52 protein-coding genes, 1 tRNA gene and 1 pseudogene (1 of these 54 only partly in view) are annotated in these 56,487 nt (G+C 62.6%); 21 read left to right on the top strand and 33 right to left on the bottom strand.

Annotated features, from left to right (window positions below; all coding sequences use genetic code 11):
* Both BG60_RS37210 and BG60_RS28570 read left to right on the top strand, forming a co-directional pair.
* A protein-coding gene (locus BG60_RS37210; RefSeq protein ID WP_075583564.1) for a PAAR domain-containing protein crosses the window boundary here: on the top strand, window positions 1-19 show its 3' portion. The gene continues 239 nt to the left of window position 1, outside the view; the window shows 19 of its 258 coding nt (coding positions 240-258); its start codon lies off the left edge, out of view; its stop codon occupies window positions 17-19.
* Entirely contained in the window at window positions 16-1,410 is a 1,395-nt protein-coding gene (locus tag BG60_RS28570) for a hypothetical protein (protein WP_075583563.1), read from the top strand. Before BG60_RS37210 ends, BG60_RS28570 begins: the two co-directional genes overlap by 4 nt.
* Here BG60_RS28570 and tssK read toward each other — a convergent pair.
* Together tssK and tssC are read right to left on the bottom strand one after the other, a co-directional pair.
* Window positions 1,387-2,601 carry a type VI secretion system baseplate subunit TssK gene (gene tssK, locus BG60_RS28565; protein ID WP_241484903.1) on the bottom strand — a complete coding sequence of 405 codons (1,215 nt, stop codon included), beginning with the start codon at window positions 2,599-2,601 and terminating at the stop codon, window positions 1,387-1,389. The two genes, BG60_RS28570 and tssK, sit on opposite strands and share 24 nt — an antisense overlap.
* A gap of 64 nt (window positions 2,602-2,665) precedes the next feature.
* Window positions 2,666-4,054 (bottom strand): type VI secretion system contractile sheath large subunit, encoded by a 1,389-nt coding sequence (tssC, locus tag BG60_RS28560; RefSeq protein ID WP_051996679.1) that lies wholly within the window; start codon window positions 4,052-4,054, stop codon window positions 2,666-2,668.
* A gap of 278 nt (window positions 4,055-4,332) precedes the next feature.
* Here tssC and BG60_RS28555 point away from each other — a divergent pair, with 278 nt between their 5' ends.
* Genes BG60_RS28555 through BG60_RS39120 form a run of 3 tightly spaced genes read left to right on the top strand, consistent with a single transcriptional unit; the run spans window position 4,333 to window position 6,329 of the window.
* Window positions 4,333-4,854, top strand: a complete 522-nt coding sequence (locus BG60_RS28555) for a hypothetical protein (protein WP_152563236.1) — start codon at window positions 4,333-4,335, stop codon at window positions 4,852-4,854.
* Window positions 4,854-5,942, top strand: a complete 1,089-nt coding sequence (locus BG60_RS28550; RefSeq protein WP_241484902.1) for a T6SS immunity protein Tli4 family protein — start codon at window positions 4,854-4,856, stop codon at window positions 5,940-5,942. Before BG60_RS28555 ends, BG60_RS28550 begins: the two co-directional genes overlap by 1 nt.
* A gap of 18 nt (window positions 5,943-5,960) precedes the next feature.
* Complete coding sequence (locus BG60_RS39120; protein WP_167561870.1) at window positions 5,961-6,329, top strand: hypothetical protein; 369 nt, start codon at window positions 5,961-5,963, stop codon at window positions 6,327-6,329.
* Window positions 6,330-6,474: 145 nt separating this feature from the next.
* Here BG60_RS39120 and BG60_RS28540 read toward each other — a convergent pair whose 3' ends face one another.
* Complete coding sequence (locus tag BG60_RS28540) at window positions 6,475-6,747, bottom strand: YdaS family helix-turn-helix protein (RefSeq protein WP_051996677.1); 273 nt, start codon at window positions 6,745-6,747, stop codon at window positions 6,475-6,477.
* A 405-nt stretch (window positions 6,748-7,152) separates the two neighbouring features.
* On the opposite strand from BG60_RS28540, the gene BG60_RS28535 reads away from it, so the two are divergent.
* From BG60_RS28535 to BG60_RS28525, 3 genes are all read left to right on the top strand, one after another.
* Window positions 7,153-7,986: a PD-(D/E)XK nuclease-like domain-containing protein gene (locus tag BG60_RS28535; RefSeq protein ID WP_034473606.1), complete on the top strand. Its 834-nt coding sequence runs from the start codon at window positions 7,153-7,155 to the stop codon at window positions 7,984-7,986.
* A 14-nt stretch (window positions 7,987-8,000) separates the two neighbouring features.
* Window positions 8,001-9,269, top strand: coding sequence for a recombinase RecT (locus BG60_RS36395; RefSeq protein ID WP_051996675.1), 1,269 nt, complete (start codon window positions 8,001-8,003; stop codon window positions 9,267-9,269).
* A 219-nt stretch (window positions 9,270-9,488) separates the two neighbouring features.
* Window positions 9,489-10,634, top strand: coding sequence for a recombinase family protein (locus BG60_RS28525; RefSeq protein ID WP_081851893.1), 1,146 nt, complete (start codon window positions 9,489-9,491; stop codon window positions 10,632-10,634).
* Window positions 10,635-11,065: 431 nt separating this feature from the next.
* Here the strand turns inward: BG60_RS28525 and BG60_RS28520 are convergent.
* Window positions 11,066-11,142, bottom strand: a tRNA-Met gene (locus BG60_RS28520).
* Window positions 11,143-11,289: 147 nt separating this feature from the next.
* Between BG60_RS28520 and BG60_RS28515 the strand changes: the two genes are divergently transcribed.
* From BG60_RS28515 to BG60_RS28505, 3 genes are all read left to right on the top strand, one after another.
* A complete protein-coding gene (locus BG60_RS28515) occupies window positions 11,290-11,670 on the top strand; it encodes a DUF2946 domain-containing protein (protein ID WP_034473600.1) in 381 nt (126 codons plus the stop codon).
* Between the two features lie 71 nt (window positions 11,671-11,741).
* Window positions 11,742-12,104, top strand: a complete 363-nt coding sequence (locus BG60_RS28510; protein ID WP_008349969.1) for a copper resistance CopC family protein — start codon at window positions 11,742-11,744, stop codon at window positions 12,102-12,104.
* A 7-nt stretch (window positions 12,105-12,111) separates the two neighbouring features.
* On the top strand, window positions 12,112-12,543 hold the full coding sequence (locus BG60_RS28505; RefSeq protein WP_008349971.1) for a copper chaperone PCu(A)C: 432 nt from the start codon (window positions 12,112-12,114) through the stop codon (window positions 12,541-12,543).
* A 60-nt stretch (window positions 12,544-12,603) separates the two neighbouring features.
* On the opposite strand, the gene BG60_RS28500 is transcribed toward BG60_RS28505, so the two are convergent.
* Window positions 12,604-15,153, bottom strand: coding sequence for a penicillin-binding protein 1A (locus BG60_RS28500; RefSeq protein WP_034473599.1), 2,550 nt, complete (start codon window positions 15,151-15,153; stop codon window positions 12,604-12,606).
* Between the two features lie 495 nt (window positions 15,154-15,648).
* On the opposite strand from BG60_RS28500, the gene BG60_RS28495 reads away from it, so the two are divergent.
* From BG60_RS28495 to BG60_RS28485, 3 genes are all read left to right on the top strand, one after another.
* Entirely contained in the window at window positions 15,649-16,056 is a 408-nt protein-coding gene (locus BG60_RS28495; protein WP_008349975.1) for a plasmid mobilization protein, read from the top strand.
* A gap of 219 nt (window positions 16,057-16,275) precedes the next feature.
* Window positions 16,276-16,956 carry a PspA/IM30 family protein gene (locus BG60_RS28490; protein ID WP_034473631.1) on the top strand — a complete coding sequence of 227 codons (681 nt, stop codon included), beginning with the start codon at window positions 16,276-16,278 and terminating at the stop codon, window positions 16,954-16,956.
* Window positions 16,957-17,080: 124 nt separating this feature from the next.
* On the top strand, window positions 17,081-18,283 hold the full coding sequence (locus BG60_RS28485; RefSeq protein WP_034473597.1) for a tetratricopeptide repeat protein: 1,203 nt from the start codon (window positions 17,081-17,083) through the stop codon (window positions 18,281-18,283).
* 344 nt (window positions 18,284-18,627) lie between these two features.
* On the opposite strand, the gene glgX is transcribed toward BG60_RS28485, so the two are convergent.
* Window positions 18,628-20,826, bottom strand: a complete 2,199-nt coding sequence (gene glgX, locus BG60_RS28480) for a glycogen debranching protein GlgX (protein ID WP_034473596.1) — start codon at window positions 20,824-20,826, stop codon at window positions 18,628-18,630.
* Between the two features lie 257 nt (window positions 20,827-21,083).
* Here glgX and BG60_RS28475 point away from each other — a divergent pair, with 257 nt between their 5' ends.
* The 4 genes from BG60_RS28475 (at window position 21,084) to BG60_RS28460 (ending at window position 24,333) form a co-directional block, all read left to right on the top strand.
* Window positions 21,084-22,469 (top strand): DUF2252 domain-containing protein, encoded by a 1,386-nt coding sequence (locus BG60_RS28475; protein WP_034473594.1) that lies wholly within the window; start codon window positions 21,084-21,086, stop codon window positions 22,467-22,469.
* A 164-nt stretch (window positions 22,470-22,633) separates the two neighbouring features.
* Window positions 22,634-23,077: a large conductance mechanosensitive channel protein MscL gene (gene mscL / locus BG60_RS28470; RefSeq protein WP_008349984.1), complete on the top strand. Its 444-nt coding sequence runs from the start codon at window positions 22,634-22,636 to the stop codon at window positions 23,075-23,077.
* Between the two features lie 322 nt (window positions 23,078-23,399).
* Complete coding sequence (locus BG60_RS28465) at window positions 23,400-23,891, top strand: hypothetical protein (protein ID WP_008349986.1); 492 nt, start codon at window positions 23,400-23,402, stop codon at window positions 23,889-23,891.
* Between the two features lie 235 nt (window positions 23,892-24,126).
* The gene (locus BG60_RS28460) at window positions 24,127-24,333 is read left to right on the top strand and encodes a dodecin (RefSeq protein ID WP_008349988.1); all 207 of its coding nucleotides are present in this window, start codon (window positions 24,127-24,129) and stop codon (window positions 24,331-24,333) included.
* 85 nt (window positions 24,334-24,418) lie between these two features.
* On the opposite strand, the gene BG60_RS28455 is transcribed toward BG60_RS28460, so the two are convergent.
* The 4 genes from BG60_RS28455 to BG60_RS28440 all read right to left on the bottom strand — a co-directional run bounded on the left by BG60_RS28455 (window position 24,419) and on the right by BG60_RS28440 (window position 29,251).
* Window positions 24,419-25,504, bottom strand: a complete 1,086-nt coding sequence (locus BG60_RS28455) for a BMP family ABC transporter substrate-binding protein (protein WP_008349990.1) — start codon at window positions 25,502-25,504, stop codon at window positions 24,419-24,421.
* 112 nt (window positions 25,505-25,616) lie between these two features.
* A complete protein-coding gene (locus tag BG60_RS28450; RefSeq protein ID WP_008349992.1) occupies window positions 25,617-26,546 on the bottom strand; it encodes an ABC transporter permease in 930 nt (309 codons plus the stop codon).
* A gap of 16 nt (window positions 26,547-26,562) precedes the next feature.
* Window positions 26,563-27,669 carry an ABC transporter permease gene (locus tag BG60_RS28445; protein ID WP_008349994.1) on the bottom strand — a complete coding sequence of 369 codons (1,107 nt, stop codon included), beginning with the start codon at window positions 27,667-27,669 and terminating at the stop codon, window positions 26,563-26,565.
* Between the two features lie 7 nt (window positions 27,670-27,676).
* Window positions 27,677-29,251 carry an ABC transporter ATP-binding protein gene (locus BG60_RS28440; RefSeq protein ID WP_034473593.1) on the bottom strand — a complete coding sequence of 525 codons (1,575 nt, stop codon included), beginning with the start codon at window positions 29,249-29,251 and terminating at the stop codon, window positions 27,677-27,679.
* A gap of 271 nt (window positions 29,252-29,522) precedes the next feature.
* On the opposite strand from BG60_RS28440, the gene BG60_RS28435 reads away from it, so the two are divergent.
* Window positions 29,523-30,455, top strand: a complete 933-nt coding sequence (locus BG60_RS28435) for a LysR substrate-binding domain-containing protein (RefSeq protein WP_034473592.1) — start codon at window positions 29,523-29,525, stop codon at window positions 30,453-30,455.
* A gap of 110 nt (window positions 30,456-30,565) precedes the next feature.
* Here the strand turns inward: BG60_RS28435 and BG60_RS28430 are convergent, their stop codons facing one another.
* A complete protein-coding gene (locus BG60_RS28430; protein ID WP_034473591.1) occupies window positions 30,566-31,936 on the bottom strand; it encodes an 8-oxoguanine deaminase in 1,371 nt (456 codons plus the stop codon).
* Between the two features lie 463 nt (window positions 31,937-32,399).
* Between BG60_RS28430 and uraH the strand changes: the two genes are divergently transcribed.
* Window positions 32,400-32,753 (top strand): hydroxyisourate hydrolase, encoded by a 354-nt coding sequence (gene uraH, locus BG60_RS28425; protein ID WP_034473589.1) that lies wholly within the window; start codon window positions 32,400-32,402, stop codon window positions 32,751-32,753.
* 62 nt (window positions 32,754-32,815) lie between these two features.
* Window positions 32,816-34,009, top strand: coding sequence for a urate hydroxylase PuuD (locus BG60_RS28420; protein ID WP_008350004.1), 1,194 nt, complete (start codon window positions 32,816-32,818; stop codon window positions 34,007-34,009).
* 65 nt (window positions 34,010-34,074) lie between these two features.
* On the opposite strand, the gene ltaE is transcribed toward BG60_RS28420, so the two are convergent.
* The 22 genes and pseudogenes from ltaE to BG60_RS28310 form a co-directional block, all read right to left on the bottom strand.
* The gene (ltaE, locus tag BG60_RS28415) at window positions 34,075-35,079 is read right to left on the bottom strand and encodes a low-specificity L-threonine aldolase (RefSeq protein WP_034473587.1); all 1,005 of its coding nucleotides are present in this window, start codon (window positions 35,077-35,079) and stop codon (window positions 34,075-34,077) included.
* Between the two features lie 126 nt (window positions 35,080-35,205).
* Window positions 35,206-37,140: an alkyl/aryl-sulfatase gene (locus BG60_RS28410; RefSeq protein WP_051996674.1), complete on the bottom strand. Its 1,935-nt coding sequence runs from the start codon at window positions 37,138-37,140 to the stop codon at window positions 35,206-35,208.
* Window positions 37,141-37,158: 18 nt separating this feature from the next.
* Window positions 37,159-38,871, bottom strand: coding sequence for a GMC family oxidoreductase (locus tag BG60_RS28405; RefSeq protein ID WP_034473584.1), 1,713 nt, complete (start codon window positions 38,869-38,871; stop codon window positions 37,159-37,161).
* Window positions 38,872-39,093: 222 nt separating this feature from the next.
* Window positions 39,094-39,597, bottom strand: coding sequence for an ureidoglycolate lyase (locus tag BG60_RS28400; RefSeq protein ID WP_033537260.1), 504 nt, complete (start codon window positions 39,595-39,597; stop codon window positions 39,094-39,096).
* Entirely contained in the window at window positions 39,597-40,607 is a 1,011-nt protein-coding gene (alc, locus tag BG60_RS28395; protein ID WP_034473581.1) for an allantoicase, read from the bottom strand. The genes BG60_RS28400 and alc overlap by 1 nt, the downstream gene beginning before the upstream one ends.
* Before the next feature lie 43 nt (window positions 40,608-40,650).
* Window positions 40,651-41,175, bottom strand: a complete 525-nt coding sequence (gene uraD / locus BG60_RS28390) for a 2-oxo-4-hydroxy-4-carboxy-5-ureidoimidazoline decarboxylase (protein ID WP_008350016.1) — start codon at window positions 41,173-41,175, stop codon at window positions 40,651-40,653.
* Window positions 41,172-42,122 carry an allantoinase PuuE gene (gene puuE / locus BG60_RS28385; protein WP_034473579.1) on the bottom strand — a complete coding sequence of 317 codons (951 nt, stop codon included), beginning with the start codon at window positions 42,120-42,122 and terminating at the stop codon, window positions 41,172-41,174. Before puuE ends, uraD begins: the two co-directional genes overlap by 4 nt.
* A 131-nt stretch (window positions 42,123-42,253) precedes the next feature.
* Window positions 42,254-42,991, bottom strand: a complete 738-nt coding sequence (locus BG60_RS28380) for an aspartate/glutamate racemase family protein (protein WP_008350020.1) — start codon at window positions 42,989-42,991, stop codon at window positions 42,254-42,256.
* 50 nt (window positions 42,992-43,041) lie between these two features.
* On the bottom strand, window positions 43,042-44,529 hold the full coding sequence (locus tag BG60_RS28375; RefSeq protein ID WP_034473576.1) for an NCS1 family nucleobase:cation symporter-1: 1,488 nt from the start codon (window positions 44,527-44,529) through the stop codon (window positions 43,042-43,044).
* Window positions 44,530-44,893: 364 nt separating this feature from the next.
* The gene (locus tag BG60_RS28370; protein WP_034473574.1) at window positions 44,894-45,640 is read right to left on the bottom strand and encodes a GntR family transcriptional regulator; all 747 of its coding nucleotides are present in this window, start codon (window positions 45,638-45,640) and stop codon (window positions 44,894-44,896) included.
* A 296-nt stretch (window positions 45,641-45,936) separates the two neighbouring features.
* On the bottom strand, window positions 45,937-46,860 hold the full coding sequence (gene ldcA / locus BG60_RS28365; RefSeq protein WP_174447754.1) for a muramoyltetrapeptide carboxypeptidase: 924 nt from the start codon (window positions 46,858-46,860) through the stop codon (window positions 45,937-45,939).
* Entirely contained in the window at window positions 46,854-47,450 is a 597-nt protein-coding gene (tadA, locus tag BG60_RS28360; RefSeq protein ID WP_051996672.1) for a tRNA adenosine(34) deaminase TadA, read from the bottom strand. Before tadA ends, ldcA begins: the two co-directional genes overlap by 7 nt.
* Window positions 47,447-47,839 (bottom strand): DnaJ family domain-containing protein, encoded by a 393-nt coding sequence (locus tag BG60_RS28355; protein ID WP_034473570.1) that lies wholly within the window; start codon window positions 47,837-47,839, stop codon window positions 47,447-47,449. The genes tadA and BG60_RS28355 overlap by 4 nt, the downstream gene beginning before the upstream one ends.
* A gap of 277 nt (window positions 47,840-48,116) precedes the next feature.
* Window positions 48,117-48,848, bottom strand: coding sequence for an ABC transporter ATP-binding protein (locus BG60_RS28350; protein ID WP_008350032.1), 732 nt, complete (start codon window positions 48,846-48,848; stop codon window positions 48,117-48,119).
* On the bottom strand, window positions 48,845-49,705 hold the full coding sequence (locus BG60_RS28345; RefSeq protein ID WP_034473568.1) for an ABC transporter ATP-binding protein: 861 nt from the start codon (window positions 49,703-49,705) through the stop codon (window positions 48,845-48,847). Before BG60_RS28345 ends, BG60_RS28350 begins: the two co-directional genes overlap by 4 nt.
* Window position 49,706: 1 nt before the next feature.
* Window positions 49,707-50,618, bottom strand: a complete 912-nt coding sequence (gene nikC / locus BG60_RS28340) for a nickel transporter permease (protein WP_034473623.1) — start codon at window positions 50,616-50,618, stop codon at window positions 49,707-49,709.
* A 19-nt stretch (window positions 50,619-50,637) separates the two neighbouring features.
* Entirely contained in the window at window positions 50,638-51,612 is a 975-nt protein-coding gene (locus tag BG60_RS28335) for an ABC transporter permease (RefSeq protein WP_235366356.1), read from the bottom strand.
* A gap of 71 nt (window positions 51,613-51,683) precedes the next feature.
* Window positions 51,684-53,267 (bottom strand): ABC transporter substrate-binding protein, encoded by a 1,584-nt coding sequence (locus tag BG60_RS28330; RefSeq protein WP_008350038.1) that lies wholly within the window; start codon window positions 53,265-53,267, stop codon window positions 51,684-51,686.
* Window positions 53,268-53,280: 13 nt separating this feature from the next.
* Window positions 53,281-53,844 (bottom strand): D-alanyl-D-alanine dipeptidase, encoded by a 564-nt coding sequence (ddpX, locus tag BG60_RS28325; RefSeq protein WP_034473567.1) that lies wholly within the window; start codon window positions 53,842-53,844, stop codon window positions 53,281-53,283.
* Between the two features lie 91 nt (window positions 53,845-53,935).
* Window positions 53,936-54,496 (bottom strand): RNA 2',3'-cyclic phosphodiesterase, encoded by a 561-nt coding sequence (gene thpR, locus BG60_RS28320; RefSeq protein ID WP_034473566.1) that lies wholly within the window; start codon window positions 54,494-54,496, stop codon window positions 53,936-53,938.
* A 23-nt stretch (window positions 54,497-54,519) separates the two neighbouring features.
* A complete protein-coding gene (gene guaA, locus BG60_RS28315; RefSeq protein WP_008350045.1) occupies window positions 54,520-56,103 on the bottom strand; it encodes a glutamine-hydrolyzing GMP synthase in 1,584 nt (527 codons plus the stop codon).
* 165 nt (window positions 56,104-56,268) lie between these two features.
* Window positions 56,269-56,487 (bottom strand): annotated as a pseudogene (locus tag BG60_RS28310) (hypothetical protein); the annotation flags it as partial.

The following is a 56,487-nucleotide window of genomic DNA, read 5'->3' as shown; positions in this document are numbered from 1 at the left end:
GGGGATGAGCATCACATGAACATGAAGTGGCCCGTCCCGGACGCAGTAGAGCAGGAACTTCAGAAGCCGCCGTCTGGTTGGTTTTACGCTGGACTGTACGTGCTGATAGAACTCATTGCGGTCGCTTTGACGATTTGGAAGTGGCCCAAAGGCCAGACAACCATGTCGGAGAAGTTCTTGCTCGACATAGTCATCGCGCCAGCACTGCTCACGATTGCTTTGTGTTGCATGCTCCACAGTAAGTTCTTCGAAGACCTGTGGCGCCGGTCGAGATGGTGGAATCTACTTCGTACAATACATTTCGCCAACTGGCAGCATTGGGCGCGTGCGCATCTTGTGCTAATCGACAGCGTGGTGTTGACAGCGGAGAAGGATCTTGCTGCTCGAATGCTTGGTCTTGAGCCGTCGCCGCCGATCAATCCGAAGAAGGCGTTGCAAATCGGAGGCGTGGACGCGTCGGTTGGCGAAAGTCGGCAGGAACAGGTAATGGAACGGCTGTTGACGCATCTGACGGATGCCATCAAGAAGGTTACGCGTAACGGTAAGCTCGAAGTACTGTTGCATGCATCTGATGAGAGCCAGAAACTTCTTTTGGAGCGGTCGTGGCGCAAGCTCGACTTGCCCGGTCAGCCTGAAATTCTGTGGCTACCGCTCGGGGCCGACGTGCCACTGCTCGACGCTTGGTTTAACGAACAGGTATCGGATTACCAACTGGTCATAGCGCTTCAGCTGCACGAGCGGGATGAAGCGGGAACGTTCTCTGAAGCGGGCGTCGCGGTGCTAATCACTACGCCAAAAGTCTTTGCCCGCGCGAAGGACCTCAAGGCGAGCGCGTGCATTCTGCGTGCGATTTACGCCGAACCCGAGACGGCGGGCGCAGCGCTGACGACTTTGCTACGCGCGGAACAAGCGCCGCAGAAGAAAATCCGTCATCTGTGGTTCAGCAATCTGGAAAAGCAGATGAAAAACGCGACAGCAGGCGCCGCGCGCGATGCAGACCTGAGCGTGCAGGAACAGGACCTCGACCGTGCGTTAGGCTTGCCAGGGCCAGTCACCGGATGGCTGATTCAGGCGCTCGCGGCGGAGATGGTCAAGCAGTCTCAGGGGGCGCAACTGGTGGTCACACCGCGACGTGGGGGCGCGGCATTAAATCTGGTGAGCGTAGCACCGTCGCCGGTCAAGTTTCCGCCTGAGCAGCACGTTCCACTTCTGTCGGTGGTATGGGCGATTGGCATGCTTTCTCTTTCACTGTTTGCGCTCTGTTTGCACAAGATTGCACCGGGCGTGATGAACGTCGATTTGACGCTCTGGCTGTGCATCGCGTTCATGCTGCTTATCCCGCTTCAGTACGGCGCAGCGTCGCTTGATCGCGAGCGCGACACCAAGTCATTTCGTGAGAGATTCAACTAGGTCGCGTCGTTGTGCGTCGCGTCGCATCGCGAGGACTTCCGCATCGGCCAGCAAGCTTAGATCGTCGTAGACGAGGCGCCCGGCGCTGCCGCCTACGTGTTCCATGCCGACACCGAAGAGCTGAATTTCAGGCGGGCGTTCATGGACGCGGGCTGGCGGCTTGCGCAAGTCGGCGTGTGGGTCAAACCGAACTTCGTGCTGGGCCACCACGACTATCACTGGCGCCATGAACCGGTCCTCTACGGGGCCAAGCCCGGCGCGGCGCATCGATGGTTGGGCGACCGTAGCCAGTCGACGGTGTGGACCTTCGATCGTCCGACACGCAGCGACGACCAACGTCTCCGTCGTGGAGAAAGTCAGAAGCGAACCCGCCAGCCGCGAAAGCAGCGCATAGAGCCGCTCCGGATGCTGATTCGGTGCCTGCACCAGCCGCGCGAGTTCCGGCCAGGACGAGTTCACGCTGTGCAGCAGCCAGAAGAGCGAGACGTCGGCGACCGCGTAGTCGGCGATCTGGTCCGAACGTTCGCGCCGGCGTACCGCCAGGCTCGCGCTCTTCGCGCTGAGGATTTCCGACAGGCGCTTCATGCGTGTCGTCAACATCGTATTGGCCGACAAGAACAGGCACGGCGGCACGAAGGCCGCATCGAGTTCGAAGCGTCCCTGCGCATTGCGGATAAAGCGCGCAACCGGGCACGTCACGTAATCGCCGCCCGCCTCGAAATCGAACAGCAAAGAGACGGCGTGGCGTTCGACGCTGATTTCTTCCTTACCTTCGCCGTACAAATCAGCGACGTGCAGATACTCCCGCACGAACCGGCGTGGCCGGGCGGGTTTCGCCCCAGGCTCGATGCAGTTGCCGCCTTGCGCATCGACGAGCGCCACACCCGCGAGCACCGTTATCGCATCGTATTGCGAGCCGACGTCATCGAGACTGCGCGCGGCCGGGAGCCAGTCGGACGTGTCGCTGTCGATGAGCGTCCCATCGGGCAAGCGCAGTACCAGCTTGGTGAACTGCACACGATCGATGCCCAGCGCCTGTTTGTCGACTGCCACGTCGATCACGCCCCAAGGATCGGGGCTCGCCATCTCGGCGATGCGCGCGTTCGCGAGCTGCTCCCACAACGCTTGTTGCTGGAAGTGCTGCGGCGTCATAAAGACGCCTTGTGCCCATAGGGGTCTCGTTATTTTCATAAGGTTGAAGGTCTTGATGTCGCCGGGAGCGCGTTTCGACACGCTTCCGCCGGATTGAACGGGTTCAATTCTTCGCCCTGGGCATCTGCGAAGTGAGCGAGAGACCGATGTCCATGCCCTCGATCTGGAAATGCGGCACGATAAAGAGCTTCATGCGAAAGAACCCCGGGTTGTCCTCGATGTCTTCCACCTCCACGCGCGCCTCGCGCAGCGGGTGCGAGGCCTGCAAGTCGTCGCCAGGCGCGGTCATTTCGGTGACGAGCGTCTTGACCCAGGTGTTGAGCTCGAGCTCCAGCAGCCGCCGGTCCTTGGTCGTACCGATGTTCTCGCGCTGGATCATCTTCAGATGATGCGCGATTCGCGAGAGCAGAAAGATGTAAGGCAAGCGGGCATTGACGCGGCTGTTGGCGCTCGCTTCCTTGGTGTCGAAGTCCTCGGGCTTCTGAACGGAGTGCGCGGAGTAGAAGCACGCGTCATCGTGATTTTGGAAATGCGACAGCGCGATCAGACCGATATGAGCGAACTCGAACTCACGCGTCTCGGGCACGAGTGCATCGGTGCGAATCTTGGCGAGATTGCCGGCGCCGAGCGCGTACAGTTGCGTGGGCAGGTTCTCGACGATCCCGCCCGCGCGCGGCCCGCGGATCTGGATGCACCAGCCGTTGCGCACGAAGCTTCGCACGAGATTGGTGGCGAAAGCGAACGACGCGTTCGCCCAGAGATATCCGGCGCCATTCGAATGGTTCACCGCCTCGGTGTAGTTGAATGAGCGCACCGGTGTCGTATCAGCACCGTACGGAAGACGCGCCAGAAAGCGCGGCAGCGTCAGACCCAGATAACGCGCATCGTCCGTCTTGCGCAGACTGTTCCATCGAAAATATTCGGCGCGTTCGAAATGGCCGCGCAGGTCGCGAATTGCGACGACATCTTCCATTGATGCCTTGCCGAAGAATTCAGGCGACACCCCGCCGATGAACGGCATGTGTGCGGCGGCGGACACTTTCGAAATGTCGCGCAACAGCGCCATATCCTGCGGGCTGCGATCGAATGCGTAGTTTGAGATCAGAGCAGCGATCGGCTGGCCCCCCGGTGTGTCGTATTCCTCGGTGTAGGTGTGTCGGAACAGGCCGCTCTGAACGACGTCGGGTGCGTCTTCGAAATCCCGCCGCAGCGTTTCCTTGTCGACGTCGAGCACTTCGATGTGCACATTCTTGCGAAAGTCTGTGTGGTCGACCAGAAACTTCAAGCCCCGCCAGGCCGCTTCGAGCCGCTGGAAGTCGGGGTGATGCAGGATCGCATCGAGTTGATCGCCGAGCCGTTGATCGACACTCGCGATCTCCATGTCGATGTGCAATTCGGATGATCGCTGCGGCGCGGAGGCAGATCGATCGGACGCGTCAATGACCGCGTGCGAAGTGAGGTGTCGAGAATCGGACGGAATATGCACCAACATGCTTGAATATGCTTTAAGCGCGGTAACGAGAGCAATCGCCTAGAGACGAGACCGCGTGCCGTTAATTCGATGAGGCGGCAACGTATATCACGTCCGAACGTGAGATGCTATCGCGCTTTGAGAAAGATCAGGAATACGGATAACTAAGACATTTCCCCCTTACAGATCGATTGCCAATGAGCTATGGTCCGATGCCAATGGCGCATCCATGCGAAGACTGATCACCGCTTGCTTTCTGGCAAGCATCGATAGCATTGCAGAGAAAGGAGTGTATGACCATGTCCAGCTTATTGGACGCAGCAGAGCGGATCACGAGCCTGGTGACGGGGCGTCAGTCGCAGCACCTTGAAGTGCCGAGCGCAGACAGTGCGGCGCTCCTGTCAGTGACGGCGCATCATATCTCGGAGAAGATGGGCGAGCCAGTGGTCTTGACGGTCACGTCGCCCTCCGACGATAGCATCGCAGTTTGCGTTATGGTGCCGCAGCGGATCATTCCAGTGATCTTTGTGCCTGGCATCATGGGAAGCAATTTATGCAATCTTACTGAATCGTCGCTGAGTTTGCCCGTTTCCAAGACATTCAAGATTGGACCTGCGAGCGACAACGGCGACGGTACCGTGCCAGTACGGTCTGGGAGTGCGCCGAAGCATTTCTCGAAGGCATGCATTGGATTCAGCGGAATTGACCACGAAGGCGCATACAACCCAACGCCCCAACCGCACCCGCCACAATTCTTTACGCTCTGGGCCATTGTTCGGATCGTCGGCAATGTGAAGGGTACAACGATGGAATACAAGTGATGCGCGCGATTGGGGCAGTACTGATAGGGGTCGCAGTGCTGACGAGCGCATGTCAGCAGAAGAGTAGGGATCTGACAGAGCAGGAAAAGAAAACCGTGATGAATACGACAACAGATTTGAAACCTCGTTGCGTGGGGCGCTATCTAATCGACCTGCCAGGGGACGTCCGCTCGGCAGGCGTAGTGAAGTTGCAGGGTGTCATAGTCGATTTCAGTTCCAAGACGCAGGAACAGTTTGAACATGACATGGAACAATTGGAGGTGGAACTGAAGGCTACGAAAAGTCCCACTGGCTACCGTTACCTGTACGAATATGGAAAGGTACGGAACATCGATCACAGCCGATATTTTGTTTCTTTGGGAAGTAGGGCTTCCCCGAGCGACGCTGTTCGGTTTATTGAAGCCTATAAGTGGGATCGCGGATATCAAATCAAGCTGAACATCGATGCGGTGGACTTCCTTCATTCCGAGGACAGAGATCAACCTTGGTTAAACGATCTGCCTGTCAAGAATGATGTTCCCGAAAAGAGCCGTCGTGTTTTCGACCTTCTCGAAAAGCTAGAGGGGCGCCGCGACGATGTGATTCCGACTCAGCCAGGCGCATGCTTTGTCGGCGGATTTCTTCCAGGAAAAGCAGTCTCCGAAGACGAGGAAATTCAATCGTTTTTCGCACTGCCGGACAAACCTGACGTCGGCTTCAGCATCGAAACCTTCGGAAACATGAAGCCCGGCGATACACTGCTTAGACGGATCAAAGACGAGACTGTGAGCTACGCCCTCAAAGCTGCGGAGGGCCGCTTTCTGCGGACTGGCTCCTTCGACACGGTCGGAGGCATGAAGGCCGAGGAATCGCTGATCGCTGCCCTTACCGTTGATACGCCTCCGGTACACGGCTTCCGATTTTCGCTGGAGACAAACTACGCAAGTGGCGCGGCCTCTCCCTATCTGCTGCTGGACATGGACGTGGGTGCCTCCAATTTCTTCACGAAAGGAGAACCGGTCACCAAAGCATCGTTGACCGAGGGTGAAGCCATCGCGCTATGGGATGCGGTATCCCGAACGCTTCGGCGCCGTCCCAATGCTTTCTAGCGTATCAGGCGTACTAATATGGCCGTTGATTTATCGTTGTTGCCAATTGAAGAGCCGGAACCAGACGACCCTCGCTCAAGGTTCTTCTGGACAGTCATGTTTCTCGCACTTCTTCTGGTGTGTGTTTTTGCCGTGCTGTTAGTCTGGCCGAAGAACATGCCGACGGCCCCGCGGAAGTTTTGGACATCTGTGACGCTTTTTCCTGTTGGACTTGGAACGCTGGCATCTTTGCGCACGGCCAAAAGAATCCTGGTCAGCAGAATGAGCATTTTGGTTTCGACCACCAAGGCAGCTATGGCGACAAGCACCCGCGCTCGCTCTACGGCACGATGTATGCGATCGAAGATCGCGAAACTGGCGCAATGGCACAAGAAGGATCTTGTATGAAAGGGGGCTGGAAGACCCATGCGATCGGACGCCACCTTGTCGATGTTCCGGCACGCCGTCAAAATCAATCACGGCGGCCACGTAGGTCTCCTAAATTTTTCCGTCGAGACAGCCATTTGACCCTGCCTATCGCGACCTCGCTTCGTTAAATATGCGCAACGTGTGGTGAGGAATAAATACGCCTACCCGCGACTGTCCAGTCTGGGCGCAGCGTGAAGTGTGTGACGCGAGGATCATCCACCGCCTGCGCCACGAGCGCGACGTACTCGATCGGCGCCTCGCCTTCTCGATGCAACCACTGCCTGACGAACGTCCGTCTCTTGCCCAGTCGCCGCGCCAGGCCCGGTTGCGCGCCGCATAACGACATCGCCAGCCTCAGCCAGTCAATGGCCGGACTTTCGAAATCAGCGATTTTCATGATCGTGACGAATGGGCAGTCGAATGACGAGATGAAAACTAGTTTCTGAAAACGCCTTCGTCAACCACCCGAAAAATTTGGTCTGTAACAAATGACTGGTTCGACCCGACAATGACTGCGTCGGAGCTTATGACTTTCACCTAGCCGAGAAGACAAGTGAAGCGCGATTTGTCTTTTTTTGGGCTCGAGCATTTTTACCGACTTGCGAAACACGTGGAGCAGCGGCCCTCTTAGACGTTTTCCTCGAAGTCGGCTCACCTAACGCGGAGGGCCCTTCGGTCGGTTACAAAATAAATTTGACTTGCGTCGCTCAACCCGCGCGCTATCGTTGATTTCATTAATCGCGAGCAACCAAGTCGGCGTCGATTTAATCGACGTCCGAACCACTTTGTGTTTCTAATAATCGTGAATTTCGCCGACATCGATTTCATTCCCGGTCGCCATGATGACTTTCCTAGCGAGCGGTATTACGCGCTGGAGGCATTAAGCGCGTCCGGCATGGTGAAGCTGCTGCGCTCGGCGGCGCATTATCGCGAATGGCGCGATCATCCGAGCGCACCAACTCCCGCAATGCAGTTCGGGACGGTGGTGCACGGTCTGGTGCTCGAACCCGAGCGCGAGATCGTCGCCATCGCACCGAATATCGAGCGCCGTTCGAATGCCGACAAGGCCGTATGGGCTGAATTCGAGGCGCAACTCGGCGGCCGGATCCCGATGAAACAGGCGGATTTCGACCGCGCGCAACGTGTGCGCGACGCAGTGTTCGCGCACACGAGCGCGCGCGCTCTGCTCGATGCCGATGGCCGTTCCGAAGTGACCTTGTTATGGCGAGACGAGGACTACGGCACACGCAACAAGGCACGCATCGACCGATTGCGCGACGACGGCGGCATCGTCGATCTAAAGACGACCACCGACGTCACACCCAATGCCTTTTCACGCAAGGCTGAAACGGGTCAACTTTATGTGCAAGCCGCGCATTACCGCGCAGGATGTGAGCGCGTACAGCAATCGTCTTCGCCCTTCTTTGCGTGGATCGCCGTCGAGATTGAATCGCCCTTCGGGGTGCGCTGCTATTCAGCCGATAAGCATGCGCTCAAGATCGGGCGAGATCTTGCCGAGCACGCCGCATGGATCTATGCCGAGGCCATCCGCACTGGACAGTGGCCCGGCTACCCCGAGGACATCGTGCCGCTCTACCTGCCAAAGCGGGCGCGGCCGAATATCGACATCGAATAGGAGGTGCCGTGAGCATGCACGCCAATCTGAGAGCCTTCGCCGACGAGCTCGATCAAAAAGAGAATCGCCGCAAGCTGGAGCTCGCGTTGCCGAAGCACGTCGATGTTGCAGGCTTCGCCCGGATCGTCATTCGCGCCGTCGAAGCCGAGCCACTGCTTTACGATGCCGACCGTGGCTCACTCATGCGTGCGTGTCTCGACGCGGCGCAGGATGGACTACTACCGGACGGCCGTGAAGGTGCGATCGTGCCTTACCGGCATCGCAACAGCAATCGTTTCGTCGCGCAATGGCAACCTATGGTGTGGGGTCTGGTGAAGCTCGTGCGTCAGTCCGAGCAGCTCGTCGACATCGCCTCTTATATCGTGCGTGAGGCGGACGCCTTCGATCACTGGGTCGATGAAAAAGGCGAACACTTCACGCATCGCCCCGACTACGCACAAATGGACGCCTCGCCGGTGCTCGCCTACGCGTTCGCCCGGTTGGTCAACGGCGGCTTCTATTTCGAGCCGATGAGCTGGACGGAGATGGAACGCTTTCGCGAGCTCAGCAAAGCTAAGGCAGACGATACGCCCTGGTCGAAGTGGCCCGATGAAATGGCCAAAGTGCGACCCCTAAAGCGCCTGTGCAAGCGCCTGCCCATGACTACCGCTGCGCGCGCTGCCCTTGCGCGTGACGACGCACGCGAGGCGCTGTTGTTCGATGCTGCACCCGACGATCCGATACAGGCTATCAACCGCGCCATCCATGAAGGTAAAGCGACGCCTGCGGTTTTAAATCCCGCTGCCCTAACGAACGATCCATCACCGACGCCTGAAGTGAAGATTGCATCGCACACCATCGAACGAGTCATACGCAAGTCCTCGGCGAACAATACCGAAGGAAAACCGCGTCGCGTCAAGAAAGACACGTCTACGGTCGAACGTGAACCGACGCTGGAAGAAGTACTGGAGCGCATCGACACTGCAAGCAACAGTGACGAACTCGCCGATGCCGGCGCACTCGCTTCGCAGATGCGCAGCGAAGGCGCCAAGAAGATCGCGCGCGACGCGTATGGCCAGAAGATGACCGCGTTGCGCACCACAGCGTCGACGACGCCGGACGGGCACGGCGAGCCAGCGAGCACGAACCTCAGTTATGCCGAAGTACGCGAGCAACTCGAACGCGCTGCCTCGCTTGAAGCATTGGACGAAGCCGCCGCGAACATCGGCGCCGTGTCGCAAACGGAGCATCGTGGCGAGTTGCTCGGCATCGCACAGGCCCTGCGCGAAGGGTTCACGCAATAGCGACACGAACACATTGCAACGATCATTTCGAAGATCGCCACCGGTCTGTCAAGAACGGTCGTCAGCCTGCAACCAACCGCGCACGGCGGAGGTACAGTTGTTACGCGATAAGCATCCCGAAGCATGGCAAGCGCTCATAGAGATGATTGTGCGTCAGGTGATGCGCGATCTCCGAAATGGCGAGCTTCCTCCTAACCAACGCGAAACACGAGGCAAGGCATGTCCCTCATCGAGCGACTCGTTTTACGAGTCGCGCTATATGGTCGGTTTTCCACCGACAAACGAAAGGAAACTTCGATCACCGATCAAATGAGCGTCTGTGAGCGCTTCGCGCAACAACTGCCGGAGAACGAAATCGTCGCGCGCTACTCGGACGAAGGTGTCTCGGGTTCGACGCGCGTGGAAACGCGCACCGGCGGCCGAAAACTCATGGCCGACGCCATGGCGGACCGCTTCAACATCTTGGTCGTCGAAGCGCTCGACCGTCTCTCGCGCGATCAGGTCGAACAAGAGACTATCATCCGCCGCCTCGAATATCGGGGCATCCGCGTGATCGGCGTGGCCGATGGCTACGACTCGACCTCGAGCAGCCGGAAGGTGCAGCGGGCGGTGCGTGGACTGGTCAACGAACTGTACATCGACGATCTGCGTTGCAAGACCATTCGCGGGCAGACGGGCCAGGTCGAACGCGGCTTCATCGCGGGCGGCAAGAGCTATGGTTACGATATCGTCAAGACCGTGCGCGGCAGCGACTATCAGGTCAACAAGGACGAAGCTGCGATTGTGCGCTTCATCTTCGAGAAATTCGCCGCAGGCTGGACGACATTCGAGATCGTGAACGATCTGAACCGCCGCAGCGTGCCCTCTCCACGCGGCAGCACATGGATGCGCTCGGCGCTCTATGGCTGCCCACGAAAAGGCTCGGGCATTCTGAACAATTCAGCCTATATCGGCGTTTACATCTGGAACCGCTCACAGTGGATGAAAGATCCCGACAGTGGCAAGCGGCAACGGCACGAGCGACCTCAAAGTGAATGGAAGACCGAGCATCGCGAGCATTACCGCCTTTTGACCGATGACCTATGGAACGCCGTTCGTGCCCGCATGGGCGTCGACCGCCTGAACGCGGGATCGACCGGGCGCAGCGGTGTTCGCCGCTCGCTCTTCAGTGGCCTGCTGCGTTGTCCGCACTGCACTGGTGCCTTGCTCGTGGTAGATCGCACGCGCTATGGGTGCGTAACGCGCAAGGAACGAGGCCGACACGCCTGCGAAGGGATTTTCGTGGTGCGGGAACACACCGACCCAGCGCCTACTCGATGTACTGCGCGACGAACTGTTCTCCGACAAGGCACAACGGGACATTGAAGCAGCCGTGCGCCGGTTCTTCGCCGATGACGAAGAAGAGCAGCGCGACGTCACGAAAGCGGCGAAGGCGAGAATGGTGGAGTTGACGCAAGAAATCGACAACTTGACTCAGGCGCTAGCGCAAATCGGTGTATCAGCAGCGCTGGTCGAGCGGCTCAAACGCTCGGAAGAGGAGCGCGCAGCATTACAACAAACCTTGACCAGAACAAAGGTCAACGAATACCGGTTCGCCGAGATCGCGCAGCGGGTACGACGGAAAATTACTGACTTGAAGCAGGTGCTGACGGCGAATGCCAGTGAGGCACGGCAGATACTGGCGACCGTGTTTGGACACATTGAGGTCCGGCGGGAAAGCGAGGGATTTTTTGCTGCCTACTGCGACGTTCCCGTACGGCTGATAGCGTCAACTGCCGGAAACGTGCAACTGAAAGTGGTTGCGGGGGTAGGATTTGAACCTACGACCTTCGGGTTATGAGCCCGACGAGCTGCCAGACTGCTCCACCCCGCGTCCGTCGAAGAAAAGATTATAAGTCATCGCTTACTTTGCCGCAACACCCTATTTTCTAAAACAATCAATCGATGCGTCCCATCCCTCGCGAAGCGCCTACAAACGCGCATGGCATAATCGCTCGTTCATCATCGTCCATGTATCGGCATGCATCACTTGCGTCGGGGCATCATCGGGAAGATCGGCGGGTTCGCTGCGATATGCGCGATCCTGCTGCTCTCGCTCGCGCCCGTCGCATCGCAAACGCTCGAACATGCGCGCATCGAATCGTTGCTCGCGTCCGTGTGCGCAACCGATGCCCAGTCATCGCGCGACACGCATCCGCAAAAGCATGACACCGTCGATCATCTGCAGGCCTGCGCTTATTGCGATCTCATCGCGCACGCGCCCACGCCGACCGTATCGCCGCATCGCGCGGCCGCCCTTCTCCCGCCGCGCGAAACCTTCGTCGCAAATCATCGCACCGACGCGCCTCGCCGAGCATCGCTCACCGCCGCACAACCGCGCGCCCCGCCCGCCTTCGCCTGATTCGCATCGGCAAACACAGACTTCGTTCATCGCCTGAACCCCCATCGGTTTCGGGCACGCAAGGACACATCATGCTTTCATCATCGTTGATGCGCAGCGCACTCGCGCTCGCGTTCATCGGCTCCGCGCAACTCGCATTCGCGCATGCATTGCCGAAGCTGCAACAACCCGGCCCCGGCGCGACCGTCAGCGCCCCGCACGAAGTTGCGATCGACTTCGGCGAAGCGCTCGAACCGACCTTCAGCAAGCTCATCGTCACCAATGCGCAGGGCACGCAAGTCAACACCGAGAAATCCACAGTCGATGCACGCGACAAAAAGCACATGAGCGTCGCGCTCCCCGATCTCGCGCCGGGCGTCTACAAGGTCCAATGGAGCGCGTTCGCGGCCGACGGGCATCGCACGCAAGGCCACTACAACTTCACCGTCAAGTGAGGACACAATGAAAAAAATCGCTGTACTCGCGAGCGCGCTCGTCTGCGCATCGTTCGCTCAGGCCGCGACGCTCGAGGCCCGCGATTGCTGGGTTCGTGCGATGCCGCCGAACCTGCCGTCATCGGGCTACTTCACCGTCGCCAACAACGGCGACAAACCCGCGACCCTCACGGCCGCGGAAACGCCCGCGTTCGGCATGACGATGATGCACAAGTCGGAAAGCAAGAACGGCACGGCGACGATGTCGGCCGTCGATTCCGTCGATGTCCCCGCGCACGGCACCTTGAACTTCGCGCCGAAGGGCTATCACCTGATGCTCGAAGAGCCCGGCAAGCCGCTCAAGGTCGGCTCGACGATTCCGCTCACGCTATCGTTCGCGGACAAGTCGACGCTCAAGGTGAACTGTGACGTGAAGTCGGCAGCGACGGTCGGCCACTGAGTTTCGCGCCCCCCAAAGAAAAGCGCGCCGGATTGTGAAGTCCGGCGCGTTTTTTTATCGCTAGTGCTTGCTGAACAGATCCATGATCTGCTTGCGCTCGTCGGTCGTAACCTGCGGCGCGGGCGGCGCCTGCATGCCCGCCGGACCCACGCCGCCCATCGTGGTGGCATCGCCCGCCATCGGATTGGCGTTATCCAGCCCGATGCTCGCGACGAATCCCGCGCCCGGCGTCCGGTCGGCGTAAAAGAGTTCGCCATCGACCGTGGTGATGCCGTCCGGCCGCTCCATCTGCTCCTGCGGAATGCCACGCAGCGCGCGTCCCATGTACTCGACCCAGATCGGCAATGCGAGCTGCGCGCCGAACTCGCGGCTGCCGAGCGTCTTCGGCTGGTCGTAGCCCATCCACGCGACCGCGACGAGCTGCTTCTGATAGCCCGCGAACCAGCCATCCTTTGCGTCGTTGGTCGTGCCGGTCTTGCCTTGCAGATCGTTGCGCTTCAACACGTTGGTGCCCGAGCCCGTGCCCTGCGTCGCGACGGTATGCAGCAGGCTGTTCATGATGTACGCGTTGCGCGGCTCGAGCGTCTGCGGCGCGTTGCTCCCCGCGATCAGCGGATTGGCGCGCGAGATCACGGTGCCGCGCGCATCGGAGACCTCGGCGATCAGATACGGATTAATGCGATAGCCGCCGTTCGCGAACACCGAGTACGCACCGCTCAACTGCAACGGCGTGACGAGACCCGCGCCGAGCGCGAGCGGCAGATAAGGCGGCGTCTTGTCCTTGTCGAAGCCGAACTTCTGCGTGACGAAGTCCTGCGCGTAGCCCGTGCCGATATACGAGAGGATGCGGATCGACACGAGGTTCTTCGACTTCTGCAGGCCGACGCGCATCGACATCGGGCCGTCGGGCTGGTCATCGTCCTTCGGCTCCCACGCATCGCCGCCGCCCGCCGCGGGAAAATACAGCGGCGCGTCGTTGATGATGGTCGCCGGTCCGAGACCCTTGTCGAGCGCCGCCGAATAGATGAACGGCTTGAAGCTTGAACCCGGCTGACGCCATGCCTGCGTAACGTGATTGAACTTGTTCTTGTTGAAGTCGAAGCCGCCGACGAGCGCGCGGATCGCGCCGTCCTGCGGCGTCATCGAAACCAGTGCGCCTTCGACCTGCGGCAACTGCGTGATCTGCCAGTTGCCCTTGCCGTCCTTCGTGAGACGCACGATCGAGCCCGGCTTGATCGCGAGCGCCTTCGATGCGTTGTTGCGCAGCGCCGCCGCCACGAAGCGCAGGCCGTCGCCCGCGATCGTCGCAGTATCGCCGCCGACGAACTGTGCGCTCACCTGCTTCGGGCTCGCGGCCGTGACCACCGCCGCGACGAGCTCGCCGTTGTCCGGATGATCGACGAGCGCGTCTTCGATCGCCTCGGCGCGGTCATCCGCGTTCGACGGCAGATTGACATTGCCCTCCGGCCCGCGATAGCCATGCCGGCGCTCATAGTCCATCACGCCCTTGCGCACGGCTTTATACGCGGCGTCCTGATCGGCGGAATCGATGGTCGTCGTCACCGTGAGGCCGCGCGTGTAGGTCTCTTCCTTGTATTGGGCGTACATCATCTGCCGGACCATTTCCGCGACGTATTCCGCATGCACGCCGTATTCGGTGCCCGAGGACTTCGTGTGAATTTCCTCGGCGCTCGCCTGAGCGAACTGTTCGCGCGTGATGAAGTTCAGATCGAGCATGCGCTTCAGGATGTACTGCTGACGCACCTTCGCGCGCTTCGGATTGACGACCGGGTTATACGCCGACGGCGCTTTCGGCAGGCCCGCGAGCATCGCCGCTTCGGCAAGCGTGATGTCCTTCAGGTCCTTGCCGAAATACACGCGCGCAGCAGCCGAAAAACCGTACGCGCGCTCGCCCAGATAGATCTGGTTCATGTACAGCTCGAGAATCTGATCCTTCGTGAGCGCGCTCTCGATCTTGTACGCGAGCAGCATCTCGTAGATCTTGCGCGTATAGGTTTTCTCGCTCGACAGGAAGAAGTTGCGCGCGACCTGCATCGTGATCGTGCTCGCGCCTTGCGATGCGCCGCCGTGCATCAGATCGGTCACGCCCGCGCGCAGGATGCCGACGAAGTCGACGCCGCCGTGATCGTAGAAGCGGTAATCCTCGATTGCGAGCACCGCCTTCTTCATCTGATCGGGAATGTCCTGAAAGCGCACGAGGCTGCGGCGCTCCTCGCCGAACTCGCCGATCAGCACGTGATCGGCCGTATAGACGCGCAGCGGCACCTTCGGACGATAGTCGATGAGCGCATTGAGCGACGGCAGATTCGGCCCCATGACGACGAGCGCATAACCGACGATGAGCGCGCCGATCACCACGCCGATGGCCGCGAGTCCCGCGAACCAGAGCGCGATGCGTGCGAGCGGAGAGCGGCCCCGGCCGCCGCGGTCATTGCGATCGTTGCGGTCATTGCGGCCGCCACCGCCGTTGCGCCCGCCGCCGTCGCGGCCGCCCGAGTCATTGCGTGAGTCGTTGCGAGAGTCGTTCCAGCGGGGTTCGCGATCGTAGCGCGAGGAATTCGATGAGTCGGGTCGTTTGATGATAGGCATGACTGGGTTCGTTCGGCGCGCCATGAAGCGCGCCCGCTGCCGCGCTGCGATGCGCCGAAAAACGACGCGACTGCCAAGACGGGACGAGCGAATGTGCAGGCCGGATCCGGCCGGAGGTAACAGCGCATTTTAAAGAATTCGCGCGGGCCACCACAAAATGCGCAGGATTTTTTTGTAAGTAAATTGCCGCGAGCCCGCCAGATGCGCGCCAATGTTGTGTTACCCACAGAAAGTGTTGAGAGCCTTGTGGACAACCGTATGAGAAAATGCACAAGTCGTTGATCGCGCGCCGTTTTTGCGCAACGCTCATCGCGTGTGATGCGAGGCCATTCACACGCACGGCCGCGCGCAAACCGATATGATGGATGAATGGATCGCGGGTTCCCGAAACGGCTCTCGCGAGCCTGCAATAACGATGTCGTGCAGTTTGATGAACCGAAGCCGCGGTCGTCCCCTTAGTCCGGTTACGATCGCCTTATTGTTTGTGAGCCGCCCATGACGACCAAACCCAGCGAACGCATCGTTGTTTTCGTGACTCCCGCGCAGAAGCTGGCCATCAGCAATACAGCGGACTCCCTCGGCATCAGCGTGAGCGAGCTCATGCGGCGCGCCGTGCTGAACTTCAACGCGACGAGCGAGCAGATCAAGGTCGCGGGCATCGTCGATCGGCTGCGCGCGCCCAAAGCGCCCGATGCGCTCAACGCCGCGCTGAAGAGCGTCGCTGCGAAAGCCGCCGCACGCGAAGCCCGCGATGCCGCCGCAAGCGCGACCAAACGCGCAGCGCAGGCGCGCACGCTTGCGCAGGCGCATCCCGAGCCCCCCGCATCCGAAGACGCACTCGAGCATGACGCCGATGAGGGCGACGACGCCTCGCTGACCGACGACACGCACACCGAGCGCTAGCCACCGGCGCCCTGCCTGCCTTTTCCGGCAAGGCGCGCCGTTACACTCCTTAACCTTCCGTTAAGTCCCGGTTAAGCCGCGGCATGATCTAATGAGCGGGTAAACCCGGCGTGCACGCGAAGCTCGCGTGCGCTTGCAATCCCGCGCATTGCGCCTCACATTCGAGCCGCGCGGCGCGTGGATCGAGTGAACGCCGCCGTCTTCCTCCAGGAGAAATACATGTCGCTTTTCGATTCCATCACGCGCACGGTCAAAGGCCTCTTGAACGACGCCGCCGACACCATGCAGGACCCTTCGCGCGACGCTCGCCAGATCGTGCGCGAACTCGACGACAGCATCGCGAAGGCGGAAAACTCGCTCATCGAGATCGAAGCGCAGGTCGCGACGCAGCAAAGCAAGCGCGACGCCGCCGCCGACAAGGCGAAGAAGTACGAAGACGGCGCGAAGCGCGCGCTGCAGTCCGGCGATGAAAGCCTCGCGCGCGAAGCCCTCGCGGCGCAGGCGAACGCCGAAACCGAACGCGACGCGCTCGCCGCGGAACTGCAGACGCTGGTGCCTTCGGTCGATCATCTGAAGCAGCAGATCACGGACATGCGTCAGCGCCGCAACGATCTGAACGCGCGCTCGAACATCCTTCAGGCGAAGCAGCAGATCGCGCAGGCGAAGGACACCGCGGCGACGGCGCTGGGCGGCATTGGCGGAAAGAATCTTTCGGAGGACTTTCAGAAGCTCGAAGACAAGGTTCAGCTCGCCAACGCCCGCTCGGATGCGCGCCTGAATTCGGCGGACCAGAAGTCCGGCAAGGCGCTCGATGACAAGCTCGCCGCGCTCAATCGCGGGCCTTCCGTCGAAGACCGTCTCGAAGCGCTGAAGAAGCAGTTGAATCCGCCGGCGCAATAAGTGCTGGCGAGTGCATGCGTGGCGAGCCGCCGGGCAAGCCACGCGTCGCACGAATATGCGTTACCTTGAGCAGTACACGATTGCATCGACAGGAGACGGACGTTCATCGCGTCCGGCCCGCATCATGAAAAAGTTCTTGACGGCTCTGGCGTTGTCGCTGTCGCTCGCATCCCCGCTCGCGTTCGCGTTGCCGACCGCGCAGCAGGTCGAGCAGTCGATGACGCAGGGCAACTGGCAAAAGGCCGACTCGCAACTGAGCGAAGTGCTTGAGGCGCATCCGAAGAACGCGCACGCGCATTATCTCTACGCGCAGGTTCTCGACCGCGAAGGCCGTTACAGCGACGCCCTTTCGCATCTGCAACAAGCGAAATCGCTCGATCCCGCATTGAGCTTCACCGATCCGTCGCGCTTCGCGGCCACGCAGGCCCGCATTCAGGCCGACGCGACGCGCGCGAGCATCTCGCCGCGATCGGACAACGGCGCGACTACGTCGAGCGCACAGAATCCCTTCAATCAGCAACAAGCCGCGCCCGCGCCGCAGACGCACGGCATCGGCATGGGCGCGTGGATCGGTTTGGCGATCCTGATCGCGGCGATCGCGCTCGTGCTGCGCTGGGGCTTGCGCCGTGCGCGCTCACGCGACGACGGTCAGGCCGAGAACGATCGCCGTTCGCAGATCAAGCGCGCAACCGAACTGCTCAACGAAGTGCGCACGCTCAAACTAGACGTGCGGCTCTCCACCGCGCCGGGCCATGAAGCGCTGCTGAAGGACGTCGAAGGCGCGGAAACGCAGTTGCGCGAGATGGTCGAATCGCTGTCGAACTCGAAGAATCCGGTACCGCCGTATGCGATCGAAGATCTGGAGAATCAGGTTGCAAGCCTGAAGGCGCGCGCCGAAGGCCGGCCCGATCCGAACGCGAACAACTATGCGCAAGCCGGCGCACCGAACGGCTCGCCATATGCGCAGGAAGCCGAGCGTTTCGGACGCGGCCAGCCGCAGTATCCGCAGCAAGGGCCGTATCCGCCGCAGCAAGGGCAGCAGCCGCCCGTCATCATCCAGCAAGGCGGCGGTGGGTTCGGCGGCGGCATGGGCGGATTGCTTACCGGCGTGCTGCTGGGCGAGGCGCTCTCGCATGGGCGCGATCGCGTGATCGAGCGCGAAGTCCCCGTCGATCGTCCGCCGCAGAACGATAACGGCGGTCTCGACTTCGGCAACGACAACGGCGGCGGCCTCGATTTCGGCAACGGCTCCAACGACTGGAACGATGGCGGCGGGGGCGGAAACCTCGACCTCGGCAGCAACGACGACAGCTGGCGCGATTCCTGATCTGCTCGCGTACGAAAAACAAGGGCTCCGTTTCGCGGAGCCCTTTTGGTTTCGTCGTGAAGATCAGCGCATCAACCGCCGCCGAGAAAGCGCAGCAGGCCCCAGAGAAACTTGAAGAAGCCGACGATGAATTCCCAGATGCGCTCGAGCTGATCCCAGCTCGCGACGCGCAGGATGGCATGCAGGATCATGCCGTCGGCGCCACGCGGCCTTGAAGAGGCGCGCGTTCATGCGTGAAAGATACGGCCATCGTGGAAAAAAGAAGGCGGCTCCCGCCGCCTTCTGTCGCTATCGCAAAAACCAGATGATAACCGCTCGCGCGCCGGACCCCGCCGACACGAGCCTCAACTCGGCTCGCCTTCAGGCGGGACTTCGTCCGTCAGCGCTTCTTCCAGCCGCTTGAAAATGCGCTTGGTCGCGCCGCGCGGCTGAAGCGCAAACAAGAGCAGCGAGCGGCCCGTCACCTGATACACATCGTCCGCGCCGAACTCCGGCAATTCCTCGCGAATCGGCGCGTTGGTGTCGATGAGACAAATCCACTCGTCGGGGCCCGGAATGTCGGGCAGCGTGAAATCGACCACGTCGTGATACGCGTTGACGATGAGCAGCAGCGTCGCATCCGATGCCGGCTTGCGGATGCCCGTCGCCTGCGCGCGCCCGTCCATCACCACGCCGAAGCAGCGCATGTTCGGATCGTCCCATTGCTCCTGCGTGAGTTCGTCGCCGGTCGTGCCGAGCCACCGGACGTCGGCGACCTGCAGGTCCTCGTTGTATTCGCCGGTCAGAAAGCGCTGGCGCCTGAGCACCGGCAGCGTGTGACGCAGCGTCGTCAGCTTGCGCACGAATTCGGTGAGCGCGCGGCCATCGTCGTCGATGTCCCAGTTCACCCAGCTGATGTCCTTGTCCTGGCAATACGCGTTGTTGTTGCCCTTCTGCGTGCGGCCGAATTCGTCGCCGGCGAGCAGCATCGGCGTGCCTTGCGAAAACAGCAGCGTCGCGAGCATGTTGCGCTTCTGGCGCTCGCGCAGCGCGCGGATCTCGGGGTCGTCGGTCGGACCTTCGACGCCGCAGTTCCACGATTTGTTGTCCGAATGGCCGTCCTTGTTGTCCTCGCCGTTCGCCTCGTTGTGCTTCTCGTTGTACGAGACGAGATCGTTCAGCGTGAAGCCGTCGTGCGCGGTGATGAAGTTCACGCTCGCCCACGGACGGCGCCCGCGCTTGTTGAACTTGTCGCCCGATGCGGTGATGCGCTTGCCGAGCTCAGGCGACACGCCTTCGTCGCCCTTCCAGAATTCGCGCACGGTGTCCCGGTAACGATCGTTCCATTCCGCCCAGCCCGGCGGAAAGCCGCCCACCTGATAGCCGCCCGGACCGCAATCCCACGGTTCCGCGATGAGCTTCACGCTCGAGAGAATCGGGTCTTGCCGGCAACTGTCGAGGAAGCCGCCGCCCTCGTCGAAGCCGTAGGGCTCGCGGCCGAGAATCGTCGCGAGATCGAAGCGAAAGCCATCGACGTTCATCTCCGTCACCCAGTAGCGCAGGCTGTCGGTGACCATCTGCAGGACGCGCGGATGCGACAGGTTGAGCGTATTGCCGGTGCCGGTATCGTTGATGTAATAGCGCGATTCCTCGGGCATCAGCCGGTAGTACGACGCATTGTCGATGCCGCGAAACGACAGCGTCGGCCCGCGTTCGTTGCCTTCGGCGGTGTGGTTGTACACGACGTCGAGGATCACTTCGAGGCCGGCCTCGTGCAGCCGGTCGACCATTTCCTTGAACTCGGCGACGACGCCCGGCCCGCGCGCGAAGTAGCGCGGATCGGCGGCGAAGAAGCCGATCGTGTTGTAACCCCAGTAATTCGTGAGGCCCTTGTCGAGCAGATAACTGTCATTGACGAACGCGTGGATCGGCAAAAGCTCGACCGACGTCACGCCCAGGCTCTTGATGTAATCGACCACTTCCTTCTGTCCGAGCCCCTCGAAAGTGCCGCGCATGTGCTCCGGAATCGCCGGATGCAGCTTCGTGTAGCCGCGCACGTGCGTCTCGTAGAAGATCGTGTGCTCCCACGGCACGCGCACGCGCGTCGCATGCGTCCACGAGAAGTCCTGATCGACGACCTGGCACTTCTGCATGAAGGGCGCGCTGTCGCGTTCGTCGAAGGTGAGATCGTCGCCTTCGGCGTTGAGCGTATAGCCGAACACGGCCGGGTCCCACTTCAGTTCGCCGACGTGCGCCTTCGCGTACGGATCGAGCAGCAGCTTGTTGGGATTGAAGCGATGTCCGGCTTCGGGCTCGTACGGTCCATGCACGCGATAGCCATAGACCGCGCCGGGTTGCAGGCCGTGAACGTAGACGTGCCAGACTTCATCGGTGTATTCGGGCAGTTCGATGCGCTGCGTTTCCTTTTCGCCCTTCTCATCGAAGAGACACAGCTCGACTTTGGTCGCGTTCGCGGAAAACAGCGCGAAATTCACGCCCTGTCCGTCCCAGGTTGCGCCGAGCGGAAACGGGGAGCCTTCGGCAATGCGGATTTCGTTGGGCATGAGATGATGTGTTCGAAAGATTGACGCGAAGTGCGTCGGGATCGTGCGTTGGCATTGCGCGGCTTCAAGCCGATCGTAAAGAGCATATCCCGTGCCCGTGGCCCGGCCCGGCGTGCAGCTTGCTTCATGCGGTTCGCGCCATCGAGACGCACCCGCGTCATGCGCTGCGCGTGTAAAACCTTCCCGCCGGGAGCGCCGAATGCTCTGCGTTCGACGAACGCTCGACACGCCCTTTTATCGCCGAAGGAGAACGCGCCTTGTCCACCCGCCCTGGTTCCGCTTCGACGAATACACCCATCAACGGCGCGGCCGAGCAAAGCCGCGCCATGGGCCGTTCACTGCGCGACGCGGTTCCGTTCGACGCGCACGGCGCCTGGTCGCCCGAGCCGGACCGGCCCGATCCCGTCGAACGCGTGCTCGCGGGCAACGCGGGCCGGCAGGAGCGGCTCATTCCGCTGCGGATGCAACGCATGGCCGAGTCGCCGTTCGCGTTCCTGCGCGGCTCCGCGACGGTGATGGCGTGGGATCTGGCGAAGTCGCCTTCGATCGGCCACAACGTCATCATCGACGGCGACGCGCACGTCAATAATTTCGGCCTTTTTCGCACGCCGCGCCAGGACGTCGTGTTCGATCTGAACGATTTCGACGAAACGCTCGTCGGCCCGTGGGAATGGGACTTGAAGCGTCTGACCGCGAGCATCAACGTCGCGGCGCGCGAAAATGGCGTCGATGCCACCGGGCGCGAAAGCGCCGTGCGTTCGGCATGCGCCGCGTATCGCACGACGATGGCCGGACTCTGGCAAGTAAGCCCCTACGATCTCTGGCAGATGCGCTCCTACGCGAGCGCGCTGCACATGGACGCGCCCACGAAGCTCGATTCCGACGAGAAGGCGACCATAGAGAAAACCGTTGAACGCGCGATGAAGCGCTCGCACGCGACGATGCTCGCGAAAGTCGCGGAGCCCGTCGGCAAAAGCTATCGCTTCAAGGCCGATCCGCCGATCCTGACCGCGCTCGACGCCGCCGAGAAAAATCATGTGATCGATGGCCTGAAGGCTTATCTGGAAACGCTGGCCGGCGAATGGCGCATGATGCTCGAACGCTACGACGTCGTGGATGTCGCGCATCGCGTCGTCGGCGTGGGCAGCGTCGGCACGCGCGCGTATCTCGTGCTGATGCTCGGCCGCGCGCTCGGCGATCCGCTCTTCATTCAGGTGAAGGAAGGCATCGTGCCGGCCGCCGCGCCGTTCGTGCCGCCGCTCCCGGAGCCGTATCGCCATCAGGGACGGCGGGTCGTGCACGGTCAGCGTCTGATGCAGAGTTCATCGGATGCGCTGCTCGGCTGGACGACCATTTCCGGCCGCGACTTCTACGTGCGCCAGATGAAGCAGATCCGCGGCTCGATTCCCGTCGACTGGCTGCACGGCGCGACCTTCGACTTTTACGCGTGGTGCCTCGGCCTCCTGCTCGCCCGCGCCCACGCGCGCACCGGCGATGCCGCGCTCATCGCCGGGTATTGCGGCAACTCCGACCGGCTCGACGCCGCCTACGCGATGTGGGCCGAGCGCTATGGCGCGCAGACGGTCGCGGATCACGCGGCTTTTTGCGCGGCGATCAGCGTGGGGCGCGTGCCGTCGGCCTGACCGAATTCCGGCGCCCCGCGCGAGCCGCAATCGAATTGACTATCATTGTCGGTGCCCGCAACGAAACGCGCCGCGCCCGGCGTTTCGCGCGGGTTCCAACGGCATAGCCCTTGCTGCCGCCTTGGCCCGCACAACCGTCTAACGCACACTGGAGGAAGCCGCGCATGAGCATGATCGAAGAATTCAAGAACTTCGCCCTGAAGGGCAACGTCATGGACCTCGCGGTCGGCGTCATCATCGGCGGCGCATTCTCGACGATCGTCAATTCCGTCGTCAAAGATCTGATCATGCCGGTGGTCGGCCTCGCCACCGGCGGCCTGGACTTTTCGAACCTGTTCGTCCGGCTCGGGCCGATACCGCCAACGTTCAAAGGCAATCCCGATTCGTACAAGGACTTGCAGACCGCGGGCGTCGCCGTATTCGGCTATGGCTCGTTCATCACCACGCTGATCAACTTCATCATTCTCGCGTTCATCATCTTTCTGATGGTCAAGTTCATCAACAATCTGCGCAAGCCGGCCGAAGCCGCGCCGCCGCCCGCGACGCCCGAAGACGTGCTGCTGCTGCGCGAGATTCGCGACGAACTCAAGAACGCACCGCGCGTCTAGCCGGGCAAACCCGCTCGCATCGCAGCGGAACCCGCACGGCGCGTGCGGGTCTGCCTGATTGGCCACCCTATCCCCTTGGTGCGTCCACCCGCTTTTTTCTTCATGAAAGCTGTTCGCGTGGGGTGCAGCAGGACTATTATTGAGATAGATGCTCTGAGGGAAGCCAAGCGGGCCGCCAAACGGTCGTCGGCACGAATCGTGCGCCAGGAAGGAGCAGCGGCTCTTGCCGTTGCTAAAAACGAATGGCCCGATTCACCGTGACCTAATCACATCGATGCGCTATAAAAGATCGACGTGCGGCGCGCAAGACGGGAGTGGCCGCATGAGGACGCTGCGTTTCTTGCAATTCTTTTTCAGGCGAGTTTTTATGTCCTTCCCGAAAAAGCGTAAGCGCGTGAAGGCTGATGGCGACGAGTCTTTTCTCGCCGTGCTTCGGCATTTCAAGCCATTTGGTCAGCTAGACACCAAGATCGCCAGGGCTCGCGCCCAGGATGAACCGGTGCTGTACGCACATGTGTTGCCGGGACTCGATGTCCTTCTGTGCAGCGTGCGAGGCGCCCAGCCGCCCTACCCGGCGATCGACGAGCTGCACAGGCGTTGTGTCGAATCCATCACCAACGCGCTCGAACAGCCGCTCGACGGACTTGAGAACGGCGGTTACTGGTACGAGGGAAACGGTTTCGGTTTCCTTGTATTCGCGAGCCGCGCCCGCGCCCAGATCCTGAGCGAATTCGGCGCGACGGTTTCGGCGCGCAGGCGTCGCGGCACGCGCCGTCAGGACGCAGGCGACGCCGCTTCGCGACCGCTGCGCTGATCCTGCGCGGACCTCCCTGGTTTCTGCCGATGCACGCGGGCCTCGCTGACGAGGCTCGTGCGCCGAGCGCGCTTCGCGCAAACCCCGACTACTCCCGCACGCGTTCCTGTCCTTTAATGGAAGCCACGCGCGAAAGCGTGATGGCGCGTGCCTTGCTGCATCGGTATTCGAAGCATCTTGCGACGCCACGCGTCGCATCGCTCTGACCGATCCACCACACTACAAGGAGAACACCATGTCGGAACACGTCTACAAGCAGATCGAACTGACCGGCTCGTCGCCGCAATCGAGCGATGACGCCGTGCGCGTCGCGCTCGAGAAGGCGTCGAAAACGCTGCGCAACATGCACTGGTTCGAAGTGGTGGAAACGCGCGGGCACATCGAGGACGGCAAGATCCTGCACTGGCAGGTGACGATCAAGGTGGGACTGCGTATCGATTGATGCGCGTGGCTCATCGCATGAAAAAACCGCGCTTCGTTTTGCAACGAAGCGCGGTTTTACATTGCGGCGAGCGAACGATGCGCGCTTACTTCGGCAGCGAGCCGTCCACGCCTTCGACGTACCAGTTGATGCGCTGCAGTTCCGGGTCGGTCAGCGTCTTGCCGGCCGGCACCTTCTCCGCGCCCGACTGATCCTTGATCGGACCGCTGAACACATCCCACTTGCCTGCGTGCAACTCGTCACGCTTCGCGGAGATCGCCTGCACGGCCTTCGCGGGAATCGCGCCGGTATTCAGGTCTTCAAGATCCACGGCCTTCTGCGGAATGCCGAGCCATACCGGATCGTTCTTCCACTTGCCGTCGATCACCTTCTGGATCACGTCGTTGTAATACACGCCCCAATGCGCGACGACCGAGCCCAAATGCGCGCTCGGGCCGAACTTCTTCATGTTCGAATCCCAGCCGAACGCGAAGACCTTCTTCTCGGCGGCGGTGTTGAGCGTCGCGTTCGAATCGGTGTTCTGCAGCAGGACGTCGGCACCCTGGCCGATCAGCGTTTCGGCTGCCTGCTTTTCCTTGCCCGGATCGAACCAGCTATTGATCCAGATGACCTTCGTGTGGACCTTCGGGTTCACGGAGCGCGCGCCCATTGTGTACGCGTTGATGTTGCGCACCACTTCCGGGATCGGCACCGACGCGACGAAGCCGAGCGTGTTCGTCTTCGTCACGTAGCCCGCGGCGACGCCCGCGAGATACGCGCCCTGATACATGCGCACGTCATACGTGCCGAAGTTCTTCGCCTTCTTGAAGCCGGTGGCCGTCAGGAAAATGGTGTCCGGAAAATCCTTCGCGACCTTCAGCGCGAAATCCTGATAGCCGAAGCTCGTCGCGAAGATGACCTTGTTGCCCTTGTTCGCGAGATCGCGGAACACGCGTTCCGAGTCCGCCGATTCCGGCACGTTCTCGACGCGCGTGATCTTGATCTTGCTGCCGTACTTCGCTTCGGCCTCCTTGCTGCCGGCGTCGTGCGCGAAGGTCCAGCCTGCATCGCCCGGATTGCCGAGATAGACGAACGCGACGCCCGGCGCATCCGCCGCCTGCGCGCTCAAGGCCGCGACGGTGGCGGACAGTGCGACCGTAGCGGTGATCGCCTTCAGCCATGGTTTATTCATTGTGATTCTCCTGGTCGATGTTGTGTGTCAAACGAATTGCTTTGGCCCGCATCAGTGTGGTCGGTCAAAAATGAGAACGGAACCGCGATGCTGCGCGCGAACAACAGCGGCATCAACTCGCCGCGAAGAACGGCTTGCCGAGCGATGCGGGCGCGTTGAGCCTGATCGTGTTCGGGTTACGCGAGATGAGCACGAGCACGACGATCGTCGCGATATACGGCAGCATCGCGAGAAATTGCGTCGGCACCGGGACGCCGATCGCCTGCGCGTAGAACTGCAGCGCCATCACCGCGCCGAACAGCAACGCGCCGATGAGCAGCCGGCCCGGGCGCCACGTCGCGAACACGACGAGCGCGAGCGCGATCCAGCCGCGCCCCGACGTCAGTTGCTCCTGCCAGACGTGCAGATAGACGATCGAGTAATAGCCGCCCGCGATGCCGGCCATCGCGCCGCCGAAGAGCGTCGCGCCGTAGCGCACGCCGACGACCGGAAAGCCGACCGAATGCGCGACCGCCGGCGATTCGCCGACCGAGCGCAGCACGAGCCCCGCCCGCGTCTTGTAGAGGAACCAGCCGATCACCGCGAACATGATGAACGCGAGATAGCCGAGCGGCGTGAGCGAGAAGATCGCCGGGCCGAGCACCGGAATGCTCGACAGCCCGGGAATCGGCATCACGTCGATGGTCGAGCGCACCGCCGCCGACGTATAGGGCTTGCCGACATACGCCGAAAAGCCGATGCCGAAGATGGTCAGCGAGAGGCCCGTCGCGACCTGATTCGCGAGCATCGTGATGGTGAGAAAGCCGAAGAGCAGCGCCATCGCGAGCCCGGCGAACACCGACGCGACGATGCCGAGCCACGGGCTGCCCGTGATCGCGGTGACGGCGTAGCCGGTGACGGCGCCCATCAGCATCATGCCTTCGACGCCGAGATTCAGTACGCCGGATTTTTCCGCGACGAGTTCGCCCGCGCCCGCGTACATCAGCGGGATGGCGGCGATCACGGCGCTCGAAGCGAGATTGCTGGCTTGATTGATGTCCATGTTTCTCTCGACCTCGTTAAGCGGCGTGATGTGCAGGCGTCCTGCGCTTGATGCGGAAATTCACGAACAGATCGCAACCGAGCAGGCAGAACAGCAGCAAGCCCTGAAACACGCCCGCGAGCGCCTGCGGCAATTGCAGCGACGTCTGCACCGCTTCGCCGCCGAGATAAAGCAGCGCCATCAGCAGACTGGCGAGCACGATGCCGACCGGATGCAGACGCCCCACGAACACGACGATGATCGCCGTGAAGCCGTAGCCCGGCGACCAGCCCGCCTGAAGCTGGCCGATCGGACCGGCCACTTCGCCCATGCCCGCGAGACCCGCGAGGCCGCCGGAAAGCAGGAGCGAGGTCCAGATCGTCTTCTTGTCGGAGAACCCGGCGTAGCGCGCGGCGAGCGGCGCGAGACCGCCTACGTTCATCCGGAAGCCCGCGAAGCTCTTGCGCATGAAGAGCCACACGCAGGGAATCGCGATCGCCGTCAGAAACACCGACGCGTTGATGCGCGTGCCCTTCAGCCATGTCCAGTGCCAGTCGCCGTAGAGACGCGGGAAGAGCGCGTCGTCGCCGAACATCGCCGAGATCGGGAAGTTCATGCCTTCCGGATCGCGCCACGGACCGCTCACGAGATAGATGAGCAACTGCGTCGCGACGTAGGTGAGCATCAGGCTCGTCAGGATTTCGTTCGTGTTGAAGCGGCTCTTGAGCAGCGCGGGAATGCCCGCCCACACCATTCCGCCGACGATGCCGCCCACCATCATCAGCGGCAGCGTCCACCAGCCGGAAGCATCGCCGACATGGACGGCGATGCCGCCCGCGACGATGCCGCCGAGCAGCATCTGCCCTTCCGCGCCGATGTTCCACACGTTCGCGCGATAGCCGACCGCGAGTCCGAGCCCGATCAGGCACAGCGGCGACGCCTTGAGCACGAGCTCCGACCAGCCGTTGATGCTGGAGAGCGGCTCGATGAAGAACGCATGCATCGCGCGCAGCGGATCCTGTCCGACGAGGCTGAAAATCAGAAAGCCGATGACGAGCGTCGCCACGGCGGCGACCACCGGCACCGCGAGCTGCATGACGCGCGAGGGCGCCGGACGCGCTTCGAGTCGATAAGGGAAGATCATCGTTCTTTTAGTGCTTCTGAAGAGAGTCGGATTCGACGGCGGACGCGGGCTTGCCTTCGAAGAGGCCGGCCATGAAGAGGCCGATCTCCTCCGCATTGGTTTCGCTCGTCTTGCGCACCGGCGAGAGCTTGCCGCGCGCGATGACGGCGAGCCGGTCGCAGATATCGAAGAGTTCTTCCAGTTCTTCCGAAATCACGAGAATCGCGACGCCGCGCGCGGACAGATCGAGCAGTTGCTGGCGGATGAAACCCGCCGCGCCGACATCGACGCCCCAAGTCGGCTGCGCGACCACGAGCACTTTCGGCTCCTGAAGAATCTCGCGTCCGACGATGAATTTCTGCAAGTTGCCGCCGGAGAGACTTTGCGCGAGCGCATCGCTGCCGCCGCAACGCACGTCGAACGACTTGATGCAGCGTTCCGCGAATGCCTTGACCGTGCCCGCCTTGATCCAGCCGCCGCGCACCATGTTTTCGCGATGCGCGGTGAGCAGGCCGTTATCGGCGAGCGACATCGCCGGGACCGCGCCGCGGCCGAGCCGCTCCTCCGGCACGAACGCGAAGCCGAGCCGCCGGCGGCCGCCCGCGGTGAGACGCGCGGCGGGCTTGCCGCAGATCGACACGGCATCGGCGGCGACGTGTTTATCGCGGATTTCGCCCGACAGCGCCGCGAGCAACTCCGCCTGTCCGTTCCCCGACACGCCCGCGATCCCGAAAATCTCGCCCGCGTGCACCCCGAACGAGACGTTGTCGAGCGACGTGCCGAACGGGTCCGGACTCGCGACCGACAGATTTTTCACCGCAAGGCGCACGTCGCCGGGATTGTGTTCGCGGCGCGTGTAGTCGGGCAGCGAATGGCCCACCATCAGTTGCGCGAGCGACGCATGCGTCTCCTTGCGCGGATCGACGTTGCCGGTCACGCGACCGCCGCGCATCACGGTGGCGTTTTCGCACAGCGACTGTATTTCGTCGAGCTTGTGACTGATATAGAGAATGCTGCAGCCCTCGGACGCGAGGCGGCGCAGCACCTTGAAAAGCTTCTGCACGGCTTGCGGCGTAAGGACGGACGTCGGCTCGTCCATGATGAGCAGCCGCGGATTCTGCAGCAGGCATCGCACGATCTCGACGCGCTGCCGTTCGCCGACGGTCAGGCTGTGGACGTGGCGCTGCGGATCGACATCGAGGCCATAGTCCTTCGACACATCGCGGATGCGCTTGCCGAGCGCCTTCATGTCGAACTTTTCGTCGAGCGCGAGCGCGATGTTTTCGGCGACGGTCAGCGTCTCGAACAGCGAAAAGTGCTGAAAGACCATGCCGATGCCGAGCTTGCGCGCGGCGGCCGGGCTGCCGATCTCGACCGCCTCGCCCTGCCAGCGGATCTCGCCTTCATCCGGGCGCACCGCCCCGTAGATGATTTTCATCAGCGTGGATTTGCCCGCGCCGTTCTCGCCGAGCACGGCGTGGATTTCGCCCGGCATGACGACGAGATTCACGCCGTCGTTCGCCTTGACCGACGGATACTGCTTGCTGATACCGGACAACGCCAGGCGCGGTGGCGTCGTCGACGTGGAGATGGCGTCGCCCATTGAGATCCAGAGATGCGCCCGGCCACCGAGCAGGCCGGGCTGGAAAAAGTTACCGCTCGAGAGCGCAAGACAGCGTGATGTCGCACGAACTCATATCGCGGGCAGAATTTACAGAAATCGAGACGCTAAGTCGATAACTCAAAATTATGTGTTGCGCCGCGCAAACCCAGTCATCGCGGGTAACTCACATCTTGACGAATTTTTTGCAACATATTAAAAACGATATGTCGCACCCCTGCGTCGATCAGCCAGAACATATAGTGGAGATAACATGAGTCAGCAACGCGAGGCGATCGATACTTACTTATTGCGCGTCTTGCATACCCTCCTGATGGAACGCAGCGTGACGCGTGCGGCCGTCAAGCTCAATCAGTCGCAACCCGCCATCAGCGCTGCCTTGCGGCGCTTGCGCGACATCACCGGCGACCCGCTTCTCGTGCGCGGCAAGTCCGGCATGGTGCCGACCGAATATGGCCTGCGCCTGCTCGAACCGACGCAGAACGCGCTGCGTGAAATCGAGCGCATCAAGGTTCAGCAGCATAATTTCGACCCGTCCACTTCGGTGCGGTGCTATCGGATCGGCTGTCCGGATTATCTGAACGTGCTGTTCGTGCCGACTGTCGTCGAGCGCTTCAGGCAGGCCGCGCCCAACGCCACGCTCGAATTTCATTCGCTCGGTCCGGCGTTCGATTACGAACTCGCGCTGGAGGACGGCAAACTCGATATCGTCGTCGGCAACTGGCCGGAGCCGCCCGAGCAGTTGCATCTTTCCAATCTGTTCGTCGACAAGATCGTGTGTCTCGTCAGCAATACGCATCCTTTCGCGAAGCGCGGCGGGCTTACGCTCGATCAGTACCTGAACGCGCCGCATCTCGCGCCGACGCCCTATTCCGTCGGGCAGCGCGGCGCGATCGACGTGCATCTCGCGCGGGAACGGTTGAAGCGTCATGTCGTCGTTACGTTGCCGTACTTCAATCTCGCGCCTTACGTGTTGATCAAGTCGGATCTCGTGTTTACGACGACGCGGCTGTTCGCGGACCATTACGCGCGGTTCTTGCCGCTGGCAGTCGTGCCCGCGCCGCTCGATTTTCCGCCGATGCAGTATTACCAGTTGTGGCATGAGCGGTGTCATTATTCGGATGAAGTGCGATGGTTGCGGGGGCTCGTCGCCGAGGCGACGCGGTCGTTGATCGATCAGTCTTAACGCTTTCCTTGCTCGTTCGTGAAAGCTGTGTTCGCGTCGGTCTATTAGCGTTGCCCCTGTGCGAATGGACCAACACGAACACTGGTTTCACGCAACGCCCCCAAGAAAGATCAAGAGCCCGAAGAAGAAGCCTGAACCAAGTCCCGCGCCAGACGATTGTGGCGCTCCACGACCGCGCCTAGATCCACCGTCGCAAGCACCCCATCCTTCACCACGATCTTCCCGTCGATAACACTGGTCGACACCTGCGACGGAGCACAGAACACCAACGCAGCGACAGGATCAGAAAGCCCCCCGGCAAACGCGACCTGCGAGAGGTCGAAGGACACAAAATCCGCCGCCATGCCCGGCGCAAGCGCCCCGATATCATCGCGATTGAGCACCCTCGCGCCCCCGAGCGTCGCAATTTCCAGCGCCTCGCGCGCAGTCATCGCATCCGGCCCGAACCCAACGCGTTGCAGGAGCAAAGCCTGCCGCACTTCCGCGACCATCTGCGCGCCATCGTTCGACGCCGACCCATCCACGCCGATACCCACCGGCACGCCCGCATCGCGCATCGCGCGAATCGGCGCGATCCCGGACGCGAGCCGCATGTTCGAGCACGGGCAATGCGCGACACCCGTCCCTGTGCGCGCAAAAAGCTCGATGCCCGCCTTGTCGAGCTGCACGCAGTGCGCGTGCCACACGTCATGCCCGACCCAGCCGAGATCCTCCGCATATTCCGCCGGCGTCATGCCGAATTTCTCGCGGCTATACGCGACGTCGTTCACGTTCTCGGCCAGATGCGTGTGCAGCGACACGCCGTATTCGCGCGCGAGCAGCGCCGCATCGCGCATCAATTCGCGGCTCACCGAAAACGGCGAACAAGGCGCGACCACCACGCGCAGCATCGCGTAACGGCCTTCGTCGTGATACGTCTCGATCAGGCGTTGCGAGTCCTTCAGAATCGCATCCTCCTTTTCGACGACCGAATCGGGCGGCAAGCCGCCATCCTTTTGTCCGACGCTCATGCTCCCGCGCGCCGCGTGAAACCGCATGCCGATCTCGCGCGCCGCCGCGATGCTGTCGTCGAGCCGGCTGCCGTTCGGATAGATATACAAATGATCGCTCGACGTCGTGCATCCGGACAGCAGCAGTTCGGCCATCGCGGTCTGGGTCGAGACATGGATCATTTCGGGCGTCAGATGCGCCCAGATCCTGTAGAGATTCGTGAGCCAGCCGAAAAGCTCGGCGTTCTGCGCGGCGGGAATCGCGCGCGTGAGGCTCTGATACATGTGATGGTGCGTGTTGACGAGGCCCGGAATCACGAGATGACCGCGCATGTCGAGTACGTCGTCGGCGGATTGCGGAAGTTCGCTCGTCGGCCCGACCTGCACGATGCGATTGCCCTCGATATACATGCCGCCATCGGCGATTTCGCGGCGCGCTTCGTCCATCGTGACGAGCATGTGGGCGTTCTTGACCAGAAGACTGCGTGGCATAAGCTAACTCTCTCCAGAGACAGTTGGGAAACCAGTGAAAAGCCCCGGTTACCCAGCGTCTGCCGCCGTCTTCGGGACGCGGCAAATATCCATGGATATTGCGCGCACCGCTACTGTCCGCAGCCAAAAAATCGGACGCAATCAAGCGGCAGTCATAGTCATCTTCACGGCGGCAATATATTTCCGATTATTGGCGCGGGTAGCATCGGCAAAAAGCGATTCCGAGCGCGTGCGTCTTGCTTACGCGACGCTGTCATGCGTCAGGCATTATCTTTCCTATCGCGGCCGCACAGCGCGTCTCGAATTCCTACAATGCTGTACACGGCGCGCATCTGAAACGCCGACGGGTATGTAGCCACTGACGTGGAGCCTCGATCCGCCGCAGACGCACCTCGAGTAATCAGGTGCCGAATTTCGGATCGATGCGCAAAGCCGGATCTCGCACAACTCAAGGAAACTGCGAATGGGCAAGCTCACTACCCACGTCCTCGACACCGCGCACGGCCGCCCGGGCGCGAACCTCAAAGTCGAGCTGTTCGCGCTCAACGGCGACGCCCGCCGCGCGATCAGGACCATCCACACGAACGACGACGGCCGCGCCGATGCGCCGCTGCTCGAAGGCGCCGACTTCGAAACCGGCGAATACGAACTCGTGTTCCACGCAGGCGACTACTTCGCCGCGCTCGGCGTGAAAGTGCCCGAGCCGCGCTTCGTCGATCGCGTCGTGCTGCGCTTCGGCATCGCGGATGCTTCGTCGCACTATCACGTTCCGCTGCTCGTGTCGCCGTGGGCGTACAGCACCTATCGCGGAAGCTGAGCGGCAGCCAAAACATCGCTTGAACCCCACAAGCACATAACGAATCGGTAGTGGAGGAGTACATGGAAGGCTTTGTCACCGACTGGCTCAATCTCGTATTGCGCTGTCTGCACGTCATCGTCGCGATCGCGTGGATCGGCGAATCGTTCTATTTCGTCGCGCTGGACAACAGTTTGAAACCGCCAACCGACCCGAACGCGCGCCGACGCGGCGTGTTCGGCGATTTCTGGCACGTTCACGGCGGCGGTTTCTATCACATGCAGAAGTATTCCGTCGCGCCGCAGGACATGCCGGAAAACCTGCACTGGTCGTTCTGGCCGTCGTACACGACGTGGATGTCGGGCTTCGGCCTCTTCTTCGTGCTGTATCTGATGGCGCCGAGCACGTATCTCATCGACAAGAGCGTGCTCGACATGGGTCCGGTGGTCGCCGTATCGGCCGCGCTCGGCTTTTTGATGGCCGGCTGGATCGTGTACGACACGCTGTGCCGCGTGCTCGGCACCAACGACAAGCTGCTCGGCATCTGCGTCGGCATCTATGTGCTGATCGCTGCGTTCATCGCGTGCCATGTGTTCGCGGGCCGCGCGGCGTATCTGATCACCGGCGCGATGATCGCGACGATCATGTCGGCGAACGTGTTCTTCGTGATCATTCCGGGCCAGCGCAAGATGGTCGCCGCGATGCTCAAGGGCGAAACGCCGAACGCGATCTACGGCAAGCGCGGCAAGCAGCGCTCCGTGCACAACACGTACTTCACGTTGCCGGTGGTGTTCGCGATGCTGTCGAACCACTACGCGATGACCTACACGCACAAGTACAACTGGCTGATCCTCGTGCTCATCATGCTGGCGGGCGCGCTGATTCGCCAGTTCTTCGTGATGCGCCATCGCGGCCAGGTGCTGTGGTACATGCCGGTCGCGGGTCTCGTGCTGGTGCTCGGCGCGTTCGCATGGACGATGCCCGCACCTTCGGTGCCCGTCGCCCAGGCCGCAGGCGCGCCGACGATCAAGGTCTCCGACATTCAGCCGATCATCCAGCAGCGTTGCGCGACGTGCCACTCCGCGCATCCGACGATGATGGGCAGCGCACCCGCCGGCGTCCTGCTCGATACGCCCGCGGAAATCAAGCAGAATGCGCAGCGCGTGCATCAGCAGGCCGTGACGCTGAAGGCGATGCCGCTCGGCAACGTCACGCAAATGACGGATGCGGAGCGTCAGAAGGTGGCGGCGTGGTTTGCAGGCGGCGCTGTCGAATAAGCTTGCCGCTGCGCGCAATGAAATGCCCCGCTTCGTTCGGAAGCGGGGCATTTTTCATTCGACCTTCAACGTGCGAAGTAATCCTTCACCGCGCGAACGACCGTGTCGATATCGGCGCGCGACACATCGCGATGCGTGACGAAGCGCGACGCATAGAGCATCTGCGTGAGGATGCCGCGCTCCTTCAGAAAGGCTTCGAGCCGCGCGCAATGCGCCTCGGGAATCTGCGCGAAGACCATGTTCGTCGCGTGCGACTGAATCTTGATGCCATCGATCTGTGCGAGGCCGGCGGCGAGATGCGCGGCGTTGTCGTGGTCTTGCGCGAGGCCATCGACGTGATGATCGAGCGCATACAGACACGCCGCCGCCAGCACGCCCGACTGGCGCATGCCGCCGCCGAGCACCTTGCGCCAGCGGCTCGCGACATCGATCAATGCCTTCGATCCGACCAGCACCGAACCGACCGGCGCGCCCAGCCCCTTCGAGAAGCAGACGGAAACCGAGTCGAACGGCGCGCACAGTTCGCCAACTGGTTTGTCCGATGCCATCGCCGCATTGAATACGCGCGCGCCGTCGAGATGCGTCGACAGACCGCGACTGCGCGCGAGTTGCGTCGCCTCCGCGACATAAGACGCCGGCAGCACCTTCCCGCCGATGGTGTTTTCGAGCGCGAGCAGACGCGTGCGCGCGAAGTGATTGTCGATCGGCTTGATCGCCGCCGCGATCGTGTCGAGCGGCAAGGCGCCGTCGGGCGCGTTTTCGATCGGCTGCGGCTGGATGCTGCCGAGCACCGCCGCGCCGCCGCCTTCGTACTTGTACGTGTGCGCCTGCTGGCCGACGATGTATTCGTCGCCGCGCGCGCAATGCGCCATCAACGCCGCGAGGTTGCTCTGCGTGCCGCTCGGAAAGAACAGGCCCGCTTCCTTGCCCGTGCGCTCCGCGAGCCTGCCTTGCAATTCGATGACGGTCGGATCGTCGCCCCAGACATCGTCGCCGACTTTGGCCGCGGTCATCGCGGCGAGCATCGGCTGACTGGGACGGGTGACGGTGTCGCTGCGAAGATCGATCATGCGTGGTTCCTTGTTTCAGGCTCGTCTGGGCCGACTATCTTAGCCGTTCGATAAAGAGCGCGCCCCGAAACGCGAAAGGCCGGCGCGCCCGCACCGGCCTTTCGATACGCGATAACGACGCGCCGCTTACGGTTCCACGACGTTGAAGTCGTTGTCGACCTGTTCGAGCGCGCCGAGCAGCGACTTGAACGCGTCGAGATCGCCCGTGACGCGGATCTGACCTTCGCGCAGTGCGCCCGCGAAGCCGGTTTCGCCGCAGAGGATCAGATTCAGCGTCTCGCGCGTCATGTCGATCTGCGCGTGCGGCGGCAACGCACACGGCAGCGCGGACCACGTCAGCGCGCCGTGCTGCAGATTCACGGAGAAGCGCTTGTCGACATCGCTGAAACGCCAGTCGAAGCGCGCAGTCAGATTCTGTGCCTTCAGCCCGTCGATACGCACCGCCAGATAGTCGAAGAACATGTCTTCGGTGATCGCGCACACCATGTCGCGGCTGCGGCTCGCGAACTGCGTCGCCGCGCGATGCCCTTCCCGCAACTCGCGCGCACCCAGAAGGAACGCATTGCGCCACGTCGCCGATTCGGCCTGATAGCCCATCTGCTCCAGCGCCGCCGCGCCCAGTGCGCGCGCTTCGAGCAACTGCGGCTGCGCGAACACGAGATGATTCATCACCTGAGCGACCCAGCGATATTCGCCCTTGCCGAAATCCCGGCGCGCGCGTTCGAGCACCGCATCCGCGCCGCCCATGTACTCGACGTAGCGCGGCGCCGCCAGTTCCGGCGGCAGCGCGTGCAGATTCGACGGATTGCCGTCGTACCAGCTCAGATACTGCTGATAGATCGCTTTCACGTTGTGCGACACCGTGCCGTAATAGCCGCGCGCGTGCCACAGCGCGTGAAGCGAATCGGGAAGGCGCATGACCTCCGCGATCTCGGCCGCGTTCATGCCGCGATTCATCATGCGTACGGTCTGATCGTGCAGATACTTGTATAGATCGCGCTGTGCTTCGAGATATCCGGCGATACGCTCGCGGCCCCAAGTCGGCCAGTTGTGCTGCGCGAACACGACATCCGCGTGGCGTCCGAAGCGCTCCAGCGACTCGCCCAGATAGCGCGCCCAGCGTTGCGCATTGCGCACGTTCGCGCCGCGCAGCGGACACAGATTGTGCAGCGAGCGCGTGCCGTTCTCCGCGAGATTGAGCGCGCGCTCCTGCGGGAAGTAGAAATGCATTTCGGCGGGCGCTTCGCTTTCCGGCGTCAGCTGGAAAACGATCTCGACGCCGTCGATGACATGCGTCTCCAGCGGCTCCCGAATGAGCTGCGTCGGCGGAATCAGCGTGATCGTGCCGCGCGGCATGGTCTTGCCCATGCCGGCATCGATCTGGCAGCACGCGTTGCGCGCGAGCGTGTGGCCGAACTGGAACTGCGCGCGGCGCGCCATCGCCGGGCCGGCCATCACGTTTTCCGACACCGCCTCTTCCATGAACCCGGCCGGCGCGATGATCGCCGTGCGCCCGGCCTGCACATCCGCGTCATTCGTGACGCCGCGCACGCCGCCGAAATGATCCGCGTGGCTATGGCTGTAGATGACGGCCACGACCGGACGCTTCGGCCGATGCGCGCAATAGAGCGCGAGCGCGGCCTCGGCGGTTTCCTTGCATGTCAGCGGATCGATGACGATGAGCCCGCTGTCGCCCTCGATGAACGTGACGTTCGAGACGTCGAAACCCCGCACCTGATAAATGCGCTCCGTCACCTTGAAAAGGCCGTGCAGCGAATTGATGCGGGCGTGACGCCACAGCGACGGATGCGCGGTGTCGGGCGCCTCGGGCTCGTTCAGAAACGCGTAGTCCGCGAGGCTCCAGACGAGCTGGCCATATGCGCCGCGCACCTCGGCGTCCGGCACCGTGCCGATGAATCCGCGCCGCGCGTCCGCTTCCTCCTCGGGATCGTCGGGAGGCAGTTCGTGCAGCGCGCGCTCGTGCGCCGCGCGCGTCGCCGCGGTCGCCGGCAGCGACGGCGGATAAGGTTTCGGCAGCGCCTGTGTGTCACCGTTTTGCATGCGATGTTCCCCGCTGAATTAGATTGCCTCGACGCGCGTCTCGGTGGAGACGGCGGCACGAATGAGATCCGCGGCCTTCTCCGCGATCATGATGGTCGGCGCGTTCGTGTTGCCGCCGATGATCGTCGGCATGACCGAGGCGTCGGCCACGCGCAGACCATCGATGCCGCGCACGCGCAGGTCGGGGTCGACGACCGCGAGTTCATCGACGCCCATCTTGCATGTCCCGACCGGATGAAAGAGCGTGTCCGCATGCTGGCGGATGTAAGCGCGAATGGCGCGCTCATCGCCCTCGCCGGGGCCGAAATCGTCGGTCATGAGCTCGCGCCCGCCCGCTTGCGCAAGCGCGGGCTGCGAGAAAATCCGGCGAATGAGCCGCACGCCGGTCACGAGGTTGTCCATGTCGGATTCCACGCTCAGATAGCGCGGATCGATGAGCGGCGCGTCGCGCATGTCGCGCGACTTGAGGCGAAGCACGCCACGGCTTTTCGGGCGCAGGTTGGTCGCGTGACAGCTGTATCCCGGCGGCGCTTTCCTGCCCGCGCCGTCGCCACGGCTGCCCACGAGCGCGAGAATGAACGCGAACTGCAGATCGGGTTCCGCGAGCCCTTCGCGGCTGCGCGTGAAGCCGCCCGCCTCGATGATGTTCGATGCGAACATGCCTGTGCGGTCGCGCCTGTAGCGCATCAGCTCCGGAATCATGCGCGCGATGTTGCGCCACGAGTAGCCGTAGAGATCGGCGGTCGGCACGGCCTTCTTGATCGTGATGTCGATGTGATCCTGCAGGTTCTCGCCGACGCCCGGCAGATCGTGCACGACATCGATACCCATCTCGCGCAGATGCGCGGCCGGGCCGATTCCCGATGCCAGAAGCAGTTGCGGCGAATTGAACGCGCCCGCGCACACGATGACCTCGCGACGCGCACGCAGGCTGCGCTCGACGCCATCGCGCACGACGCGCACGCCGGTCGCCCGCTTGCCGTCGAACTCAATGCGCAGCGCGATCGTGCCGGTCATCACCGAGAGCGAGTCGCGGCCGCCGCAGAGCGATGCATCGGCTGCGTCGCCGCGATGCAGATACGCGCGCGCGGTGTTCCAGCGCTCGCCGTTGTACTGCGTGACCTGATATAGCCCGACGCCTTCCTGATGCTGTCCGTTGAAATCGTGATTGAGCCGCATGCCCGCCTGCAACGCGGCGTCGATGAAGCGCTGGCTGAACGGATTGAGCGTGCGCTGATCGCAGACGTGCAGCGGGCCTTGCGCGCCGTGGAAGGCGTCGTCGAGACCATTGCGGATCCGGCCGTTCGACTCGGCCTTGCGGAAGTACGGAAGGACTTCTTCGTAGCTCCAGCCGCGGCATCCGAGTTGCGCCCATCGATCGTAATCGTTGCGATGACCGCGGACATACAGCATGCCGTTGATCGACGAGCTGCCGCCGAGTCCGCGGCCGCGCGGCTGAAACGACACCCGGTTGTTCAGCGACGGTTGCGGCAGCGTGTGATAACCGTAGTTGCGCACATTTTCCTTCACCGCCAGCTTCGCCACGCCGACGGGCGCCCACACCGTGTAGTGATGATCGTCCGGGCCGGTCTCCAGCAATGCGACCGTGACCCCTTGCTGGTCGGCAAGGCGGCTCGCGACCGCGCATCCCGCCGATCCTGCCCCGACCACTATGTAGTCATACTGATCGTTACCGCTTACGCTCGCGCGCCTCCTGGCCGAATCGCTCATGCTGTCTCCGTATTTATTAGTGCGGCACCGGACGGTCCCGAGGCGGACGCTGGCCGGATGCAAGCCGTCCGTCAAGGGTAAGGGGCGGGTCTGTCCCGTTCAACGGAGATTTCGGGTGGGAAGGCGGCGATATCGGGTGGTGTGGGCGGCGCTGTGACGAAAAAAAAGACCGGAGGTGCGTTCCGGTCTTTCGTCACTGCGCGGGTGCTGCTTTCGATGCGCCTATCGCAGCGCGTCTTCGGTCAGCCAGAGCGATTCCTTCAGATCCTGCTCGTTGAGGTTGTGCCCTTCGCCGCCGCCGCGATCGACGACGATGTAATCGCTCACCTTCCCCAGCGCGAGCAGCGGATGATGCCACACGCCTTTCGCATAGTTCACACCCTGCCAGCCGCGCGTGACGAAGGCGCGGATCTTCGATTCGTCGAGATCGCCCGCGGGCGCGACGACGACGAGATACGGCCGGTCATCGAGCGGAATGAACGCCTGGCTCCCGAGCGGATGACGCTCCATCATCTTGCATTCGAACGGCAGCGTGCGCGGCTGGCCGCGAAACAGATTGACGATCGCGTGCCCGCCGCCGTCGGTCACGTCGACGTTGCACAGATCGTGGAAGCGGATCGTGGTGCCGAGGTTGATTGGAATCTGCTTGGCGCCATCGAGTTCGATGACATCGCCATAAGGCTTGAACGCTGCGCGCGTCAACGGTTCGATAGCGAGTTTCTTCATCATGCAAGGGTTCCGAGGAGACGAAGACGCGACACGCCGCCGTCAGGAAAAATATTGAAGCGCACGTGCGTCACCGGGCCGAGCGCGGCGAGGTCGGACTCGAAAAAATGCTGCTTGTCCATCTGCAGTTTCTGTTCGCCGAGCAGCACCGGCCAGAACATCGCCTGCGTGACGAGCGAGCTGTCCGTGCCGCCCTTCACGTATGCCGCCTGAAGCGAGCAGCGGTCGGGGAAATTGCCCTTGAAGTGCGCGGTATCCACTTCGACCTTCTTGATGACGCCCGGCTGCGCCAGCGCGACGATACACCAGTCGTTGCCCGGCTCGCGACGCCGGCGCGTTTCCCAGCCGTCGCCCATGTTCACGCCGCGGCCCGGCATCAGCAAGGTCGATGCGAGACCGAAGTGCTGATTGTTCGTGCCGACCATGTACGCGCCGTTTTCCATCGCGGCGAGATCGACGAGCGCATGCTTGTCGGCGTTGCTCCAGTCGAGTTGCGGCTGGCCATAGACCCGCAGACGCGCGATGCCGCCATCCGGATAGATGTTCACGCGCAGATGCGTGAACGGCTGCTGGACCTCGACTTCGAGATAGTGATGGCTGTTGCCCTGCAGCGTCGTCGACGGGACGATTTCCGTCCATTGCGTCGACTGATTCGGTGCGCCGTCGGCGACATGCGCCCCTTCGATCGACGCCGCCGGCGGGAAGTTGCCGGTGAAGTGGCTCGTGTCGACATCGATGCCCTTGATGACGCCCGGACGCGCGAGCTTGACGATGCACCAGTCATAGCCCGTCGTGCGCTTGCGGCGCGTTTCCCAGCCGTCCATCCACTTGCCGTGATCGTCGTACTTGCCGGGAATGAACACCGCCGGCTCGGGATTCAGCATGCGTTCCTTCGGCGCGAAGAAATCGTCGCTCGCCTCGAGTGCCTGCGCGCCCAGACGCGGGTCCGCCAGGTTCACATAGCGGCGCGTGAAGTCGGGCGCATTGGGATCGAGAGTCGGGATTGCCATTTGTTTCTGTCCTTCTTTTCGTTCGTTTACGGTTGTTTGCGGATTACGCCGCTTGAATCAGGTCGTTCAACCTGAAGCCCGCGATCCGGTAAATCTGGTCGAGACTCGTGCGCAATTCTTCGGCGCGGTCGTGATTCACGCGCGCTTCGAAGTTCGCGATGATGCCGTGACGGTCATAGCCGCGCACCGCGAGAATGAACGGAAACCCGAATTTCTCGCGATACTGCGCGTTCAGCGACTGAAGCCTGTCGAACTCTTCCTGCGTGCACAGATTCAGGCCCGCGCCGCTTTGTTCGCGCGTCGATTCGGCGGTCAGCTCGCCGCGCACCGCCGCTTTGCCCGCGAGCTCCGGGTGCGCGTTGATGAGCGCGAGCTGCCTGTCTTCGCCGGCCTCTTCGACGATCTGCGACATCGCGCGATGCAGCGCGTCGATGTCCTTGAACGGGCGCTGTTGCGCCGCTCTTTCCGGCACCCACGGCGAGTGCTCGAAAATGCCCGCGAGCACCGTCACGAACGTGTCGGCGGGCATGGTGTTGAGTTGGTCGAGTGTGTAGTGCATCGCCTTCATGCCGCCGTCCCGTTGTTAGCTTTTTCGAAAGGATGTTGCTCGCGCCAGTGACGCGCGATGTCGACACGCCGCGTAACCCACACGCGATCATGCTTCTCGATGTGATCGAGGAATTTCTGCAGGCCACGGAAGCGCCCCGGCCGGCCGAGCAAGCGGCAGTGCATGCCGATGGACAGCATCTTCGGCGCGTCGTCGCCTTCTTCGTAGAGCACGTCGAACGCGTCTTTCAGGTACGTGAAGAAGTGATCGCCCGTGTTGAAGCCTTGCGGCGTCGCGAAGCGCATGTCGTTGGTGTCGAGCGTGTACGGCACGATCAGATGCGGCTTCTTCTCGCCGCCCGTCACTTCGACTTCGGTCCAGAACGGCAGGTCGTCGCCGTAATAGTCCGAGTCGTAGAGGAAACCGCCGTATTCCGCGACCAGCCGATGCGTATTCGGGCTATCGCGCCCGGTGTACCAGCCGAGCGGCCGCACGCCCGTCACGCGCTCGATCGCTTCCATGCCGAGGCGCATGTGTTCGGCTTCCTTCTCCGGCGACATGTCCTGATAGTGAATCCACCGATAGCCGTGACACGCGATTTCATGCCCCAGTTCGACGAACGCCTTCGCCACTTCGGGATGCCGCTCGATCGCCATGCCGACGCCGAAGATCGTCAGCGGCATGCCGCGCTTCTCGAACTCGCGCAGGATGCGCCACACGCCCGCGCGCGAACCGTATTCGTAGATCGACTCCATGCTCATGTGACGCGACGGATACGCCGCCGCGCCCACGATCTCCGACAGGAACTGCTCGGAGCCCGGATCGCCGTGCAGCACGCAATTCTCGCCGCCTTCTTCGTAATTGAGCACGAATTGCACGGCGACGCGCGCCCGTCCCGGCCAGTTCGCCTGCACCGGGTGGCGGCCGTAGCCGATCAAATCGCGTGGGTAGTTCGGATCGAGTGACATGGCTGGCGTTCTGCTCAAGCGTTGAAAAAACGGGATTGTCGACGATTCAGTGTAGCTAAAAGACCCGGATGCGCCCATACATCAGGGCGCATAATCCGGGTCACGTCATCGGTATGTGTCCGGCGAAAAGGCTATCGGCGCGGGCTGAAATCCGACAGCACGCCGTCGTACCGTTTCGCGAGCGGGCGCGCGTAGTCGCCGCGTTTCGCCGTGTGCAGCTTCAGCGCGATGAGCGCCTCCGCCCATTTCACCGCGGCCGTCACGCCCTCAACCACCGGCGCGCCGATCGCGTCCTCCACTTCGCGGCAGAACTCCGCCATGCCCGCGCAGCCGAGCACGATGGCGTCCGAGCCGTCTTCGTCGAGCGCGCGCCTGCATTCGTCGATGATCGTCCGACGCGCCGGCGACCCCGGCACATCCAGTTCGAGCACGGGGACGTCTGTCGCGCGGACGTTCTTGCAGAAGCGCTCCATGCCGTAGCGCTCCGCCAGATGCCAAGCCATGCCGACGGTACGCTGCAACGTCGTGACGACGGAAAATCCCGGCGCGATGACGCTCGCCGCATGCATCGCCGCCTCCGCGATGCCGATCACCGGGCCGCGCGCCAGTTCGCGTGCGGCGTAAAGGGCCGGATCGCCGAAGCACGCGATCACATAGCCGTCGAAGCCCTGCTTTTCGCCCGCTTCCACTTCGGCGAGCAGACCGAGCGACGCGACCGCCTCGTCGTAATAGCCTTCGATGGACGGCGGGCCCATCGTCGGGCTGACGGCGACGATCTCCGTGCCGGGCGCGGCGACCTCGCGGGCGCAGCGGCCCATCGAGTCGGTCATGCGCTGCGTCGTGTTGGGGTTGATCAGTTTGATGCGCATTGCTGTCTCCACACTGCCTTCGGAAATTCTCTCAGGTTCCAGCTATCGTTTTAGACTCCGCGCTTGCGATCCGCGAGGAAGTAATAGAACACCGCACCGAGTCCCGCACCGATGAACCACGAGAAGTTCGCAGCAGCTTCGAGCGACGGCACCATCACGCAGAGCGTCGCGAGCACGGCGGCCGGCACGAGCGCCATCACCGCGCGGCGGTTCACGCCCTTCGTGTACCAGTACTTGCCCTGTTCCGACACCGTGTAGAGATCGTCGACCACCAGCTTGCCGCGTTTCACGAGATAGAAGTCGAGGATCAGCACGCCATACAGCGGTCCGATGAAGCTGCCGAGAATATCCAGCGTGTAGTGGATCACGGCCGGGTTGTTGAACAGGTTCCACGGCGTGATGAAGATCGACGCGACCGCCGCCATCATGCCGCCCATGCGCCAGCTGATGAGCTTCGGCGCGACGTTCGAGAAGTCGAAGGCCGGCGACACGAAGTTCGCGACGATGTTGATGCCGATGGTCGCGATCGTGAAGGTCAGCGCGCCGAGAATCACAGCAGACGGATGGTCGATGCGGCCGACGGTTTCCACCGGATCCGTGATGAGCTGGCCGAAGACCGGCAGCGTCGCCGCAGTCGTGATGACGGTCACGACCGAGAACGCCAGGAAGTTGACCGGCAGGCCCCAGAAATTGCCGCGCTTCACGCTGCGAAAGCTCTTGCCGTAGCGCGAGAAGTCGCCGAAGTTGAGCATCGGGCCGGAGAAGTACGAAACGACGAGCGCGATCGCGGTGATCATCACGGGAATCACTTCCGTGCCGTGATACTTCACGCCGCCGAGATTCAGGCCGATATTGTCGATGCCCGCGCGCCACACCATATAGCCGGCGAGAATGAACATCACGACGTAGACGGCGGGACCGGCGAAGTCGATGAACTTCTTGATCATCTCCATGCCGCGCCAGAACACGACGGCCTGCAGCACCCAAAGCAGCATGAAGCCCGCCCAGCCGAGCGCCGAAAGCCCGATGAAGCCGTACTTGTGGACGTCGGCATAAGGCATCAGCGACGGCACGAACTTCAGCACGACGATGACGAGCGCGCTCGACGCCAGATATGTCTGAATGCCGTACCACGCCACCGCAATGAGCCCGCGGATCACGGCCGGAATGTTCGCGCCGAGCACGCCGAACGTGGCGCGGCACGCGACGGGATACGGCACGCCCGCCACCTGGCTCGGTTTAGCGATCAGATTGCACAGCACGTTCACGAGCCCAATGCCGATCAGCAGCGATACCAGCACCTGCCAGCTCGTCAGGCCGAGCGCGAAGAGACTTCCGGCGAACACATAACCGCCGACGCTGTGCACGTCCGACATCCAGAACGCGAAGATGTTGTACGCGCCCCAGGTCTGATTCTTGAGCGGGGCGAGGTCCTCGTTGTAAAGCCGGTCGCTGTAACCGGCGGGCAGATGTTGCTCTTCATACTCGTTGTCGAGCGGCGGCAGGGTTGAGCTGCCGGATGCACTGAACTGGGCCATGACGTCTCCTTCATTGGCTGCTTGCGTGATGAGAAAACTGCAAATGCTCGGGGTTCGAGCTTCGATCGGATGCCTTCGCTGACGTGTCGGATGTCTCCATCCCGCGCGGCATTCTTCGGATTTGCGTTTTCGCCTTCGGGCATGAGGCCGAGAGCGCGCGAGGCATCGGCCCGGCACGCCCGCCCTGCGGCGGCTTTCATTTCACGCTCACACGAGCGTCCTGTTCGGTGCGATACACGCTACGGATTTTCAAAGCGTGCGACTCTCCACGCGCCTTCGCGCGAAGCGCGAGGCACGGTCTCCAGTTATTTAGTCCTGCTTGATTCAGCCGATGGCAGATCGTCCGATCTGCCGTCTGTCTGCCTTACATATCGAGCGCTCGTTCGCGCTCGGCGGGCTTCATGAACACTTCCTTCAGATCGACCGCGCCGCGTGCCGGCCGCTCGAGCATCTTCAGTTCGACGTCGCGCAGATGTTGCGCCATCAACACGCCGGCTTTCGCTGCATCGCCTGCATCGAGCGCGGCGAGAATCGCTTCGTGATCTTCGAACGAGCACGAACTCTTGCCGAGCGATTCATACAGCGCCGAGATCAGCGTCGAACGCGCGACGAGTCCCGACAGGCATTCGCACAGCACCGTGTTGCCGGTAAGCGCCGCGAGTTCGGTGTGAAACTCGCCGGAGAGCCGGATCCACGACGAAAAATCGTGGCTTTCGAAAGCGCGGCGCTCTTTTCCGATCGTCGCGCTGATCGACTTCAGCCGACGCAGGCCGTGCCCTTGCGCAATTCGGTCCACCACGGCCAATTCGATGATGCGGCGCATTTCGAACACTTCATGCACTTCCTGCAACGACGGACTCGCGACGAACGCCCCGCGATTCGGCTCCAGATCGACGAGCCGTTCGTTCGACAGTTGCGCGAGCGCCTGGCGGACGGTGCCGCGCTTCACGGCGAACACCTCGCATAACTGCGCTTCGGTCAGCTTCGCGCCCGGCGCCAGCCGATGCTCGAGGATCGCGGCGCGGATGTTCTCGGCGATCGACTCGGCGTTCGCCCCATTGGGAGCGGAATCCGAAACATTCGATGCAGCACTACGCTTGGTGTCGGACATGATGTGCTCGCTTGCATGTTAAGCATCTTAGAATCGACATAAAGATTGTCAACAATTCATTTTTAAAATTATCGGTTACCGCGCGTTTTTCGAGTACCGCGTTTTGCTGAGGCCCAATATTGGCGGGCATCGCAGCAGATTCCACAAGTTTTTGTCAGCATTGTCGCCTCTTTTTTGTCGACAATTCTAGCGCCGACGTGGTGCACGCAGTTGTCGCGGACGGTGCATGAACCGACAGTTAGTTGCAGGGACGAGCTAAAAATAAGGCGCTCGCTTGAGCGCCTTGCCACGCGGACTCAAGCTAGATGCGGGTAATCGGAAAGTTTCAGCGTGAAGCCCCGCTCGCTCGCGATAAGGTGCGCCGCCGCACCGAAAGGCAGCGTCAGCAGATTTTCGACGTGTCCGAACTGCAATCCTGTCACCACCGGAATGCCCGTCACCGACCTCACCTGCTCGATCATCGCGTCGAGCGAATAGCCGTTGTCGTAGTCCGACAGACGGCCGCCGGAGAACTCCCCCATCACGATCGCCTGCTGCCGACCGAGCACGCCCGCCTGATACAGCTGATAAATCATCCGCTCGATGCGAAACGGATGCTCGTTGACATCCTCGATGTACAGGATTCCGCCCTCGACCGGCGGCAGATACGGCGTGCCGACGAGCGACGCCAGAATCGCGAGATTGCCGCCCCACAGCATGCCGGTCGCGTCGACGGTCTGTTGCTGCGGCGTATGGCTCGTGATGGTGAAACTCGGTCGCGAGATCGCGTTCCAGAAGTGCTGCATCGTGAACGAACTGACCTGCTCGGCGCCGAAATCGCCCGCGAACATCGGTCCGCCGAAGCTTTTCACACCGGCGTGCGCGAACAGCGCGCACTGAATCGCGGTGAAATCGCTGTGGCCGACGATCGCCACCGGCTGATCCGCGAGCCTGCGCAGCCCGGTGTAGTCGAGGCCGTGCAGGATGCGCGACGCGCCGTATCCGCCCCGCACGGCAAGTACGATGTCAGGTAACGGGCGCGATGCATCCGCAAGACGATTGAGATCGGCGGCGCGTTCCGCATCGGTGCCGCCGAAGCGCTGGAAGCGTCGGCGCGTCGCGTCGACGTTTTCGAGCCGATGCCCTTCCCTGCGCAACCGTCCGATGCCGCGCTCGACGGCCGCCGGATCGTGTGGATAGCCAGAGGGCGCAACGAGGTCGATGGTGCGTGATTTCACGATGTTGTTATTCGATCAGATGAATCGGCGGCGGGTTGCCCGGCTTCGCGCGCGCGGCGCGCATCGCGTTCGTCGCGCGCGAGGCGGCGGCGCTCGGCGAAGAAATTCTTGAGCGCATGCCCGCATTCATCCGCGAGCACGCCGCCCGTCACGGTGGTGTGGTGATTGAGCTGCGCATTCGCGAACATGTCGACGACACTGCCGCACGCGCCCGTTTTCGGGTCCGTGGCGCCGTAGACGACGCGCGAGATGCGCGCGTGCATGATCGCGCCCGCGCACATCAGGCAAGGTTCGAGCGTCACGTAGAGCTCGCAGCCCGGCAAGCGGTAGTTCTGGAGCGATTGGGCGGCGGCGCGCAGCGCGGCCATCTCGGCATGCGCGGACGGATCGTGTCCGCGAATCGGATGATTGAAGCCGGTGGCGATGACATCGTCGCCGAGCACGATGACCGCGCCGACGGGCACTTCGCCGGCGCGACGGGCTTCGTCGGCGGCGCGTTGCGCGAGCGCCATGAAGCGGCGATCGCGTTCGCTGGCAGGATCGGCGATTTGAGCGCTGGGCGCGGGATCGGCCGCATCCGGCAGGCCGGTCACTTGACCTCCACCGCCACGCGCGACTGCGCGCGCTCGGACAAACGCTCCGCGATGCGCCGGCGATATTCGTGCGGCACGCAGCCGCCGCCGCGCAGCGACTCGAGCGCCATGTCGAGCGCGAGCATCTTGGCTTGCAGCTGGCAACGGGCCGCGGGGTCCGTCACCTTGTCGAACTCTTCCTGAAGCCCGCGCAGCGCGCGAAGCTGTTCGACTGCCGGCGGGACGAAGCCCGCATTCTTGAGGATTCGATTGGCGACGCGCACTTCCTCGGGCACGAGGGTGTCGTCGTCGAAGTGAAGCGGTGCGCCCGCGCCCGGCAGGTTGTTGAACTCGCCACGCGCAGCGGCTTCGTTGATCCGCTGTTCGACCAAAGCATCTAGCAATTTCATCGGGGATTACGACCGGTTTTCACCCGCGAACGGGCGCGGTCTGTCACGATTTCCGTTGGTTAGCTCGAAGTCGGAAGGCAGCCGGAAAACCACGCTCGCGCGTTGTTCGGCACGTCTCGACAATCCAGCGCACATTCTATCAGCGGCGGCGGCACCGGTTTCGTCGAAGACAAGCCGGCCCGCCGCGCGTCGTCGTATACCGGGCTTATCGCCGTGCTTATGCGTCGTTCGCGCAACATCCATTGACCGCGTCATGACGATTGTGCTTGTACGACGACTACGCGTTCTGTCGCGTGTAGCCTTCTGTCGCGAGCAGAAGCCGGCGCGTGTACTCGTGCGTAACGTCGCGCGAACGCACGGCATCGACGCCCAGTTGCTCGACGATTTCGCCGTTGCGCATGACCGCGACGCGCTGGCAAAGAAAGCCGATCACGGCGAGATTGTGGCTCACGAGGATCATCGTCAGCTTGCGTTCGCGATGCAGGCGGCGCAGCAGGTTCAGGATTTCCGCCTGGACGGAGACATCGAGCGCGGAGGTCGGCTCGTCGAGCAGCAGCACGCGCGGCTCGACGATCAACGCGCGCGCGATCGACACGCGCTGGCGCTGCCCGCCCGACAACTGATGCGGATAGCGGAATCGATACGCCGGACCGAGCCCGACTTCGGCGAGCGCGGCGAGAATGCGCGTGTCTTCGTCGCCGATGCCGTTGATCGCGAGCGGCTCGCGCAAGGTCTTGTCGACGGTGAAGCGCGGATGCAGCGCGCCGTACGGGTCCTGGAACACCATCTGCACGTCGCGGCTTCCAGGGCGCGATCCGATGCTTATCCTGCCGCCCGACAGCGGCGTCAGCCCGGCGAGCGCGCGCAACAACGTCGACTTGCCGCTGCCCGATTCGCCGACGAGTCCGAAAACCTCGCCCTCTTCCACGCGCAGCGAAACGTCGCGCACGGCGTCGACGTGACCGCTCTTCGTCTTGAAGCGGATGAGCGCGCGCTCGATTTCGATCATCGCGCGATGCCTTCATCGAGCCACGCGGGGTCGCGGCGCAGCGTCGGCAACTCGTCGGGCGGATTCACGAGCGGCGGATTCGCTTCGAGCAGCCCGCGCGTGTACGGATGCGTCGCGTGAACGAGATCGCGCGCCGCGCACGTCTCGACGACGCGACCGCCGTACATCACCGCGACGCGGTCGCAGAACGACATCACGAGCGGCAAATCGTGACTGATGAACACGAGGCCGGTATCGTGGCGCGCGATCATCTCGTCGAGCACGGCAAGCACCTGCATCGATACGAGGACATCGAGCGCGCTCGTGGGTTCGTCGGCGATCAGAAGGCGCGGGCCGGCCGAGACCATCATCGCGATCATGACGCGCTGGCCCATGCCGCCGGACAGTTCGTGCGGATACGCATCCGCGACACGCTGCGGATCGCGGATATGCACCGCTTCCAGCGCCGCGACGATGCGCTCGCGCAACGCGCGCCGGCCTTCTTTCACGCCCTGCCGCACAAAGGTTTCGCGCATCTGCTGCGCGACGGTCATCACCGGGTTCAGCGAGAACTTCGGATCCTGCAGGATCATGCTCATGCGCGTGCCGCACAGGCGGCGGCGCGCTTTCGGGCGCATCGCGAGCAGGTCCTGTCCTTCCAAACGCAGCGCCTTAGCCGACCATTTTGCCTCGGGCGGCAGCAGTCCGAGCAGCGCGCGCCCCGTCAGCGATTTTCCCGATCCCGATTCGCCGACGATGCCGAGCCGCTCGCCGCGCCGCACCGTCAGCGATACGCCGCGCACGGCGGGCATGAGCACGCCGTCATGGCTCGCGAAGGCCACGTCCAGTCCGTCGATTTCAGCCAGCGCATCGGGCATGTCAGCCTCCGTGACGCGGATCGAAGACGTCGCGCAGACCGTCGCCGAGCAGGTTGAAGGCGAGGCTCACCGCGAGGATCGCGAGGCCGGGAATCGTCGCGACCCACCACGCGTCGAGCAGCACGTTGCGGCCCGCCGCGACCATGTAACCCCATTCCGGGCTCGGCGGCTGCGCGCCCAGTCCGAGAAAGCCGAGACCGGCGACGGCGAGAATGATGCCGGCCATGTCGAGCGTCGCGCGCACGATCACCGACGACGAGCACAGCGGCACGATATACCGCAGCAGAATGCGCAGATGCGAAGCGCCTTGCAGACGCGCCACATGGATGTAATCGGCCTGCGCGAGCCGCAGCGACTCCGCGCGCGCGAGACGCGCATACGGCGGCCACGCGGTGATCGACAGCGCGATCACCGCATTGAGCACGCCCGGCCCGAGCGCGGCGGCGAACGCGAGCGCGAGCACGATCTTCGGAAATGCGAGCGCGACGTCGGTCAAGCGCATCAGCACCGTATCGACGATGCCGCCGCAATAACCCGCCACCGTGCCCATCAAAAGCCCGACCGGCACCACGAGCACGACGACGAGCATCGCGATCGCGAGCGTCAGGCGCGAGCCGTGCACGAGCCGCGAAAGGATGTCGCGGCCGAGTTGATCGGTGCCGAACCAGTGCGCCGCGCCGGGCGGCGTCAGACGTTCGGCGAGCACCTGCTGCAACGGATCCTGCGTGACGAGCATCGGCCCGAACGCCGCGACTACGATCAGCGACAGCAGGATCGCGAGTCCGAGCATGCTCAACGGATTCGACGAGAACCGCCGCCAGCGCCGATACGCGCGCCCGAGCGCGGCTTGACGCGGCGACGCGGGCGTATCGGTCAGGAGCCACGCGCGCAAGCCCGTTCGCGGCTGTTTCATCTGCGCAAGATCCTCCATGTCAGCGCGCACGCGGATCGAACACGCGATACAGCGCGTCGGTCAACAGATTGAGCGCGATGAACGTCGCGCCGATCACGAGCGTGCTGCCGAGCACGGCGTTCATGTCGGCGTTCAACAGCGCGCCCGTCAGATACGAGCCGATGCCCGGCCACGCGAACACGATCTCCGTCAGCACCGAGCCTTCGAGCAGATAGCTGTATGCGAGCGCGATCACCGTCAGCAGCGGCACCGCGATATTGCCGAACGCGTGCCGCCAGATCACGCGGCGCTCGGGCAGCCCTTTCGCGCGCGCGGTCGTCACGTATTCCTGGCTCAGTTGTTCGAGCATGAACGAGCGCGTCATCCGCGACAGATACGCGATCGAATAGAACGCGAGCACGCTCGCCGGCAGCGCGATATGCGAGAACGCGTTCTCGAAGACATCCCATTCGCCGGCGATGAGCGAATCGATGAGCAAACTGCCCGTGCGGGTATCGACCATGCCGTCGTAGAGCGGATCGATGCGTCCCGGCCCCGACACCCAATGCAGCCGCGCGTAAAAGAGCAGCAGGCCCATCAGCGCGAGCCAGAACACCGGCACGGAGCTTCCGGCGAGCCCGATCACGCGCGCGATGTGATCGACGATGCGATTGTGCTTCACCGCCGCCGCGACGCCGAGCGGCACGCCGATCGCGATGCCGATGAAGGTCGAGAGCGTCGCGAGTTCGAGCGTCGCGGGAAAGACGCGCTTGATGTCGTCGATGACCGGATTTGCCGTCAACAGCGAAATGCCGAGATTGCCGTGCAGCACGTCGCGCGCGTAGATCAGGAATTGCTCGATGAGCGGCTTGTCGAGACCGAGCCGCAGACGCGCGGCGGCATAAGCCGTCGCGGACGCGCGATCGCCGAGAATCGCGAGCACCGGATCGATCGGAATCTTGCGGCCGATGAAAAACGTGATCGCGAGCAAGCCCGTGAACGTGATGGCGAGCATCGCGATCCAGCGCGCGAGCGCCAATGCGATGCGCGCGCCGCCGCGCCGCGAGCCGATGAGCGTGACCGTGTTCACTGCTTCTTGATGTTGCGATACGACACGAGATCGTTGATCGGCCCGACTTCGAGACCGGTCACGCCGGGCCGCGCCGCCACCTGCGACACCTTTTGGAACATGATGACGAACGGCGATTTCGCGAGCACTTCACGCTGCATCTTCTCGTACAGCTGCGCGCGCTTTTTCGTATCGCTTTCGGCGAGCGCCGCGTTGGTTTCCTTCGTCAGTTGTGGAATGTCCCACGCGTTGCGCCACGCGAGCATCTTGTAGCTCGATGCATCCGAGTTGTCCGGATTCCACACGAAGCCCTGCGCGTTACTGTGCGGATCGATGTAATCCGCCGACCACTCGCCGATGTAGATATCGTGGGCCCGCGCGCGATATCGTCCGAGCGTCTGCTTGTTGTCGCTCGGCACGAGTTGCACCTTGATGTTGGCGAGCGCGAGATTCGCCTGCACGGCTTGCGCGATCTCGCTGTACGGATAATCGTTGCGCACGTCCATCTTCACCGTGAAGCCGTTGGACAAGCCCGCTTTCGCGAGCAGCGCCTTCGCCTTCGCGACATCCTGGTGATACGGGTTTTCGTTCAGCGCGCCGAGAAAGCCTTCGGGGAGAAACGCTTCGTGAACCTTGTAGGTCGTGCGGATCACGTTCTTCTGAATGCCCTGATAGTCGATGAGCCACTTCATCGCTTCCCAGACTTCCGGCTTCGCGAGATTCGGATTCTTGTTGTTGAGGCCGAGATACATGAGTGTCGCTTGCGGCACGGCCGTCGCCTTGATGACGCCGTTCTTCGAGAGCGTGTCGAGATCGTCGGGCGAGAGGTCGCGCGCGACGTCGATGTCGCCGTTCTGGATCATCAGACGCTGGCTCGCCGCTTCCGTGACGTGACGCAGCACGATGCGCTTCATCGCGAGCGGAATGCGATAGCCGTCGAAGCGTTGCAGCACGATGCTGTCGTTCGCGGTCCATTTCACGAGCTTGTACGCGCCCGAACCGGCTTCGTTGGTCTTCAGCCACTCGTTGCCGTAGTCGTTGCCCTTCGCGTGCGATTCGACGAGCTTGCGATCCACCACCGACGCCGGCCACGAACCGAGCACGTTGAGCACGAAGGTCGGCGCATAGCGCTGATCCGTCGTGATCGAGACGGTCGTATCGTCGATCTTCTTCACGTTCTGCAACGCGTTCGCCTTCGTCAGCCCGATGCCCGCAAGCACCGCCGCCGCGCCCTTGTCGAGCAGGGCGGTGCGCTGGATCGACCACGCGACGTCATCGGCGGTGAGCGTATTGCCGGAATGGAACTTGAGTCCCGGCCGGATCTTGAACGTGAACGTGAGGCCGTCCTGACTCACCGTCCACGATTCGGCGACATCGCCATTGAATTTCGACGGATCCTTCAGATCGACGCGCACCAGACGGTCATACGTGTTCGCGACGTATTCCTCCGGCACCAGTTCGTAGATTTCGCCGGGATCGAGCGACGTGAATTCATCGAGCAACGTGGCCATGACGAACATGTCTTTCGGCGTCGCGGCGCTTGCCGGCGGCGCGCTCATCAACGTGAGCATCAGCGCCGTGATCAGTGCAGTCAGTTTCATGTCGAATCCCCGATTACATGAGCCGCAGCGGGCCGCATTCTTCGTTGTCGATCAGAGCAAGTTCGCGCGAGCCGGGCAATTCGTAATGCCACCACTCGCTTTTGATGTGCGTGAAGCCCGCGCCGTGCATGACGCCCAGCAGCAGCGTGCGGTTGCGCTGCACATGCTCCGGCAAGCCGAAGTGAAAGTGCTCGGATTCGGCGACCATCGCATCGAAACCGGTGCCCATGTCGAGCTCGTTGCCGTCACGATCGACGAGCGTCAGGTCCACCGCCGTGCCGCGGCTATGGTTCGAGCCGCGTCCGAGTTCGGCGATGAAGGTCGGATCGGGCAGGAAATCCCACAGCACTTTCTGCGCTTGCGGCGGACGATAGGCGTCGAAGATCCTGAGCGTCATGCCGATGCTCTTCGCGATATCGACGGCTTTACGCAATGCCGCTTCGGCGGGCTCGAGCAGCAGGCAGTGCTGCGCCTTGTAGATGGGCTTGCCGGTGAAATTGCGGTCGGTCGCGTAGACGAGATCGATCTGGACGTGGTGGGTGTCGGGCGTGATGTGCAGCAGGCGGGATCGGGTCATGTAAGCGCTTCGTCTCGATTCATTCCGATACACGCACCTTAACGCGTTAGAAAAATCCGCGAAACCTTTTATTGCGCGTGGTTCCGCCGATTCACGGCACGAGCGGCCAGCGCGCAAGGACTTCGTGTTGCGATTTGCCGAGCCGGCTGCGCACGAGCGCGAACTCACGCACGGTCCATGCGATGGGTTCGATGCGCTCACGCGCGACGCGGTGTTCGTCGTAGAGCAAGGTCACATGAGGCGTGAAACGGGGATGCCGCTTCAGTGCGATGCCTGCCGCTTCCAGCGCCGTGCCGAGCGTTCGTTCGAGCGCGTCGAGCGGCTCGGTGACATCGCCGGAAACGACGAGCGGGCGTCTCGCGCGACGGCCGGAAAAGCTTTCGATACGGTCGAGCGTCACATCGACGGGCGGCAACGCGATTCGGGATGCTGCGGCGCAAGCGTGCGCGGCCACATCGGCGGGAACGCCTGCGAAGGCGCCGAGATAATGCAGGGTGACGTGAAGGCGATCGGCGGGAATCGCCCTCGCCTTCAGCGTGTGCTCGATACGCAGCCGCGCCGCCAGTTCGGCGATGCGCGCGGCGGCGACTGCGTCCGGATAGATCGCGAAGAAGAGCGAGTCGGTGGGGCGATCGGACGCGGAATCAGTCATGCCCCCTCGCAATCAGACGCGGCTCACTCCCACTCGATTGTCGCAGGCGGCTTGCCGGAGATGTCATACACCACCCGATTGATCCCGCGCACTTCGTTGATGATGCGATTGGAAACATGCCCGAGCAGATCATGCGGCAGATGCGCCCAATGCGCGGTCATGAAGTCGAGCGTCTGCACGGCGCGCAGCGCGACGACGTATTCATAGGTGCGCCCGTCGCCCATCACGCCGACGCTCTTGACCGGCAGGAACACCGCGAACGCCTGGCTCGTCAGGTCGTACCACGACTTGCCCGTTTCCTTGTCGATGGTGTTGCGCAGCGTCTCGATAAAAATCGCATCGGCGCGGCGCAGCAGGTCCGCGAATTCGCGCTTCACTTCGCCAAGAATCCGCACGCCGAGACCCGGACCGGGGAACGGATGGCGATACACCATCGCGGGCGGCAGACCGAGCTTCACGCCGAGTTCGCGCACTTCGTCCTTGAAAAGCTCGCGCAGCGGTTCGAGCAGCTTCAAATTCAGCGTCTCCGGCAAACCGCCGACGTTGTGATGGCTCTTGATCGTATGCGCGCCCTTCTTGCCCTTGCCCGCCGATTCGATCACGTCCGGATAAATCGTGCCCTGCGCGAGCCACTTGGCATCGGTGAGCTTGTCCGATTCGTTGTGGAACACTTCGACGAACTCCGCGCCGATGATCTTGCGCTTCGCCTCCGGATCGGTCACGCCCGCAAGCTTCTGCAGGAATTCCTCGCTGGCATCGACGTGAATCACCTTCACGCCCAGGTGATCCGCGAACGTCGACATGACCTGCTCCGCCTCGTTCTGACGCAGCAAGCCGTGATCGACGAACACGCACGTCAGCTGGTCGCCGATCGCGCGATGCAAAAGCGCCGCCGCCACCGACGAATCCACGCCGCCCGACAAGCCGAGAATCACGTGCTCATTGCCGACCTGCGCGCGGATGTTCTCGACCGCCTCGTCGATGTAATGGCCCATCTCCCAATCGGCCTTCGCGCCGCACAGCTCCAGCACGAAACGGTCGAGCATCGCGCGGCCCTGCACCGTATGCGTGACTTCCGGATGCCATTGCAGGCCGTAGAAGCGCCGGTCGTCGTCGGCCATCGCGGCGATCGGGCACGACGGCGTCGAGGCCATCAGCTTGAAACCCGCCGGCAGATCGACGACCTTGTCGCCGTGGCTCATCCAAACCTTGAGCATCGACTCGCCCTTGTCGCTGGCGAAATCCTGAATGCCTTCCAGAAAGCCCGTGTGATTCAGCGCCTGCACTTCCGCATAGCCGAATTCGCGCACGTTGCCGAGTTCGACCTTGCCGCCGAGCTGATCGGCCATCGTCTGCATGCCGTAGCAGATGCCGAGCACCGGCACGCCGAGATCGAAGACGATCTGCGGGGCGCGCGGCGACTTCGCCTCGGTGACGGAGTTCGGGCCGCCGGACAGGATGATGCCCTTCGGCGCGAATTCGCGGATGAACGTCTCGTCGACGTCGTACGGATGGATTTCCGAGTAGACGTGCGACTCGCGGATGCGCCGCGCGATCAGCTGGGTGACTTGGGAGCCGAAATCGAGAATCAGGATTTTGTCGTGCATGGCTGCGGCCAAAGGCTAAGTGAACGAATGATGTCGGTGCTGCCGGAGCGCGGCCTCGCGCCCCGGTCTGCAAATAAATCGACGGCCGGCGCAAAGGCCGACCGTGCTTGTCCTGCGTGTTTCCGTTGCTGCGCGTGCGTGGCTCGTAGCATGCGCTTCACGCCTTCAGCGAGGCGCGCGGCCCGCGTCGGGCGCGAGCGGATCGGCTCTTCGACCCGTCGCCGGATCGATCTCGCCGCTGATGACGGGCTCGATGCGCTTGCCGGTGACCGGATCGACCGCGCGGCCCGTCAGCGGATCGAGCGTGCCGCCGGTGACGGGATCGACCGCGCCGTCCGGGTGCGCGCGAACCGCGCCGGCCGGCGAGACGGGATCGAGCGTGCG

The organism is Caballeronia zhejiangensis (assembly GCF_000698575.1).
GTDB classification, from domain to species: domain Bacteria; phylum Pseudomonadota; class Gammaproteobacteria; order Burkholderiales; family Burkholderiaceae; genus Caballeronia; species Caballeronia zhejiangensis.
This window is presented reverse-complemented; position numbering and strand designations above follow the sequence as displayed.

Excerpts from the sequence above, each read along its gene's own strand:
- BG60_RS28570 (WP_075583563.1), top strand. The coding sequence starts at position 16 with ATGAACATGAAGTGGCCCGTCCCGGACGCAGTAGAGCAGGAACTTCAG.
- tssK (WP_241484903.1), bottom strand. The coding sequence starts at position 2,601 with ATGAAAATAACGAGACCCCTATGGGCACAAGGCGTCTTTATGACGCCG.
- tssC (WP_051996679.1), bottom strand. The coding sequence starts at position 4,054 with ATGTTGGTGCATATTCCGTCCGATTCTCGACACCTCACTTCGCACGCG.
- BG60_RS28555 (WP_152563236.1), top strand. The coding sequence starts at position 4,333 with ATGTCCAGCTTATTGGACGCAGCAGAGCGGATCACGAGCCTGGTGACG.
- BG60_RS28550 (WP_241484902.1), top strand. The coding sequence starts at position 4,854 with ATGCGCGCGATTGGGGCAGTACTGATAGGGGTCGCAGTGCTGACGAGC.
- BG60_RS39120 (WP_167561870.1), top strand. The coding sequence starts at position 5,961 with ATGGCCGTTGATTTATCGTTGTTGCCAATTGAAGAGCCGGAACCAGAC.
- BG60_RS28540 (WP_051996677.1), bottom strand. The coding sequence starts at position 6,747 with ATGAAAATCGCTGATTTCGAAAGTCCGGCCATTGACTGGCTGAGGCTG.
- BG60_RS36395 (WP_051996675.1), top strand. The coding sequence starts at position 8,001 with ATGCACGCCAATCTGAGAGCCTTCGCCGACGAGCTCGATCAAAAAGAG.
- BG60_RS28525 (WP_081851893.1), top strand. The coding sequence starts at position 9,489 with ATGTCCCTCATCGAGCGACTCGTTTTACGAGTCGCGCTATATGGTCGG.
- BG60_RS28515 (WP_034473600.1), top strand. The coding sequence starts at position 11,290 with ATGCATCACTTGCGTCGGGGCATCATCGGGAAGATCGGCGGGTTCGCT.
- BG60_RS28510 (WP_008349969.1), top strand. The coding sequence starts at position 11,742 with ATGCTTTCATCATCGTTGATGCGCAGCGCACTCGCGCTCGCGTTCATC.
- BG60_RS28505 (WP_008349971.1), top strand. The coding sequence starts at position 12,112 with ATGAAAAAAATCGCTGTACTCGCGAGCGCGCTCGTCTGCGCATCGTTC.
- BG60_RS28500 (WP_034473599.1), bottom strand. The coding sequence starts at position 15,153 with ATGCCTATCATCAAACGACCCGACTCATCGAATTCCTCGCGCTACGAT.
- BG60_RS28495 (WP_008349975.1), top strand. The coding sequence starts at position 15,649 with ATGACGACCAAACCCAGCGAACGCATCGTTGTTTTCGTGACTCCCGCG.
- BG60_RS28490 (WP_034473631.1), top strand. The coding sequence starts at position 16,276 with ATGTCGCTTTTCGATTCCATCACGCGCACGGTCAAAGGCCTCTTGAAC.
- BG60_RS28485 (WP_034473597.1), top strand. The coding sequence starts at position 17,081 with ATGAAAAAGTTCTTGACGGCTCTGGCGTTGTCGCTGTCGCTCGCATCC.
- glgX (WP_034473596.1), bottom strand. The coding sequence starts at position 20,826 with ATGCCCAACGAAATCCGCATTGCCGAAGGCTCCCCGTTTCCGCTCGGC.
- mscL (WP_008349984.1), top strand. The coding sequence starts at position 22,634 with ATGAGCATGATCGAAGAATTCAAGAACTTCGCCCTGAAGGGCAACGTC.
- BG60_RS28465 (WP_008349986.1), top strand. The coding sequence starts at position 23,400 with ATGAGGACGCTGCGTTTCTTGCAATTCTTTTTCAGGCGAGTTTTTATG.
- BG60_RS28460 (WP_008349988.1), top strand. The coding sequence starts at position 24,127 with ATGTCGGAACACGTCTACAAGCAGATCGAACTGACCGGCTCGTCGCCG.
- BG60_RS28455 (WP_008349990.1), bottom strand. The coding sequence starts at position 25,504 with ATGAATAAACCATGGCTGAAGGCGATCACCGCTACGGTCGCACTGTCC.
- BG60_RS28450 (WP_008349992.1), bottom strand. The coding sequence starts at position 26,546 with ATGGACATCAATCAAGCCAGCAATCTCGCTTCGAGCGCCGTGATCGCC.
- BG60_RS28445 (WP_008349994.1), bottom strand. The coding sequence starts at position 27,669 with ATGATCTTCCCTTATCGACTCGAAGCGCGTCCGGCGCCCTCGCGCGTC.
- BG60_RS28440 (WP_034473593.1), bottom strand. The coding sequence starts at position 29,251 with ATGGGCGACGCCATCTCCACGTCGACGACGCCACCGCGCCTGGCGTTG.
- BG60_RS28435 (WP_034473592.1), top strand. The coding sequence starts at position 29,523 with ATGAGTCAGCAACGCGAGGCGATCGATACTTACTTATTGCGCGTCTTG.
- BG60_RS28430 (WP_034473591.1), bottom strand. The coding sequence starts at position 31,936 with ATGCCACGCAGTCTTCTGGTCAAGAACGCCCACATGCTCGTCACGATG.
- uraH (WP_034473589.1), top strand. The coding sequence starts at position 32,400 with ATGGGCAAGCTCACTACCCACGTCCTCGACACCGCGCACGGCCGCCCG.
- BG60_RS28420 (WP_008350004.1), top strand. The coding sequence starts at position 32,816 with ATGGAAGGCTTTGTCACCGACTGGCTCAATCTCGTATTGCGCTGTCTG.
- ltaE (WP_034473587.1), bottom strand. The coding sequence starts at position 35,079 with ATGATCGATCTTCGCAGCGACACCGTCACCCGTCCCAGTCAGCCGATG.
- BG60_RS28410 (WP_051996674.1), bottom strand. The coding sequence starts at position 37,140 with ATGCAAAACGGTGACACACAGGCGCTGCCGAAACCTTATCCGCCGTCG.
- BG60_RS28405 (WP_034473584.1), bottom strand. The coding sequence starts at position 38,871 with ATGAGCGATTCGGCCAGGAGGCGCGCGAGCGTAAGCGGTAACGATCAG.
- BG60_RS28400 (WP_033537260.1), bottom strand. The coding sequence starts at position 39,597 with ATGAAGAAACTCGCTATCGAACCGTTGACGCGCGCAGCGTTCAAGCCT.
- alc (WP_034473581.1), bottom strand. The coding sequence starts at position 40,607 with ATGGCAATCCCGACTCTCGATCCCAATGCGCCCGACTTCACGCGCCGC.
- uraD (WP_008350016.1), bottom strand. The coding sequence starts at position 41,175 with ATGAAGGCGATGCACTACACACTCGACCAACTCAACACCATGCCCGCC.
- puuE (WP_034473579.1), bottom strand. The coding sequence starts at position 42,122 with ATGTCACTCGATCCGAACTACCCACGCGATTTGATCGGCTACGGCCGC.
- BG60_RS28380 (WP_008350020.1), bottom strand. The coding sequence starts at position 42,991 with ATGCGCATCAAACTGATCAACCCCAACACGACGCAGCGCATGACCGAC.
- BG60_RS28375 (WP_034473576.1), bottom strand. The coding sequence starts at position 44,529 with ATGGCCCAGTTCAGTGCATCCGGCAGCTCAACCCTGCCGCCGCTCGAC.
- BG60_RS28370 (WP_034473574.1), bottom strand. The coding sequence starts at position 45,640 with ATGTCCGACACCAAGCGTAGTGCTGCATCGAATGTTTCGGATTCCGCT.
- BG60_RS28355 (WP_034473570.1), bottom strand. The coding sequence starts at position 47,839 with ATGAAATTGCTAGATGCTTTGGTCGAACAGCGGATCAACGAAGCCGCT.
- BG60_RS28350 (WP_008350032.1), bottom strand. The coding sequence starts at position 48,848 with ATGATCGAAATCGAGCGCGCGCTCATCCGCTTCAAGACGAAGAGCGGT.
- BG60_RS28345 (WP_034473568.1), bottom strand. The coding sequence starts at position 49,705 with ATGCCCGATGCGCTGGCTGAAATCGACGGACTGGACGTGGCCTTCGCG.
- nikC (WP_034473623.1), bottom strand. The coding sequence starts at position 50,618 with ATGAAACAGCCGCGAACGGGCTTGCGCGCGTGGCTCCTGACCGATACG.
- BG60_RS28335 (WP_235366356.1), bottom strand. The coding sequence starts at position 51,612 with ATGCTCGCCATCACGTTCACGGGCTTGCTCGCGATCACGTTTTTCATC.
- BG60_RS28330 (WP_008350038.1), bottom strand. The coding sequence starts at position 53,267 with ATGAAACTGACTGCACTGATCACGGCGCTGATGCTCACGTTGATGAGC.
- ddpX (WP_034473567.1), bottom strand. The coding sequence starts at position 53,844 with ATGACCCGATCCCGCCTGCTGCACATCACGCCCGACACCCACCACGTC.
- thpR (WP_034473566.1), bottom strand. The coding sequence starts at position 54,496 with ATGACTGATTCCGCGTCCGATCGCCCCACCGACTCGCTCTTCTTCGCG.
- guaA (WP_008350045.1), bottom strand. The coding sequence starts at position 56,103 with ATGCACGACAAAATCCTGATTCTCGATTTCGGCTCCCAAGTCACCCAG.